This window comes from Paraburkholderia sp. 31.1 (genome assembly GCF_014397645.1).
GTDB lineage: Bacteria > Pseudomonadota > Gammaproteobacteria > Burkholderiales > Burkholderiaceae > Paraburkholderia > Paraburkholderia tuberum.
The window spans coordinates 1-57,671 of the sequence record NZ_VZQN01000041.1 but is presented as its reverse complement, the minus strand read 5'-3'; the positions used below and the strand labels follow the sequence as shown (position 1 = coordinate 57,671).

The window sequence follows — 57,671 nt, the reverse complement described above, 5'->3', positions numbered from 1 at the left end:
GTCGCGTAGACATAGAAATCGTAGAACTCGATCGCGGTGCCGATGAAGCTCGCGAAGATGATCCGCGCGGTATTGTTTTGCCCGCTTGCGGGCTGAGCGGCGGAAATCGGCGAAGTGGACATGCAGGGTCTCCAATTGTATGAGGCCGCGGCGCGCTGAGCCGTGTTTCGCAGACAGGCGGCGCGCAACGGCGGCATCCTCGCTGAGGTATAGGTTTGGGCGCCGCACGCGGGGTGGCGGCGCGGCACTGCAGTCGGCTCATGCGCCGCGCCGGCGGGTGTGCGGACGGCGTGAGCCATGCCGGAAGGCTCCGGCGCGGGGAATCGGAAAATTATAGCGAGCGCGCTCGTCGCGCAGCAATGGCGGCGTAAGTTTGTGCGGCAACGAGGGGGCTTTATGAGTTATGCGCGATGACTCGAGTAGCTCGCGCGTGGCCGACCCATGCGCGGCTGCGCGGGCGGTGCGTGTCAGCGCACGCGCCAACCGCGCTCAGTCGTACGTTTCCGCTTGCGGCGAGGCGAGCTCGCGCAGCTGGAATTTGCCGTTGTCGTTGAACAGCCAGTCTTCGAACAGCTCGAGCTGGCCGCGGCCGTTCAGCAGCTTGCCGGGCGGTAGCGGCAGCGGCGCCGAGCGGCGCAGCGTCGCGAGCGCGGTGCTTTCGGCTTCGTCGTCGCCGTTCGTGCGATACACCGACGACTCGACGATGTGTCCATAACGATCGACCGTGAACGACACCACCACCAGCGAGCGCAGCATCGGCTGAGGCCTGCCCTGGAGCACATACGACGGATTGCGCTCGACGATCCGTCGTGCGACCGCGTCGCGATATTGATCGAGCGTCGCGCTGTTGATCGCGGCCACCGGTGTGCTGACGGTTTCGTGCGGCGTCAGCGGTGTGATCGTGCAACCGGCCACGGCGACAACACCGAGCGCGGCGAGCGATAGCCGATGCATGCGAGCGGCCGTGAAGGAGCGCAGAGCCACACGGTGAGAAACAGGAGGGGGAGAAGTGCGAGAGAGCATCGTCGACGAACCGCGAGGAGAACCTGATTGAATGGTAGTCAAAAACCGTCGGGATTCAATTGGCGTTCGCCCGCCGGATGTCATCGTGCGTGCCCCGCTGAGGTGCTTTGCTTTCCGCTGTAATGGCCGGAAATGTGCGCGCATTGGTCGGCGAGCGAAACCCGCCTACACTCTGATGGCCTCTTCTTGAGGCATCGGTGGAAGTCTTTTCAGCCCGCTTCTGGCGGGCTTTCTTTTTCCTTCGATTCGCCATTCAAACGCGGCAATAAAAAAGGCGAACCCGCCAAGCGGGTCCGCCTTTTCGATCCCGGTCAACCAGCTACGCCGCAAGCTGAGGCTCACGGCGCTGCCCAGGCGTCGATTACTTCAACGTCGCACGCGCCGCTTTCACCGCGGCCAGCACCTGCTCGGGCGCGGTGCCGCCCGGATGATTGCGGCTCGCCACCGAGCCCTCGAGCGTCAGATACGAGAACACGTCGTCGCCGATCAGATGCGCGACGTTCGGCAGTTCGCCGCGCATTTCGTCGAGCGTCAGGTCCGCGAGATCGCAGCCGCGATCGGCGCACACGCGCACCGCGAGCGCGACTGCTTCGTGCGCGTCGCGGAACGGCAGGCCGCGCTTGACGAGATAGTCGGCGAGGTCCGTCGCGGTCGAGAAGCCTTGCAGCGCGGCGTCGCGCATCGCCTGCGGCTTGACCGTGATGCCGGCGACCATTTCGGCGAAGATGCGCAGCGTGTCGGCGACCGTATCGACGGTGTCGAACAGCGGCTCCTTGTCTTCCTGGTTGTCCTTGTTGTACGCGAGCGGCTGGCCCTTCATCAGCGTGAGCAGCGCCATCAGATGGCCGTTCACGCGGCCGGTCTTGCCGCGCGCGAGTTCGGGCACGTCCGGGTTCTTCTTCTGCGGCATGATCGACGAGCCGGTGCAGAAACGGTCGGCCAGATCGATGAAGCCGACGCGCGGGCTCACCCACAGCACCAGTTCTTCGGAGAAGCGCGACACGTGCGTCATGACGAGCGCGGAGGCGGCCGTGAATTCGATCGCGAAGTCGCGGTCGGAGACTGCGTCGAGCGAGTTCGCGCAGATGCCGTCGAAGCCGAGCGTCTTCGCCACGGCGTGACGGTCGATCGGATAGCTGGTGCCGGCGAGCGCGGCCGCGCCGAGCGGCAGACGGTTCACGCGCTTGCGGCAGTCGATCATGCGCTCGGCGTCGCGCGAGAACATTTCGACGTACGCGAGCAGATGGTGGCCGAACGTGACGGGCTGCGCGACCTGCAGGTGCGTGAAGCCCGGCATGATGGTCGCGGCGTTCTTCTCCGCGATCTCGAGCAGCGCCACGCGCAGTTCGGTGAGCAGCTCGCCGATGCGGTCGATCTCGCCGCGCAGCCACAGGCGAATGTCGGTCGCAACCTGGTCGTTGCGTGAGCGGCCGGTGTGCAGGCGCTTGCCGGCGTCGCCGATCAGCGCGGTCAGGCGCGCTTCGATGTTCAGGTGCACGTCTTCGAGATCGAGCTGCCATTCGAACTCGCCGCGCTCGATTTCACCTTTGATCTGCGCCATGCCGCGCTGGATCGCGGCGAGGTCGTCGGCGGAAATGATCTTCTGCGCGGCGAGCATCGACGCGTGCGCGAGCGACCCTTCGATGTCGACGAACGCCAGACGCTTGTCGAAGAAAACCGACGACGTGTAGCGTTTGACGAGTTCCGACATCGGCTCCGAGAAGCGAGCCGACCAGGCTTCGCCTTTTTTGTGCAGTTGGGACGTCATGGTGTTGGGCGGTAAAAACGAGCGGTGAAGAGGCTGGCAACGCGAGTGCGCGAATCGTGCAAGAGCGCCGCCGCAGCGAAGAAAGACGAAGATTTTAACACCGGGCGAGGGCGACCAAAGCGCTGCCGCCCATCGCGGGCCTATTCGCGCACCAGCACCACGAGCTTCAGATCCTCGCGATGCGCGGGCTTGAACGTGATCTGGTCACAAACGATGCGCCCGTCGCGCGGATGGTTGAACTCGCGCCTGCCACCTTCGCGGCCGCCGACGTCCTGGGAGGCCCAGTAGCGTGCGAACTCGTCGCTCGCGGCCGAGAGCGAATCGATCAGCCCACGTGTGGGCGCATCGTTCAGATGGCGGATCGAGTCGGCGCGGAATTCGGCGGCGAGCCGCCGCGCGCGCGTTTCCCAATCGACGATCAACGCGCGCGCGGCCGGCTCGGTGAACGTGTAGCGCAGCAGGTTGCGGTCGTGCGCGCCGTCGAGCCAGCCGACGAACAGATCGGCCGCGCGCTCGTTCCACGCAAGCGCATTCCACTGCCGGTCGAGCACGTAGGCGGGCGTGTCGATGAGTTGCACGGTTTGCAGCAGCGTGGCGGGCGCATCGGCGGCGGCCGGGTCGGGCTCGGCCGGATCGCGTTGCGCGGCCAGCTCGAACAGATACGCGCGCTCGGCGCGCGACAGCTGCAACGCGACCGCGATGCGCGCGAGCGCATCGGCGGAAGCGGACACTGGCCGGCCCTGCTCGATCCACGTGTACCAGGTCGGGCTCACGCCGCACAGCTGCGCGACTTCCTCGCGCCGCAGACCGGGCGTGCGGCGACGCGGCCCCGGCGGCAGCCCGACCGCCTGCGGCGACAGCCGCTCGCGATGGGCGCGGATGAAGTCGCCGAGCGCGCGGGCCGGGGTGGCGTCGAGCGGCGGCGGGTGATCGGCGGAAGACGGCGTCGTCATGCTATCGGCTGCGCGTGGAGGGGGTAATAGAGATACCAGAATAATTGCCGAACTTGTACTGGTACATGGCGGGCTCTATTGTAGCGGCTGGATTCGCGCAATGAGAAAAGCCGGGTGTGACCTGCGTCGGCCACACCCGGCTTTTGTCCGCCAATGCGGCAACCTCAACCGGTATTGCGCAACCCCGCCGCGATCCCGTTGATGCTCAAATGAATGCCGCGCCGCACGCGCGCATTCGTGTCGCCCGCGCGATAGCGTTTGAGCAGTTCGACCTGCAGGTGATTGAGCGGATCGAGGTACGGGAAGCGATTCTTGATCGAGCGCGCGAGCAGCGGATTCTCGGCGAGCCGCTCGCTCTTGCCGGTGATCTCCGACAACACCTTCGACGTGCGCTCCCACTCGGCGACGATGCGCTCGAACACATGCTTGCGCAGCTTCTTGTCGGTCACGAGCGCGGCATAACGCGACGCGACCGCGAGGTCGGTCTTCGCGATGACCATGTCCATGTTCGACATCAGGTTCGAAAAGAACGGCCAGCTCTTGTGCATCTTCTGCAGCAGCGCGAGACGGCGCGCGCGTTCGGCGTCGGACGGCGCGCTGTCGAGGTGCTCGGCGACCGCGCTGCCGAAGCCGTACCAGCCGGTCAGCAGCAGCCGGCATTGACCCCACGAGAAGCCCCACGGAATCGCGCGCAGATCCTCGATCTTGCGTTGCTTCGGATCCTGCAGCTTGCGCGACGCCGGGCGGCTGCCGATGTTCAGCTCGGCGATCTCCGCGATCGGCGTCGACTCGAAGAAATACTCCTTGAAGCCCGGCGTTTCGTAGACGAGCGCGCGATACGCGGCCATCGCCGTATCGGACAGCTGCTGCATCGTTTCCTCGTACACCGGCAACTCGGCCAACGTGTGGTCGTGCGGCAGCAGCGACGCTTCGAGCGTCGCGGCCACGACGGTTTCCAGATTGCGCCGGCCGATTTCCGGATTTGCGAACTTGCTCGCGATCACTTCGCCCTGCTCGGTCAAACGGATCTGACCGTCGACGGTGCCCGGCGGCTGCGACAGGATCGCCTGGTAGGTCGGGCCGCCGCCGCGCCCGACGGTGCCGCCGCGCCCATGGAACAGACGCAGCGTCACGCCGCGTTCGTTGAACAGCGACACGAGCGCAAGCTCCGCGCGATACAGCTCCCAGTTCGACGTCAGGAAGCCGCCGTCCTTGTTGCTGTCCGAGTAGCCGAGCATCACTTCCTGCTCGTTGCCCTGATGTTCGATCAGCGCGCTAATGCCCGGCAGCGCGATCAGATCGCGCATGATGTGCGGCGCGTTGCGCAGGTCGGGGATCGTCTCGAACAGCGGGATCACCATCAGGCCGGCGCGCGCGGGGTCGTGCTCGTCGCCGAGGCGTCCGCGCAACAGGCCGGTTTCCTTCTGCAGCAGCATCACCTCGACCAGGTCGGTGACGGTCTCCGTGTGCGAAATGATGTAGTTGCGCACCGCGCGCGCGCCGAACTTCTCGCGCGTCATGCGCGCTTCCTCGAGCACCGCGAGTTCGCTTTTCACGAGCTCGGAGTAGTCGGCGGAGGGCACGCGCAGCGCGCGCGGCTGCGCGAGCTCGGCGAGCAGCACGGTCAGCTTGTCGGCTTCCGCCAACGCCGCGTAATCGTCCTCGACACCGGCGCGCTTGAGCAGCTCGGCGATCACCGCTTCGTGGATATCGGAGCTTTGCCGCAGATCGATGCTCGCGAGATGGAAGCCGAACACTTCGGCCGCGCGCGCGAGCGGCGCGAGACGCGGCGCGGCGAGCGGCGCGCCGTGATGCTCGGCGAGCGAATCCATCAGCACGTGGAGGTCGCGCACGAAGTCGGCGGCGTCGTCGTAGGGAATCGCGCGGACCGGCGCGACGCCGCGGCCGGCGCTGCGCAGCGGCACGCTGCCTTCGCCGAGGCGCACGCGCGCGCTTGCCGCGAGCCGCGTGTAGATGCCGATCAGCGCGCGACGATACGGCTCGTCGGTGCGATGCGGCGAATGGTCGGGCGAGATGGCCGCGAGCTCATTCAGCGCATCGCTCGCGCCGACCAGCACATTCGACATCGATAGCTCCTCGCCGAGCTTGTGCACCTGCTCCAGGTAGTGCTCGAAGATCACCGCGGCCTGACGCGTGATCGCATTTTCGAGCGTTTCGGCGGTGACGTTCGGATTGCCGTCGCGATCGCCGCCGATCCAGCTGCCCATCTGGAAGAACGGCGGCAGGCGCGCTTCGAGGCCATGCTCCTTCAGCGCCTCCTCGATGTCGGCGTACAGCGCCGGCAGTTCTTCGAGGAAGGTGCTGCGGTAGTACGACAGCGCGTTTTCGATTTCGTCGGCGACCGTCAGACGCGAGTCGCGCAGCATGCGCGTTTGCCACAGCGACGTGACGCGCGCGCGCAGCATCGCTTCGTTGTGCGCGCGCTCGCGGTTCGTCAGCGGCTGGTCGCGCTCGGCGAGCAAACGCGCGATGTCGTGCTGCGCGTCGAGAATGCTCTTGCGCTGCACTTCGGTCGGGTGCGCGGTCAGCACCGGCATGATCAGCGCGTCGTCGAAAAACCGCTGCAGCACCGGTGTCGCGGCCGCACCAGCCGCGGCGAGCCGCTCGAGCGCATGGGCGATCGTGCCCGGCTGCGAGGCCGAGCCCGCGAGCGCGTGAATTCGGTGGCGGCGGTTGCGGTGACGGTCCTCGGCGATGTTCGCGAGATGCGAAAAGTAGCTGAACGCGCGCACGACGCTGACGGTCTGCTCGGGCGTCAGCGTGCGCAGCTTCTTGTCGAGCGTCTGCGCGGCGGCGCTGTCGTCCTCGCGACGGAAACGCACTGCCGTCTGCCGGATCGTCTCGACGATGTCGAACACCGCCTCGCCTTCCTGCTCGCGCAGCACGTCGCCGAGCAGACGCCCGAGATAGCGGATGTCCTGGAACAGCGGGTGGTCCTTGTCCTCGCGCGTGCGGCCGCCGCTCTTCGCGGTGGTCGCGGCGGCGGACTCAGCCGGCGGCAGGTCCTTCGGTTTCGACGGTTTCGCGGCGCGCGGGGGTGTTGCGTCGCCATCGACCTTGGCCTTGGCCGGCTTGCGCGCGGTGGCCGACGTCGCGGCCTGTTCAGCCTTGCTGGCCTTGTCGGCTTTCGACGCCTTTTGCGCCTTGTCCTGCTTGACGGGCACCGAGGTCTGCGCGGCCTTCGGGGCTTTGGTGGCGCGAGCGGCGAGGGCGCGGCGCCTGGCGCGCTGGTCGGCGCGCGTGTCGCCATGTTGACCAACGCTCGACGATATGGCGTGCGCGGCAACGTCGGACAGGGCGTCAGGCGCCGCGGCGTCGGCCGGGCGAGCGGTGGGCGAGGCAGTGTTGCGGCGGGCGGGGCGCGCCGATCCGGAAGACGTCACGATGAGTTTCCTCGGGGAAGCCAGGGTCTGTTGATTGATGAACTGCGACTGCGGAACTGCCACCAGCAAGTGCAACGTGAACTGCGTGCAACAGGGACTACGCAACGGACTACAAGACGGACTGCTAGTGCAACTGCAACGTAGACTTGAAACGGCGACTGTACACGGCGATTGCTCGACCCACTGGAAGCGGGGCCCGCGCGTGCCGCACCGCGTACGCGGAACGACACGAGCGCTGCCGAATCGCGCGACGCCGACGAGGGAGAGAGGAGCCACGGGCTGCCAGCCCGCGCTGGGACCGAACACGCGGCAGGCATTGCCTCAGCATGTTCGCCGCATTGCATCATCCCGCATGCCGCCGCGCAGTGCGCGAACGACCGTACGTGACAACGCGGAATGGGCGCCTTCGCGCGTGGCGCGAAGCCCGTCTCCTCCGTCGATGCCGCTTGCGCACGGCGCTTCGCCATGCCTTGGAACCAAAGGGCGCGAACGAGGGCGCGTGCTAACATTGATTGTTATTCCATCCCGACATCCAGCAGCAAGCTAATGAACACCGAGACGTTTTCCACGCCACCCCACACGCTTGTGATTGCGTCGCGAGAGAGCCGCCTTGCCATGTGGCAAGCCGAGCATGTGCGATGTGCGCTGCACAAATTATATCCATCTTGTGACGTAAAAATCCTCGGAATGACGACACGTGGCGATCAGATTCTCGATCGCACGCTGTCGAAGGTGGGTGGCAAGGGGCTCTTCGTGAAGGAGCTCGAAGCCGCGCTCGCCGATGGCCGCGCCGACCTCGCGGTGCATTCGCTGAAAGACGTGCCGATGGAGTTGCCCGCCGGTTTCGCGCTGTCCACCATCATGGAGCGCGAGGACCCACGCGACGCGTTCGTGTCCAATCAGTACGACTCGCTCGCCGCGCTGCCGGCCGGTGCCGTGGTCGGCACTTCGAGCCTGCGGCGTGAGGCGATGCTGCGCATGCGCTATGCGCATCTCGACGTGCGGCCGTTGCGCGGCAATCTCGATACCCGACTCGCCAAGCTCGATCGCGGCGATTACGCGGCGATCATTCTGGCCGCGGCCGGGCTGAAGCGGCTGGGTCTCGCCGATCGCATCCGCGCGCTGCTCGATCCCGAGGACAGTCTGCCGGCGGCGGGCCAGGGCGCGCTCGGCATCGAGATTCGCGCCGATCGCGCGGACCTCGCCGCATGGCTCGCGCCGCTGCATCATCCGCACACGGCGGCGGCCGTCGAAGCGGAGCGCATGGTATCGCGCGCGCTCGGCGGCAGCTGCGAGGTGCCGCTCGCGGCCTACGCAACCTGGGGCGATGGCGCGCTGCATCTGCGCGGCATCGTCGCGACGCCGGACGGCCAGCGCGTGCTGAGCGCGCAGGCGTCGGCGCCGGCGCCCACCGTCGAACGCGCGCGCGCGCTCGGCGAGGAAGTGGCGCACTCGCTCGCGCAGCAGGGCGCCCTCGACATCGTCCGCGCGCTCAGTACGGCGAGCGGTCCCGCGGCCGCGCCCAGCGCGGCGGCCAGCGAGTGATGGCCGCCGTCTCGCCCGAGAAGGCGCCCTTCACGGTCGTGATCACGCGGCCGGCCGGCCAGTCGAGCGAACTCGTCGAACGGCTCGAAGCAGCCGGACTCGCGTCGCTCGACTTCCCGCTGATCGACATCGCGCCCGTCATCGACGACGCGCCGTTGTGCGCCGCGCTCGCGTCGCTCGAACGCTACGCGCTCGTCGTGTTCGTGTCGCCGAACGCAGTCGATCACGCGTTCGCGCGCCATAACGATATCTGGCCGCATGCGCTGCCGATCGGCGTGGTCGGCCCGGGCAGCGTGCAAGCGCTCGCGCGCCACGGCGTCAGCGCGCCCGAGCATCGCGTGATCAGCCCCGCGGCGGGCGCCGACGACGAATCGACGAGCTTCGACTCCGAGAGCCTGTTTGCCGCGCTCGAGGCGCAACTCGGTGCCGCGGGCCTCGAAGGCAAGCGCGTGCTGATCGTGCGCGGCGACGGCGGCCGCGAATGGCTGAGCGAGCGCCTGCGTGAAGCCGGCGCCGAAGTCGACGCGGTGGCCGCTTACCGGCGCATCGTGCCGGAGCCGTCGATCGGCGCATGGGCGCGCGTGCACGAACTGCTCGCGGGCACGCCGCACGCATGGCTTCTGACCAGCTCCGAAGGCGTCCGCAATCTGCACGAACTCGCGCACGAGCATCTGACCGCCGGCGAGATCGAGCAGCTCAAACACGCGCCCCTCGTCACGCCGCATCCGCGCATCGCGCAGACCGCGCGGGCATTGGGTTTTGATAGGATTACGGTGTCCGGCGCGGGCGACGAGCGCATAGTCCGAGCCCTCGTTGCCGCAGCCGCCGTGCCTCCCGTCGTCCAACCGGTATCGTCCAACCCGGCTCAACCACGCATGACTGAAACGAACGCATCCACGAACGCCTCACCTCAGCCGCCCGCAAGCGCCGCCTTGCCGCCGAACCCACCCTTCACGCCGTACGAAGCGCAAAAGCGCCGCAGCACGAGCGGACCGCTGCTGTGGTTGGTCATCGTGGTCATCGCGTGCGCGGCGGGCGTGGGCGGCTTCGCGATGAACCGCAAGCTGGTGCGCACCGAGCAGGAACTCGCGCAGCGTCAGCAGGCCAACGACACGCAGACCAACGAACTGCGCATCAAGATCGACCAGGCGCTCGCCACCGTGCATCAATCGGACTCGCAGGTCGCGCAGCTCGAAGGCAAGCTCGCCGATGCGCAGGCCGCGCAGCAGGCGCTGCAACAGCAATACGCGGATCTCGCGCGCAATCGCGACGACTGGACGCTCGCCGAAGTCGGGCAGATGCTGTCGGCGGCGAGCCAGCAGTTGCAGCTGACCGGCAATACGCAGCTCGCGCTGTTCGCGTTGCAAAGCGCCGATACGCGCCTCGCGGCGTCGGACAGTCCGCAGGCGGTCGCGGTGCGCAAGGCGATCGCGCAGGACATCGACAAGCTGAAGGCCGCGCCGTCCACCGATCTGACCGGCCTCGCGATCAAGCTCGACAACGCGATCGATCGCGTGAACGGCCTGCCGCTGTCGGGTGAAGCACCGATTCCGCGTGCCACGCCGCATGCGGCCACGTGGGCCGACACCGCGAAGGTGGCCGCGGCCACCGGCAAGCCGCGCTGGGAAGTGTGGATCGACGAGGTCACGCACGGCATCGGCGAACAGCTGACGAGCCTCGTGCAGGTGCGCCGTATCGACAACGCCGACGCGATGCTGGTCACGCCGGATCAAGGCTACTTCGTGCGCGAGAACCTGAAACTGCGTCTGCTGTCGGCGCGTCTCGCGCTGCTGTCGCGCAACCAGACCACGCTGAAGTCCGACCTGCAGGCGGCGCAGTCCGCGTTGACGCGCTACTTCGACGCGTCGTCGAAAGACACGCAGACGGTCATCGATCTGGTCAAGCAGGTGGACGCCGATTCGGCCGCGGTCGAGCTGCCGAACCTCGATACGAGCCTGCAGGCCGTCAATCAATACCGGAACCGGGGTTAATCATGGCGATCCGGGGACTCCTGTGGCTCGCGGCGCTGTTCGCCGTCGCGGTCGTGCTCGCGGTAGGCGGGCGCTTCGACGCTGGGCAAGTGCTGCTGATCTATCCGCCGTACCGCGTCGACATGTCGCTGAACCTGTTCGTCGTCGGGCTGGTGGTGCTGTTCATCCCGCTCTATGCGCTGTTGCGCATCATCCGCAATATCTGGCGCATGCCGCAGCGCGTCGCCGCGTACCGCGCACGCGCGCGTGTCGCGAAGGCGCACGCGGCGTTGCGCGATGCGATCGGCAACCTGTACGCGGGGCGTTTCTCGCGCGCGGAAAAGGCCGCCAAGGACGCGCTCACGAATGGCGACAACAAGGGCGCGGCCGGTTTGATCGCGGCGACCGCAGCGCATCGCATGCATGAGTACGCGCGGCGCGACGAATGGCTCGCGCAGATCGACGAGGCCGACTGGCAGGACGCGCGCCTGATGGCCACCGCCGACATGCGCGCCGACGGCCGCGACGCCGACGGCGCGCTCAATGCGCTGACCGAGATGCAATCGCAGGGCGCGCGGCGCATTCACGCGCAGCAAATCATGCTGCGTGCACAGCAGCAACTGAAGAACTGGGGCGAAGTGCTGAAGCTCGTGAAGACGCTGGAGAAGCGCGAGGCGATCCATCCGGCGGTCGCGGTGCGGCTGCGTCAACTGGCGGCGGAAAATCTGCTGCGCGATCGTCGCCACAATGCGGACGCGCTGCTCGAACTGTGGAACTCGCTGTCGGCGACCGAGCGTCATTCGCCGCGCCTCGCCGACACCGCCGCCGAACTGCTGGTCGCGCTGAACCGTCCGCAGGAGGCGCGCAAGATCGTCGAGGAGGCGCTCGCGCAGAACTGGGATGCGCGCCTGTTGCGACGCTATCCGGACACGGCCGGCGGCGACGCGTTGCCGCTGATCCAGAAGGCCGAGGCGTGGCAGAAGGATCGGCCGGAAGACGCGGACCTGATGTTCGCGCTGGGGCGTCTGTGTCTGCATCAGCAGTTGTGGGGCAAGGCGCAGTCGTTCCTCGAACGCGCGCTGAAGCTTGCCGACAACGAGACGCTGAAGATCCGCTCGCATCGCGCGCTCGCGCGTCTGCACGAGCAGCTGGGCGATACCGACAAGGCGAGCCAGCACTATCGCGAGAGTGCATTGGCGATGAACGTGACGTGAGTTGGGCGTTTTCGGCCATGTGCTGAAGCGCGCAAGCCCCGGAAACCGCTATCTGATGGCCGCAGCCCCGCGCAGCGGCCATTTGTTTTTCCGGCGGCCGGCGGCTGGCGTCCGGCGGCCGAGCGTGCGCTGGACTCGCGCGCAATTCGCAGATCCCCAGCTCGAATCGTCGGGACTGCGCTTTGCTTCACCACCTCACTGGATGCGCAACCTCGGAGGTGTTCAAAGTGGCCAGCGACGCTGTGACGGTGCAAACCGAGACCCGCAGCGGCGACGTCGAGCGCAAGGGCGTCGTCGTCATTACAGGGGCAAGTGCCGGCGTGGGGCGCGCGAGCGCGTCCGAATTCGCGCGGCAGGGCTATGACGTTGGGCTCATCGCGCGCGAGCCGCGACGGCTCGCTCGTGCCGCCGAGGAGATCGCCGCGACCTATGGCGTGCGCGCACTCGCCATTCCGGCCGATGTCGCCGATGCCGCCGCGATCGAGCGCGCGGCGCAGCGTGTGAAGCGCGAGTGGGGCGGCATCGACGTCTGGGTCAACGTCGCGATGGCGACCGCGTTTGCGCCGGTGTCGGCGCTCAGCGCGCGCGATGTCGAACGCGGCACGCAGGTGACCTATCTGGGGCAGGTCAACGGCATGCTGGCGGCGCTCCCCGTGATGCGCGCGCGCGGGCACGGGACGATCGTCAATGTCGGCTCGGCGCTCGGGTACCGGTCGGTGCCGTTGCAGTCGATCTATTGCGGCGCGAAGTTTGCCGTGCGCGGCTTCACCGATTCGTTGCGTTCCGAGTTGCTGCACGACGGAGTCGATATCCATCTGACGATGGTCGATCTGCCCGCGGTCAATACGCCGCAATTCGACTGGGCGCTCAATCGCACGGGGCGCAGGGCACGGCCGGTGGCGCCGGTGTTTCAGCCGGAAGTGGCGGCACGGGCGATCTACTTTGCGGCCACCCATCGGCGGCGGCAGGTATGGGTCGGGTGGTCGACGGTCAAGGCGATCCTCGCGAACCGGATCGCGCCGACGCTGCTCGACCGCTATCTCGCGCGGGCGGGTTACGACGGGCAATTGACCGATGAACCGTTGCCCGCCGATGCGCCCGCGAATCTCTACGAGCCGGTGCCGGGCCACTACACTTCGCATGGTCGCTTCGATGATGAAGCGCATGCGTACTGCTGGCAGATGTTCACCGATCGGCATCGCAATGCGGTGTACGGCGCGGCAGTGATGGCGCTGGCGGGGGGCGTCGCGTGGCTGCTGAGGCGCCAGCGGCCCTGATGCGCGGCCGGTCGGCCTCATCCCTGTCGCCGACGGAATGTCTGGACTATCCTTCGAATGACGGTACCGCCCACAAACCGTGGTGCGGCGTCCTCGACTACGAACATTCCAAAAATGGAAGCGGACAGGCCAGTTCCTCACAAAGAACAGACTGCTGTAAGCAGGGCGCGCCGCTGGATGCGCTGGCTGCCAGGACTGACGGTGCTCAAGACGTACCGGCTGAGCTGGTTGCCGAACGATCTGACGGCGGGACTGGTACTGACCACGATGCTGGTGCCGGTTGGGATCGCTTACGCGGAGGCATCCGGCGTCCCTGGCGTGTACGGCCTCTACGCGACGATCGTTCCGCTGTTGGCGTATGCGCTGTTCGGTCCGAGCCGGATTCTCGTGCTCGGTCCCGACTCCGCGCTCGCCGCTCCGATTCTGGCGGTCGTCGTGCAAATCGCTGCGGGCGACCCGTCGCGCGCGATTGCGGTGGCCAGCATGATGGCGATCGTGTCCGGCCTGTTCTGTATCGTGATGGGCTTGCTGCGGCTGGGATTCATCACTGAATTGTTGTCGAAACCCATTCGATACGGCTATATGAACGGCATTGCGCTCGCCGTGCTGATCAGTCAGCTGCCCAAACTGTTTGCCATCTCAATCGAAGAGCGCGGGCCATTGCGGGACATCGTGAGCCTCGTGCAGGCCATCGCCGATGGCAAATCCAACTGGTATAGCTTCGCGGTGGGCGCTGGAAGCCTCGTGCTGATCCTGTTTCTCAAGCGCTTCGAAAAGCTGCCGGGCATCCTGATCGCCGTGATCGTTGCGACGTTGTGCGTAACCGCATTGCACCTCGATAGCATTGGTGTGAAAGTGCTCGGCAAGATTCCTCAAGGCCTGCCGACCTTTGCGCTGCCGTGGGTCACCGATGCCGATCTGGTCAAGATTCTGCTCGGCGGCTGCGCGGTCGCACTGATCTCGTTCGCGGATACCAGCGTGCTGTCGCGAACTTTCGCGGCACGTTTTCGCAGCCGCGTCGACCCCAATCAGGAGATGGTCGGGCTCGGCGCGGCCAATCTTGCGGCCGGGCTGTTCCACGGCTTCCCGATCAGCAGCAGTTCGTCGCGCACGCCGGTCGCCGAGGCGGCGGGTGCGAAGACGCAACTGACGGGCGTCGTCGGCGCGCTGGCGGTCGCGGCGCTGCTGATGGCCGCGCCCAATCTGATGCGCTACCTGCCCAACAGTGCGCTCGCCGCGGTCGTCATCGCGGCGGCGATCGGTCTGTTCGAGATCACGGACCTGAAGCGGATTTTCCGCATCCAGCAATGGGAGTTCTGGCTGTCGATGGCCTGCTTTGCCGGCGTCGCGGTGTTCGGTGCGATTCCCGGCATCTGCTTCGCGGTGGTGATCGCGGTCATCGAATTTCTGTGGGACGGCTGGCGACCGCACTACGCGGTGCTCGGTCGCGTCGAAGGTTTGCGCGGCTATCACGACTTGCAGCGCTATCCGCATGCCCAGCGAATCCCCGGGCTCGTGCTGTTTCGCTGGGATGCACCGCTGTTCTTTGCGAATGCCGAGCAGTTTCAGGAGCGCCTGCTGGAAGCCGTCGCCGAATCGCCGGCACCGGTGCGGCGTGTGGTGGTGGCGGCCGAACCGGTGACGAGCGTGGACGTCACCTCCGCCGACATGCTGCGGGAACTGACGCGCACGCTCGACGAGCGCGGGATTGCGCTGCACTTTGCAGAGGTGAAGGATCCGGTTCGCGACAAGCTCAGACGCTTCGAGCTGACCGATCTGATTGGCGATGCGTGCTTTCATCCGACGGTGAACAGTGCGGTTGATAGCTATGTCGAGGGGGTTGGGAAGGAATAGTATCTGGACCTGGAGCTGGATCACCGGAGAGCCGGCATGCGCCTGCCGTCCGCTTCTAAAACGCCTGCGAAAACGGTTTGGGACCGCGCCAGTTCACGTCCGCGGCATACCGTGATCCTGTGTTTCGGCGTGGTATTCGTTGTCACGTTGATTCTTGCTGTACACCAATATTTTCTCGTGCGTGCCCGGGAGCTCGATAACCGTTCGCATCGGCTCGAGATTCAGGCCAGGGTTCTCGATGTCGCGGTCCGCAATAACAGGCAGCACTTGCAGTTTCTTCGCGAGAGTGCCGAGCGGCTCCTTGCGGACCGGACAGCACAGCTCGATCGAACACCGGATGCCTCGCTCCAGGCGGTACTCCGGGCGCAGGACGAGCGCGTCTGGACTCTTCAAGTCCGCGATATCGACGCCCCCATTCGGGGTATCGGCACACAGCAGCTCGCGGTGACTCCTGGTTTGCACCGTGACGAGCCCACATTTGTCGAGGACCTGCGGCTCGCCCAATTGATGAGCCGGCTGTTTGCCGTGCAATTCCAGATGGGCACGGGTCTCGAACGCGCGGTATATGTCTCGCCGACCGGTATCGTGGTCGCTCACCCAACCATTGACGACGACGAGGTAGTCCGGCTGTTGCAAATGTACGGCAGCTCGCGCCTGTTACAGCTGGCCAACCAGAACCCGCTCGACTATGACGTCACGTTCGATCCGGTTCGCGGGCGCAAGAACCCGGCAGGACCTCGCCTGCTGTTTGGGACAGCGGTGATGAGTAACGACGTGGTTCGCGGCCTCATATTCTTCGTGGTCCCGCAACGCATCGTTCAGGACTATCTGTGGAACAACACCACAGCGGATGAAACTCACGCTCTGATAGACCCGAGCGGGATGCCAATTGCAACGAGCGGAAGTACTTTCTCGGTCAATGATGAGAATTGGCTGAAGACTCTGCCGGCGCAGTGGAACACGCTCTCTGCTTCCACGCTGTTTCGGACACCCAGCGGAACGTTGAGTGCGGGACAGGACTTCCTGCTCTTCAGAAAGCTGGATACGGCGGATCTCGTATTGACCGATTACGTATCCGCTGCGACCGTATTCTTCTCGGTCGTTCGCTTGAGCAGCGCGCTGTTTGCCGGGGTGTGGATACTGATGGCATTGCTTCTCTGGGCCACTCTGTTTGTCGTCGACCAGCTTCTTTCCACGCAGATGGCACTCAACGGGCGGCTGCGGGAATTGTCGCTCGCGGACCCCCTGACCGGTCTCGCGAACCGCCGCCGTTTGAATGAGGAATTCGACGCACTTTCACGGCGCAACGACGAGCGCCGCATCGCGCTGCTGATGATCGATATCGACCATTTCAAGGTGATCAACGACAACTGGGGACACGCTGCCGGAGACGAGGCCCTGAAGCACCTGGCCAACGTGGTCAGGATTGCCGTGCGCCCGGGGGATCTGATGGCACGTCTGGGTGGCGAGGAGTTCTGTGTGCTGCTGCCCGATACGACCGCGGACGACGCGGCCCGAATTGCGGAGCGCGTGCGCGAGGCCGTCGCCCGCAACGCCTGCGTCCTTCAGGAGACGCAATTAACCCGCACCGCGCCGGGCCGTGAGATATGGTTCACGATATCGATCGGGGTGGCGGAGAGTGTTTCGGATAACTGCTTTGACCTCGAGGGGTTGATTGCGGTCGCGGACCAGCGACTGTACGCCGCGAAGGCGGGTGGGCGAAACAGGGTGGTGGCAAGCGAGTCCATGCAAAGCTGAAAATGCGGATGTCGTCTCTGTACATGCGGCGCTTTGCCACCTGCTGTTCACGACGGGCTCTATTCACGGTGTTGCCGTTTCAATGCGGAATAGTCACGACTGAGGAGAACGTCCATCAGGACCGGCGTTTGGGGTTCGTCCGGTGCCGGATCGTTCGGGTCGGGGTCGCCGAAAGCAAATTCGACATCCACCGGAAACCGGCTCGTTGGCAGATTCGAAGCACGATAGCGATAGCCATGCAGCCGAATCTGCGGTGGCGTCGTTCCCATATCGTTGCCGGGTCGCCGCTCGCCGTTGCCGTCGATCCAGTAGCCGATATCGACCTGGAGGAGGTCTTCCAGCGTCGAACGGTTAATGTCTGTCAACAGTGGACTGAAACGGATCGTGAAGTGCGTCGCGACTTGCTTGCCCTTCGTGCGGTCGGCGGAGGGGGCGGACGGATCGGGTACCACAAATAGAATGATTTGCGTCCGCGGAAATGCCGGATTGACGAAGGAGTACTCCATACCACCTACACGACCGCGCAGTGGGTGCGCCGCAAGAATGCGGCCGAATATCGTGTGCGCGGGATCGAAGGGCTGGTCGTCCCGCAGGATCGCCATTGCCGTGGTCAATATCCTGAATGCCATGTCGCGCTGGGCGTCGGTCACAGTCGGTCTCATCTCAACTCCTGGCCCCGACTGTCCTGAGGGCGTCGACGTACTGAGCTGTGCATGTACCGGGATTGCGAACGAGAGGATCACCAGGATTCTGCCAGTAGGCCTGAACCACTTCCGCGCAGGCGTAGGCATCTTCTTCATGAAGTTGGCTCCTATAGCCGGTTTCGAATTGCGCCATTTTTCGTGCTGTTTCAGCAGAGAGGTTCAGCAGGTCACACACTTTCCTTTCGGCAAGCGGGAGATCTCGCCTGATATGCTCCCAGCCGTGCTTGTCGTGCAGGTAAGAAATCAGCCAGTAGTAGTGGAATACAAGCATCCTGTGCAGACCGATGTGAACGCGATGATCGTCTGGTAGCGGCGTGTTTCCAGCCGCTGTATAGGCTTCTTTCAGCATCGTCGACCAATACAACGTCTGGACATTCGGCAGATCCCTGTAGTCTTCTGGAAAGTGTTGAAGCAAAGAAAACATCCAGAAGTACTGCTGGCAGTGGCGAGACTCGTGATACAGCGTGTCGGCAAATGCCTTGAGACGGTTATCTAGCGAGGCCGGCTGGTCCTTGAGTTCGACGATGTGCGCGATCTCGCTCTCGTTGACGGCGATAACCCAGTACTTCCCGATGAACGCGGCGCTGACATCCTGTCGCAGGTTGTACTGCTTTGCCCGCTCTGGATCGACGATCACAACCAGTGGCATCGCACCGTTATTTTCCGGGCTGGCGGCATAGCCTCGTGGCAATCCAAAGGGCCCGTCACCAAGCGCGATTTCCAATTGCGGCGTGACCGCGTTTTGAATCGTCTCTATCGAACTGGAAGTCAACGGCCACGTCACCCCGGCCCAATCGATTCCCTGCAACGCCGTCTTGATCGCAGCCGTATAAGCCTTGGTCACCGGATATTCAACATCCTTGCGCATCGACATACCGGCCGGCGCATCAGCCTCGGTCGCACCGTTGATGAAGTGATGAAAGCGCAGACCGAAGTTCATCGGATCGCACGAAACGAATTCGGGCGGCTTGTCTTCCGTCGTCGCGCTTTGATTGGGAGAGGCCACGGCCTTTCCTGCGACCCTGGCGGTGCGTTTCTCGGCGTTGGGCACTGCGCCCGCAAACGGCTCGTTCGTCTCCCTGATCACCGCGCCTCTGCTCACCGCAATAACCTTGTCCGGTTCACTCGCGGCGAACAGTTCAACCGTCGCGAATGCAAGAAGATTGCTCGTGACGAGACTCGTTTCTCCAAGCGCATTGGTCACGCCCTGAATCACCTGACCATCGTCGAGCGTGATCCGGTACGGCTGGTTCGGCAGTGCAAAGCCCGTATCGTGTTCGATCAGAACGTGATGCGCGGCCAGCTTGCCCGGCTTTCCCGGCGTTACCGGCACATTGACAGGCCGCGCCGCTGGCCTGTCAGTTTGATGACCACGCGCATGGACCCGATGCTCTCCATCCGTATAGACCCTGTACCCTTCCGAATTGATCACCACCTTCGTGCTTCCCGCATGGAGCACGATCTCTTTGCTGGCCATCAGATTGATCGAATCGGTTCTACTGATGATGCTGACGACCCGCTGCGCGATGACCTCGACATCATCGCTCTGCGCGTCGATTCGCACCTTGCCTGACGCGGCCTTGAGCCTGATGCCGAGATTCTGCGTGAACACCCGCACGCCGTTGATTGCCGACGCCAGCAGCGATTTCGCCGCCGCCATGCTGACGTGTCCGCCCGCTGTGAGCGCGATGTGTTCGATACTCGCCACGTGCGTGCTTTGCGCTGCGGTGAGACCGATCCCCGCCGCGCTGGCCAGCACCATGTCGGGTGCGCTCAGTTGCGGGAAGGGAAGGTCCGCACGCGCCGCGACGCCGCGTATCGCCTCGTTCTGCGCCGTGATGGCCCGCGATACGTCGCTTTGACTGGTCTGTTGCTCCTGTGCCTCATACTGCCGCGCGAGACCCGCGAGGTTCTCGTGGATACCGCGCGCCTGCGTGAGGCGCGCCACGGTCTCGCCGAGATCCTTTGCCGGCGCGGTCGCGCCGCGACGCGCCTCCGTGGTGATCAGCATGCCTCTGTTGGCGCGCGCGACACCCCATGCGTCGGTGGCCAGTTCCCAGCCTTCGCCGCGTGCCTGCTGTCGGCCGGCCTCGCGCACGACCTGCGTGTTGTAGCCCAGCACGAGGCGCGAGCGTGCGTGATCGCTGGCGAGCTGTGCCTGGAGTTGGCCCGGCGTGTCATCCAGTACGACGTGATTGGTCTGGCCGTCGCAGCCACCTTTGAGCTCACTGCTCAAGACGCCTGAAAGTGCCTGGTTATCCGGTAGCTTCCAGGGCGGCTGGTTCCAGCCATTGATCATCCGGCCCGATACGTACGGCTTGTCCGGGTCCTCTTCGTGGTAGCTGACCATGACCTCCTGACCGACACGCGGCGGATAGATCGCGCCGAAGCCATTGCCTTGCCAGGGCGACGACACGCGCACCCAGCAACTGGCGCTCTCGTTTTTCGGGCCAAGCCGGTCCCACACGAAACGCACCTTGGCGCGCGCGTATCCATCGACCCAGATCGGCTGATGCTCGGGCCCAACCACGATCGCCGTTTCCGCCGTGCAGCGCGGCTTTTTCTTCGGGCGGTTTCTGAAGAATGTATTGGCAGGCTGAAGCACGAAGCTGGTCACGCACTGGCGCAACGCGTCGTTCGTGTCGTTACCGGACGGCTGTGTGTTCTGCGGCGCGTTGCGCATGTCGAGTGTGGTCGATACCGCCAGGTACTCGGCGTTGATGTCGCATTGCGGATGGTTGTCGAGCCAGAATGTTTTCCCGGTTGTCAGGCCGCGCAGATTCCCTCGGCCCTTCAGACGCAGCCGGTGGCAGCGCATTGCATCGACGCGCACGCTCGCGAGGTGTTCGGCTTCATTGCGGAAGTTGTTTCGCCTACCCGACAATCCCGTCGCGCCGGCGAGCGGTTGCGAGTAGTCGCCCCAGCCGTGTTGCTCGATGTTGTCGAAGGCCCGTTCGCTGAAGCTCTCGTACTCGCCCTCGAAGTGCATGCCGGGGCGCGTGTAGTCGTAGTCGATCAGACTGACCTTGCCCGTCGTGATCTGACGCGAGACCTCGAGCCTGTGAATGTGTTCTTCGTCGACGTGCCGGCTGTCAGGCGCGTGATAGCGGATAGTGTCGTAGCCGTTGTCGTGCTGTTTGTGCGAGCCGGGCGAATCGCACAGTACCAGCGTCATTCCGTCGAACAGATAGTAGATTCCCCATTCTCTCCAGATCCGCGTGAGGAATTCGAAATCGGATTCCCACATCTGCCGGACATGGTCCCGCTTTGGGTAGCCTTCGCACAGACCGGTCGCGCCCAACTCCATCACCACCGGAAAGTGATAACGCTCCTTGAGTATCCGGTCGGTGATGTCCACCACGCTCGCGTCCTGAAAGATCCTGCTTTCGCGGTTCTTCGTGGCCAGCCACAGCCAGGGCCGCACGACGAAGCGGTAATGGGCGCGCCGGTCGTCGGTGCCGGTCTGTTTCATGCCTGTGACGAGGCCCGAAATCGTGCGGCGGCCCGCGCCCACGTGTGCCACGTCACCGGATTCCAACTCCTGTTGACCGAACAATCCGTTCCCGTCGAACGCGATCGAAATGTCGATGACTTTGCCAATCAGGTTGTCGGGTACGACCAGTTCCTGTGCTTGCCACAATCCGAGCGTCGGACTGTCGATCGTCGCCACATCGAGCGTGTATCGATAGAGCTTGCCCAGGGATTCGGTGCCGCGCAGGCGGAGCGGAGCCAGCAAAGGCTCATTGCCCCATGTGGGTAGCGCGTCACTGGAAAGACCTAGCGTGCGGTCCTGCGCGGGTTCGACCATGCGTGCAAGGAGCTCGGTGTTTCGTGGCAATCGGGAAGCGATCATGAAGCGATCAGGATCGCGCCGCAGCCCGTCCTGTCGCCGGCATGGCTGACCCGCTTGCCGTTGTGGGTTCGCTGGCCGGTCGCGATGATCGGATAGACACCGCCACACCTCGGACATTCGACGCCGTGTCCATCGAGTGCAACCGGGATGCCCATGTGCATGAGGTCTGTCGCGGCCTCGATGACCGTGCCGTCGTGCGTCGTCTTGTCTGCGAGCCGGATCATCGGCTGGCCGTTGCCGTTCTTCATCGGTCATCCCCTGTTATGTGCGAACGACAGTATCGGGAGCGGGGCAACCAGAAGCATTCGGAATTGGATGAATTTTTAGCCTATGTAGGCAATTTGTTTGATTTGTCGGGCGAACGGGATCTCACAGCTTCCAGAAGAGAAGTCGAGGCGGACTGAGGTCTGTGGGGACTTCGTGATTTCGCATCGATTGATGCAGCCGGAGCGGCCACCACGCCGCACGGCTGCATTCTTCGGCACGCGCCGTCCATAGACGACGCGCCCTTCGCTTAGAAGAACCCCAGCGCCTCCGCCTGATAGCTGACCAGCAGACACTTCGTCTGCTGATAGTTCGACAACGCCATCTTGTGTGTTTCGCGCCCGATCCCCGACTGCTTGTAGCCACCGAAGGCCGCATGCGCCGGATACAGGTGATAGCAGTTGGTCCACACGCGTCCCGCCTCGATCTCGCGTCCCATCTTGTAAGCGCGGGCACCGTCGCGAGTCCACACGCCCGCGCCCAGGCCATAGTACGTGTCGTTCGCGAGTTCGATCGCTTGCTGTTCGTCCTTGAACGTCATCACCGAGGCGACCGGCCCGAAGATCTCCTCCTGGAACACACGCATATCGTTGTTGCCGAACAGCATCGTCGGCTTCACGTAGAAACCCTCGCCGAGGCCGACGCCAGGGGTTGCGCGCTCGCCGCCGACGAGGCACTGCGCCCCTTCGTCGCGGCCGATGTCGATATACGACAGGATCTTGTCGAGCTGCTGCTGCGATGCCTGCGCACCGATCATCGTTTCGAGGTTCAGCGGATGGCCAGCCTTGATGCGTTCCACCCGGGCGATCGCCTTCTCGATGAAGCGCTCGTAAATCGACTCCTGAACCAGCACGCGCGACGGGCACGTGCACACTTCGCCCTGATTCAGCGCGAACATCGCGAGACCTTCGAGCGCCTTGTCGAGGAACGCGTCGTCGCGATCGAGCACGTCGGCGAAGAAGATGTTCGGGCTCTTGCCGCCGAGTTCGACCGTCGACGGGATCAGGTTGTCCGCGGCTGCGTGCAGGATGCGCTTGCCGACCGGCGTCGAGCCGGTGAACGCGATCTTCGCGATGCGCTTGCTGGTGGCGAGCGCTTCGCCCGCTTCCTTGCCGAAGCCGTTGACGATGTTGATGACCCCGGCGGGGAACAGGTCGCCGATCAGTTCGATCAGCACGAGTATCGAAGCCGGCGTCTGCTCGGCCGGCTTCATCACGACGCAGCAGCCGGCCGCGAGCGCGGGCGCGAGCTTCCATGCGGCCATCAGCAGCGGAAAATTCCACGGGATGATCTGACCGACCACCCCAGCCGGCTCGTGAAAGTGATAAGCGACCGTGTTGTCGTCGATCTCCGAGATGCCGCCTTCCTGCGCGCGGATGCAGCCCGCGAAATAGCGGAAATGATCGACGGCGAGCGGCAGGTCCGCGGCCATCGTTTCGCGCAGCGGCTTGCCGTTGTCGATCGTCTCGGCGACCGCTAGCAGCTTCAGGTTCTTCTCCATGCGCTCGGCCACCGCCAGCAACTGGTTCGCGCGCTCTGTCACCGAGGTCTTCGCCCATTTGCGGCGCGCTGCGTGCGCGGCGTCGATGGCGAGGTCGATATCGCCAGCGCTCGAGCGAGGCACGCGACAAAACGGCTGCCCGTTGATCGGCGACACGTTGTCGAAATAGTCGCCGCCGACCGGCGGTACCCACTTGCCGCCGATGTAGTTTTCGTAACGCTGGCGATAGGGATACTCGATGTCGATGCCGAGGGCTTTCAGGTCAAATGGATTCATCACTTGTCTCCGTTTTGTGATGGTGATCGGGTGACTGCGCGGGACTACATCAGGCACGAACCGTACCAATGCATCGAAGTAGGCTATTTCAGGGATTGCGGTGAGCTGGATGGCGGAAGTGTTCCGTTTCGGAACGGTTGCGCGGGCAGCGGGTGTTCAGAAACGCCGCAGATTCGGCCGACGCTGACGCAGATCAAGGATGCGGGCCCGCGCGGGGTCGCCGCGCGCGTCGGGCGGACTGGCAAAGGGAGTATTCTGTTGACACGCATCAAAGCGTCCGGCACGACCCGGGCGCATTCAGGAGGAGACAATGCGCGACGACGTTCATCCGCTCGGCGTGGCGGCGGCTAACCGCTCCAAAGGTTGGCCCGCACCGGCGATCCAGAAAGCCCACGAACGCTCCGAGACGTTCGGCCTGCGCGCATCGATCCGGCCGGATTACGACATCCTGTCCGACATGGGACTCGCGCTGAAGCGCGAACAGAACCAGGTGCTGTGCGCGCATGCGATGCCGGTCATGGAGACGCTGCGCGAGCAGATCGTCAACACGCAAAGCATGATCGTGCTGACCAACGCCGAAGGGTTGATCCTGCATTCGATCGGCGACGACGACTTTCTGTATCGCGCGGAAAAAGTGGCGCTGCGGCCTGGCGCGAACTGGGCCGAGGATCGTCAGGGGACCAACGCGATCGGTACCTCGCTGGCCGAGGGATGTGCGATGGTCGTTCATGGGGACCAGCACTATCTGGCGGCTAACCGCTTCCTGACCTGCTCGAGTGTGCCGATTCTCGATCCGTACGGCGATCTGATCGGCGTGCTCGACGTGACGGGCGACCACCGCAGCTATCACCAGCACACGACGGCACTCGCGAAGATGTCGGTGCAGATGATCGAAAACCATCTGTTCTCGACTGCGTTTCGCGACGTGCTGCAAGTATCTTTCCACGGACGGCCGGAATTTCTCGGCACGCTGATGGAAGGGATCATTGCGTTTACCGATGATGGGCGCTTTCTGTCCGCGAATCGAAGTGCGCAGTTTCAGTTGGGCTTGTCGCTCGCTGCGTTGCGCGCGCATACGCTGTCGTCGCTATTTCAGATCTCGTATGCGCAATTGATCGACCGGTTGACGCATGGCGTCGCGCCGCATCTGATGCTGAATTTGCACAATGGTGCGGTGGTTTGCGCGCGCGGGCAGTTCAGGCGGGCGTCGTTTGGGCTGGGGCATGGGGCGGTGGATGTGCAAGGTGTCGCCGCACCGCGACCGGTATGCGCAAACGCGCGTCAGCCGGCTGCGGGACTGTCGCGGCTCGGCGATCTCGATACCGGCGATGCTCGTGTGTCCGCACTGATCGCGAAGGTTCGCAAGGTGCTCGGCAAGGATATTCCGATTCTGATCACCGGCGAGACCGGTACCGGCAAGGAGTTGCTCGCGCAGGCGATTCATAACGATTCGCCGCGAGGTGAGGGGCCGTTTGTTGCGGTCAACTGTGCTTCGATTCCGGACTCGCTGATCGAATCTGAGCTATTCGGGTATGAAGAGGGTGCGTTTACCGGCGCGCGGCGTAAAGGGGCGATCGGCAAGCTGATGCAGGCGAACGGAGGCACGCTGTTTCTCGATGAGATCGGGGATATGCCGTATTCGTTGCAGGTGCGGTTGCTGCGTGTTTTGCAGGAGCGGGTTGTGACGCCGCTTGGGGCGACGCGGGCGGTTCCTGTCGATGTCTCCATTATTTGCGCGACCCACCGCAACTTGCGCGAGATGATCGCGCAGAACCAGTTTCGTGAGGATCTTTACTATCGGATCAACGGGCTTGCGGTTCGGTTGCCGGCGTTGCGTGAGCGGAGCGATCTCGCGGTCGTCGTTCAAAAGATGTTGCAGTGGGAATCAGTCGAAAGCGGGGGGCGGCAGGCGCTCAGCGTTGCGGCTGATGTGATGGCGGTGTTCGGGCGACATGCGTGGCCGGGTAACTGTCGGCAACTGGCTAATCTGCTGCGGACCGCGGCGGCGATGGTGGAGGAGGATGGGGTGATTCGGTGGGAGCATTTGCCGGATGATTTTTTGGATGATGTGGGGCGCGCGGGTTGCGGCGATGGCGAGGTTGGACAGGGGGACTCTGCTGCGTCGGCCGCTCCGAGCTCTTCAGCCATTTCGGCCGGTTCGGCTGCGGATGCCCCTGCTGCTGGCGATGCGTCGCTGCCCGACGGTGCTCGGCTGCAGGATGTTGCCACCTCTGTGGTTGCGATGACGCTGGCGCGCCACGGCGGAAACGTGTCTGCTGCGGCGCGTGCGCTCGGGGTCTCGCGGAACACGATCTATCGCAGGATGCCGGCTGTGCAGCCGGGGCGGGTGGCGGAAAAGGATTGACGCGGGAGTTTTCGCAGGACCAATCGATAATGGCCGCGGTGACCGGCCAGTTTTCCCTATGAGTCGAGTCACATGGGTGACGAAGGCTGCGGCGCCCGATGGCCGCCCGCCCGCCGCGCGCGCCGCGTGATGATCATGGACGTAGCCCCCATTACTTCACGAGCTCCCGCAGACTGTCGACGACCTCCGGGTTAGCCAGCGTGGATACGTCTCCGGGGTCTTGATGGTTTGAAAGTGCTGCGAGCACGCGCCGCATGATCTTGCCCGACCGGGTCTTGGGCATGTCCGGAACAATGACCACCCGGTGCGGCTTCGCGATGGCTCCGATCCGATCGACCACCGAGTCTGTGACCCGCTTTGCAAGCTCCTCCGAAGCTTCCACTCCGGGCTTTAACGAAACATACAGTTCGGGCACTCTGCCCTTGATCTCGTCGGCGACCGGCACGACAGCCGCTTCGACGACTTCGGGGACAAGCAGGGCGGCTGACTCGATTTCTTTGGTACCGAGGCGATGGCCGGCGACGTTGATCACGTCGTCGATGCGACCGAGAATCCGGAAGTAGCCGTCCGCAGCGTCGACAGCACCGTCTCCCGCCATGTAGGGCCAGTCGCGCCAGTCCTTGCTCTTGGGATCCCGGCAGTAGCGGGCATAGTACGTTTTCACGTAGCGCTCCGGGGCTCTCCAGATGGTCTGAAACGCGCCGGGCCACGGATTGAGAATACAGATGTTGCCCGCCTTGCCGGAACCGCTTGCAAGTTCATTACCGGCGTCGTCGTAAATCACCGGATGAATGCCAGGTATTCCCGGACCGGCACTGCCGGGCTTCATCTTGTGCAACGCCGGCACCGTGCTGCAAAGGAAGCCGCCCGTTTCAGTTTGCCACCACGTGTCGACAATGACGGCCTCCCCCTTCCCGACAGACCGGTGATACCACTTCCAGACTTCGGGCTCGATGGGTTCGCCCACGGTCGTCATGTGCTTGAAGTGATAGCTGTACTTCGCGGGTTCGTCCGGTCCGCTGCGCCGCAGTGCGCGGATCGCAGTCGGCGACGTGTGGAAGATATTGACGCCGAGGTTTTCGGCAATTCGCCAAGGTCGCCCGGCATCGGGGTAGACGGGCACGCCTTCGTACACGACCGACGAGGCCGCGAGCGCGAGCGGGCCGTAGACAATGTAGGAGTGACCGGTAATCCAGCCGATGTCGGCCATGCACCAATACACGTCCTCGGGGTGGATGTCCTGGATGTATTTCGATGTCCAGGCGACGTAGGCGAGGTAGCCTCCAATGGAATGCTGGCACCCCTTGGGGCGGCCCGTGGTACCGCTCGAATACATGAGGAATAGCGGTGCCTCAGCGGGCATCTGCACGGGCTCGACACGTTTGCCGCGGAACGCCTTGAGGGCGTCGTTGACGATGACATCGCGTTCTTCCACGAGCTGCGTCGGACTCGAATACTTGCCCGGATACCGCTGCCAGATCAGAACCTTCTCGGCCTGATGACCCTTCCCGGCAGCTTCGGCGAACGCGGTGTCGGCTTTTTCCTTGTGATCGATCAGCTTGCCGCCACGCCAGTAAGCGTCCATCGTAATCAGCAGACGGCTCTCGGAATCCAGGATGCGGTCGGCGCAGGCCGCGCCGCTGAAGCCGCTAAATACCTGCGAGTGAATCACCCCGAGCCGGGCGCAGGCGAGCATCGTGATGGGCAGCTCCGCCACCATAGGCATATGGAGAGTAACCCGGTCACCGGCTTTTAGACCGCAGAAGTCGCGTAGCATGGCCGCGAACTCGCTTATGCGGACATAAAGTTCCTGGTAGGTGACATGCTGGACCGTCTCGTCCTCGGGCTCTGGCACGAAATGGATCGCGGCCTTGTTCCGGTGGGCGGCGAGGTGACGATCCACGCAGTTGTAGCAGGCATTGATCCGACCACCGACGAACCAGCGCCAGAACGGAGGATTGCTCGCGTCGAACATCGTGTCCCAGTACCTGTACCAGTCGAGAAGGTCCGCGAACTCCTTGAAGCACTCGGGGAATTTGTCGAGAGAGAAACGTGCGAACACTCCCGCGTCTGTCAGATTGGCTTGGGCGATGAACGAGGCGGGCGGCGGGAAATATTCTTCTTCAGGCCAGTGCACGGCGATTTGCGCCTCGGAAACCTCGGCCGCTTGTTGCTCTGCGGAAGCGCGGCGCGATGACTTGTCTCGTGACATGACAGTTCCTCCTTGCTTCTAGGTGCCCAGGGACACGAGGTGTCCCACGCTACCCGCGGCAGCGCGTCTTTTGACCTGTCTCATGGGTCTGGACACCAGGCGCGACAGTCCGTGCGCTGCATAACGAATTTAAGGCCAGGGCGGATGCAATGCCAAGCAACGTATTCCCTGTCAAAGAGCTGCATCCCGAGGGCCAATGGTGTTAGCGCGACGAGGAGCGTTGACTTGCTGGTCGGTCAACCCTGAACTAAATTTTCATTGGGGTTCATCAAACGGGAGAGGCGCCATGGATCTGCTCGTTGAACGTGTCGATGTATGGGCGGCCACAATCGAGGACAGGCCCGGCGGTCTCGCCGAAGTGTTAAGTGTCCTGCGAGATGCCGGAGCGAACCTGCAATTCATCATCTCCCGTCGAACTGCGGAAGCACCCGGGAAGGCAGTCGTGTTTCTCGCGCCGCTTCAGAACGACCGAGAAATTCGTGCCGCCTCGCAGGTGGGGTTCAACGTCCTCCCGAGTCTTCACCCGGTGCGGGTGATGGGCCCCGACCGGCCGGGCATCATTGCAGAGTTGACCCAAAAGTTGGCTACCGGGGGAATCAACCTTCGCGGCGTTTCGGCTGCCGCTATCGGCACACAGTTCGTTGCCTACCTGGCAATGGACGCGCTGGGCGACACGATTCGTGCAATGGAGATTTTGCAGCAGGCGTAGGACGTTGCGCCGCCGCGACAGCAACGGGTGCCGCAATGCCGTGTGCTCGGCATGGCCCACTTCTCAGACAAGACGAAGGCGACATGCTGCCGACGCCCCGAATTTGTTCACCGGCCCCGATATACCAGCACTGGTATCTTGCTGTGTGTTCGCACCTTTTGCGTTTCGTTGCCAAAAGGAGTGCTTGCGTGCCGCGCCGGCCGTGGGACGCGATCACAGCAACGCCCTGACACGTTTATGACGTCGTAAAGCCGGTCAGTGATCACATCCGCCGATAGCGCGAATTGTCAGGGGGTATTCGTTCGAACATCAGAGTTCCTCCATCGAACGGCGATTCATCGCCTCGTAACGAGTCCAGTCGGTCCACATTTCTCGACCCACTTAGCTGATACCGGAAAGACTCGATACTCAGACTTGGTCTCCGTCTCCATGGAGCACCGCAGGCCTGACTGGCCGGCGCGCTTGCTGCACGCCGGCCGACCCGCGCCGAGTGGCTAGGCCGCTTGCGGATGGGCTTGTGCCCAGTCGTGTGTCGGAAGCACGGTGTGTCCGAAGCTTTCGTTGATTACCATCGCCGCCGACGCATAGAACGCCAGTAGAGCGGTAATCAAGCCTACATAGCCGCCGGCCCGCGTGGCAAGGCCCATACCTGTCCATGCGCCGATCGCCAACAGCAGAAAAGTGACCCACAGCGAGAGAAACACCAGTTGCACAGACGTACTCGTGTGCAGCGAGCCGATCCACATGTAGAACGTGAAGACCCCCCACACAAACAGATACCAGCCGATGAAGGCCTCAGGCACGTTGGTGCCCAGGAACGCGGCAAACAGCGCAAAGGACCACCAGAAGGCGCCGTAACTGAGGAACGCCACTGTGCCTAGCGTATTGCCGCGTGGAAATTCGAGCACGCCCGCGATCATCTGCGCCGTGCCGCCGAAAGCGAACGCTAGCGCCAGCACGAGCCCCAAGGCATCCTTGTCGAACCAGCCGGCGTTCACCATGCTGAGCATCCATGTGGTGAATGCGAATCCAGCGAGCCCGAGCGGCGCCGGGTTGGCTAACTTACTGTTCATAAACCGCCTCCTTGGTGGTTAGCATCTGAGACATATCCGGAGACGATACGAATCCCTCGGTCGCCGCCGAACGCGACCGCGCCATGCTCGCTATCGATGGCCATCAGCGCAATATGCGTTCGGCCCAATTTGTGGCGCAGCCACGTGCAAGCCTGCGCGGTTGAACTTAAGTGTAGGATGCGTTGCGCCGCTCGCCGAATCGGATGGTACTGATCTGGCTGGAGGATGACCGCCAGATAGACGCAGCGTGTCGCTACCCGTATGAACGTGATCGAAAGCGGGTCAATGGCGTTCGAGCGTCGGTTGGGCACTCAAAGCGGCCTCTTGGCCGCACCCGTGCCACCCGGCCGGATCGGCCATGGGAGGGCCGGGAGTCAATGTGACTCCCGGAAGCCTTGAAGAAAGTGATGGGATTCGACTCGCTCACCGTCGCCCGTTTGGACTCACCTAACACCTGCTTGACCGGGAGTCTCGATTTCAATCGGATCAAGGTGGACGGCGGGTGCTCAGCGGTACCGGCAACGTTCTTGCGCGAACGCTGCCGATACAGGGATACGAAAGCATGATCCCGCGTGCACATCTCCCAGCGCGGGGGAGATGTGTCTAGCGCGCCGCGATCCCTTGTGCCCCCGGCGGTACGCCGGTGACTGAGCCAACTGGCTCGAGTGTTCCGTCTGGCATCACGCGAAAGCCACTTACAGCGCCGTTACCTTCACGAACGTAGAGGAATTTGCTGTGACCACTGAGCGCCATGTCAAGGGGAGCGCTGAGCGTGCCTGCAGTCGGATTGAGCAAGCGTACTGTACCGTCCGCCGCGATCCGCAGACTGCTGATCGAGTCGCTCCCGGCATTGGCCGTGTAGGCAAAACGTCCATCGCCCGTGGTGACAAGCCAGCAAGGGGCGCTCTGGCCCAAGGGAATTGCCGCACTGATGGAAGTCAGATGTTTGCTGTCCTCGACCTCATATGAGGAAACAGAACCAGACCCGGCCTCGGAGACGATCGCGTAACCCCGGGTCGTGATGGAAAACCCGAACGGCGTGACGCCGTTTGACGCATGGGGGGTTGGAGTCTTCGAGGCGTAGCCGGTGAAGCCGACATAATACGTGTCAATGAGTTGTGTGCCCTTTTCCGTCACCAGCAGTTCGTTGCCTTCCGGCGCAAACGTCACTTGCGCGGGCTGGGCGGAGTTTCCGCCGGCAAGTGGTCGTTGTGAGCCTGGTAATGGAACGAGACGCTTGCCAAACGCGTCGACGATAAAGCCATTGATGTTCGGTGTGCCTCCGGCATTAAGCACATACGCGATGGGCCCCTTGACTGTCACGCTGACGGGCATTTGACCACCCGATGGTTTTCTGTCGAGCAGCGTCAGTTTGCTGCCGTCGACCGCGAACAGCGAAACATCATTGCTGCCCGGATTCACGGCGAAGAGAAAGCCCGCTGCCAACGTTAGGGAACCCTGCGAGCCTAGTGGATCGGCTCCCGTGCCTGCTCCTTTACCGCCAGTTGAGTACGTGGCCTCGTAGTTCAGTATTCCGTTGGCAGCGCGCGAATAGACAAGAACCGAGTTCCCGGACGGCCGGTTTGACAGAACGTAAACCGCTCCTGGCGGATCGGCCTCCGAATCGGCTTGCGCAATGCTGATTGAAGCGAATCCTAACGCCGTCGCGAACGCGATGGTTCGCAATAGAAACGTTAAACGGCACGTGATAAATGACATGGCGTACTCCTTGCGTGGACGACGAGCGAACGGTGACGTCGGATGGACGAGTGGGCAGAGCAGGTAGCTGTACGTTACGTCCTTGATAAATTGGGCTACAGGCAGACCTGCAGGAGCGTTAGCCAGTTCGCGAGCTGTTTCATTACTTCACCCCTTGTCGCGTTGACTACACGGTGGTTAAGGAGGTCGAACAGGGAACATCGGGCAGCGGTGGATTGGTCGGGAGCGCGTCGCCCCCGGCAATGATGCTAACGCTGCGATACACTGACCGGTCTATGTGGGAAAAGACGGGTCGCGACTATTCGGCGTCGTACATCTCCGTTCGGCTTGACTGCGGCTCTCGCGGACCTGAGTCAAGGGCGGTTTTCGTTGGACGTACAGCCATTCGCCGCCCCTCGTTTGTATATAGTCCATCTGGGCCGCTTGACCATGAACATTTTTTGACGGGTGCTCCCGATGCCGTTAAATCCGGCAAAGGTATGACTGATCCGCCAGTAAGTGCTGCCAATGGACTACCTTCGGCCTTGACTTGAAAAGCCCTTCGGGGCGAACAGATTGACGATGGCCTCCTGTAGGGCAGCAAGGGGACATTCGTCAACGTGGATTGAGTGACTCGAAGGGGTCGCGTGCCGCCAATCGCTGCCGGGCTGCAGCCGGGGAACGAGCGACACTCGCCCGCGCCGGGGCAGTACACTACCGGTTTCGGCAAAAGCCAGGTAATCCCATCCACGTCAGACAGTCCATGGACTACTTCGCCGCAGTACGGGCCTTCGTTTGCGCAGCGGAACTGCAGAGCTTCAGCAAGACGGCCAATGCACTGTCAGTCAAGACCTCGACTGTCTCCCGCTACGTCAGCGAACTCGAAAGAGATCTGGGCATCGCCCTATTCAACCGGTCGACGCGCGGCCTCGTCCTGACAGAAGGCGGCCGGCTGTTTCGTGAACACGCCTTGTTAGCGTTGCAAGCACTCGATGACGCGCGCGAAGTGACGTCGTCGCTAAATCGCACGCCACAAGGCGTGCTGCGCGTGACAATGCCACCGGCATTCGGCCGCCTGCACATCGTGCCGCATCTGCCGGCCTTCATGGCGCGCTATCCTGATATCGACCTCGACATCGTCTCTACGGACGAAACGCTCAACATGATCGATGCGGGCATTGATGTGGCGATCCGTACCGGCGTGCTGCCCGATTCGTCATTGATGGCGAGGCGCCTGGCACCGCATCGTCGTATCGTCTGTGGCAGCCCGGCGTATTTCGCGCGTAGCGGCACACCGCGTGTGCCTGGCGATCTGGCCGCGCGCGATGCGCTTCGCGTGTCCCTGGTCCCGGACGACAAATGGTATTTCACGCTGGTCACCGCGGACGCGCGGGCGTCGCAAGAACAGGAACAGGTGCTGGTGGAGTTGCAGGGGCGCTTGCGCGCTGACGACTCCGAAGCCGTGCTCGCGCTCGCCGTGGCCGGTTGCGGCGTGGCGCTCCTGCCGACATGGCTCGCCTCTACGGCCCTGCGCGGAGGACGCTTGCAGCACGTGCTACCGGAATGGGAAGCACGCACCGGACGAGCCGAACCCGCGGTCTGGGCGGTCTACCCACCGAAGAAGATCGTCTCGTCGAAGGTGCGCGCCTTCGTGGATTTCTATGCCGAGGCGTTTGGCGAGCCGCCGTACTGGGACGACGGACTCGCACTGGAGCGTCAGCCTTGATGGGCGAAGCGGATGTCTAGCGTGCGCAGGTAAGTTTGCAAGCCTGCATCCTGGATCGGAATCACATAGGCGTTTTCGTTCGTTTCGTTGAAATGCGCATGCCAGTGTCCCGGCGGCGTGACGAATGCCATCCCCGTTTTCCAATCGACGCGGGTCGGGTTCGCGATATTGCCATCCCTGTCCAGTTCCGTTCCGACCAGCGTATAGACACCCGGCTTGCCGCTGGCGATGAAGTCGAGTGCAATCGACTGGTGCCGGTGCGGCTTCTGCACCGAGTTGGGCGGCACGATGCCGAACATCGCCCACAACACATGCGTGACCGTGCGCGTCTGCGGAAAGTTGGTGTTGCCCATTAGTACGCTGATGCGGTTGCGACGACCCGCGTTCGCTTGTTCCGCGACCGCGCGCAGTGCTGCCTGCGCCTCGGCGGCCGGATAGCGTGTCGGCGCAAAGCGCGCATGTACCCCGGTGGTACCAAGATAGGTCAGCAGCGGCGCGTCATTGACGTAATAGAGCGTGGCCGTCGCAGCAGCGGACAGCACCGTGGCATGGCCGCCCGGGAACGTGAAGAAATCGCCCATCGAAAACGGGAAGCTCGTTTCGGACTGCTGCACGCTACCCGCTCCGCTAATGACGTAGCAGACCTGCGAGGTCGCATTGGGATCGAGTGTCAACGCGTCGCCCGCATTGATGCGCAGGAAGTTGGCGCTCAAGCCGGGACCGGTCGCGGGACCCGGGCAGCCCAACTCCGCAGACAGGTCAAGCGGCACGACTCGGGTTGCGCCGTCTGCATAAAGCGAAGGCGAGAAGCTGCAGAACGGCACACGCGAGATGAGCTTCGCACCAATCGGATTGGCGGACGAAGTGTATTCGAAGTATTGCGCGTCTTCCGTGGCGACATTCGGTTCGGTCCGAAGCGCGGGGGATGTCCTGGTCAGCATGGTTTTGCTCCTTTTGAGTTTTGAGGGGGCTTCGCGCGGTTCCATTTGTGAGGATCCGCATCCGAAGGCTGACTTGACTTTAGGCGCGGGGCGTTGGCGCCGGAAGTGCCGGACATCGAAATCACCTTTGCGCAAAAGGAACACCGTGCCACGACGGTTTCGAGGCGCGGCGGGTTGTTCGTGCCGGGCCGCTAGCAGTTCATCATCGGCCAAGGTTACTTATTAACCATCCTCGCCGGCACACTAATAGCAAGCAAACCGCCCAGCACCATGAACGCCGCCAACATATACATCCCCGAATCGTTCGCCGCGGTAACCTCCTTCAACCACCCCACAGCATAAGGACTAAGGAAACCGGCAAGGTTGCCAATCGAATTAATCATCGCAATCCCGGCAGCGGCGCCGGTGCCTGCCAGAATCGCCGTAGGCAAACTCCAAAACAGCGGCAGTGTAGTGAGGATGCCCATAGTAGCCAGGGTCAACCCAGTCATGGCAAGCAGGGTGTTATGCGCCCAAACGACGGAAAGCACGAGCCCCACAGCACCAAGAAACGCCGGCAACGCAATATGCCATCGCCGTTCCCTCGACCGATCCGCACTCCGCGCCACAAACACCATCGCCACAACAGCCGCCGCAAACGGCACCGCCGATAGCAGCCCAATCAAAAACGCATCGGTAACGCCGGTCGATTTGATAATCGTCGGCAACCAGAAGCTCACCCCATAAAGCCCCATCACAAACGAGAAGTAGGTGAGGCTCAACATCAACACCCGCCCGCTAGTGAGTACCTGCCGAATCGGCATATCGTGCTTGGTCGCTTCCTCAGCCGACACCTGACTCTCAAGCAACTGCTGCTCTTCCCGGGTCAGCCACTTAGCCTTCGAAATCCGATCATCGAGCATCACGAACACGATGATCCCGACCAGCACCGACGGCACCCCTTCGAGCAGAAACAGCCACTGCCACCCGTGCCACCCGTTCACGCCGTTGAAGTTCTTCAGGATGTACCCAGACACCGGCCCACCAATCACCCCCGACAACGCGATCGCCGTCATAAACCAGGTCGTCATCCGTCCACGCCGATGCGCCGGATACCAGTAGGTGAGATACAAAATAATCCCAGGAAAGAAACCCGCCTCTGCAAGCCCGAGCAAAAAGCGCATCACATAAAACATCGTCGGCGTGGTGACTAACATCGTCAGCATGGATATCACGCCCCACGAAATCATGATCCGCGCGATCCAGACACGCGCGCCGACCTTATGCAGGATCACGTTGCTCGGCACTTCGAAGATGAAATAGCCGATGAAGAAAATCCCCGCGCCGAAGCCATACACCGCATCGCTCAAGCCAAGATCGGTGCTCATCCCCAGCTTCGCGAAGCCGACGTTCACACGGTCCAGATAGGCAACGATGTAGCAGAGCATCAATAGCGGCGCGAGCCGCCAGGTAACCTTGCGATAAGTCGCCTCTTCGAACGTCGAAGGCGGCGCGCCAGCGCCGGGATGGTGGAGCGGATTTGCAGGACTAGCCATGACTACGTCTCCTCATTTTTATGGAATTGAAGTGCCGCCGCCGAACGATTCTATCCGCGCCAGGTTTTTTGCAGGACGAATCGATATTGGGGGAAAACACTGACTGCGCACGCAGTGCGTGCGCAGCGCTTCACCTACCGCTACACGCAGCGCCCCCCATCCACTTCGAGGCACACGCCGGTAATAAACTCCGCCTCATCCGAAGCCAGATACAGCGCCGCATTCGCAATATCCTGCGGCGTCGAAAACCGCCCGAGAGGAATCCCTGCCAGGAACTTCTGCCGGTTCTGCGGCGTATCCTCGACCCCCATGAACTCGGACAACAGCGCGGTCTCACCGATCACCGGATTCACGCAGTTCACGCGAATCCGCTCCGGCCCCAGCTCAACGGCGAGCGACTTGCTAGCGACGATCACCGCGCCCTTGCTGCCGTTGTACCAGACGAGCCCGGGCCGCGGCCGCACGCCCGCCGTCGACGCGATATTGATGAAGCTGCCGCCGCCTTGCTCGCGAAAATACGGCACGAACTCCTGCACGCTCCAGTAGATGCTCTTCACGTTCACCGCATAGACGCGGTCGAACTCGGCCTCGGTCACCTCGAGTACCGGCTTGTTGCGATGCGTGGTGCCCGCGTTGTTGACGACGATCTGCACGCTGCCAAAGTCTTCCAGCGCGGCCTCGCGCAGCGTGCGCCAGTCGTCGCGTTGCGCGACGTTGCCGGGGACCGCGATCGCCTTGCCGCCCGCAATCGCGATCTCACTCGCGACGCGTTCGGCGGCCGGCCCGTTGAGGTCGTTGACCACGACGTTCGCGCCTTCGCGCGCAAAGGTCTTTGCGATGCCTTCGCCGAAACCCGAACCGCCGCCCGTGACGATGGCCGTTTTACCTGTCAACCGCATGATGTCTCCGTTGTTTGTGATGGATAGAGCGATGCGTTGTTGCCTGTAACGTGCTGCTCGCGCCGATCGCGAGCGAGCCCTACGGCACCCGCTAGCCGTGCCGGATCGCGATCGTCTTCAGCACCGTAAAGCCATACAGCGCCTCGAAGCCTTTCTCGCGGCCATGTCCCGAATGCTTGACGCCGCCGAACGGCAATTCGACGCCGCCGCCCGCGCCATAGTTGTTGATGAACACCTGGCCCGAGCGCACGCGTCGGGCGAGGCGCATCTGGCGCGCGCCATCGCGTGTCCAGATGCCGGCGACGAGCCCGAACTGCGTGCCGTTCGCGAGCGCGAGCGCTTCGGCTTCGTCGCGGAACGACATCGCGGCGAGCACCGGACCGAACACTTCGTCGCGCGCGAGGCGGTGGCTCGCGGGCACGTCGCGCAGCAAGGTCGGGGCCTGATAGAAGCCGCTTTCAGGCGCTTCGGGGATCACCTCGCCGTGCGCGGCCATCGCGATGCCATCGTGTTGCGCGTCCGACAGAAAGTCCCACACGCGTTGCTGCTGTTTCGCGCTGATCAGCGGTCCGCAGTCGAGGTCGGCATTCGACGGCCCGACGCGCAACGCCTGAAAGGCGCTGCTGAGTCTGTCGAGCAGCGGCTCGTAAATCGCCTGCTCGATCAGCACGCGACTGCCCGCCGAGCAGGTTTGCCCGGCGTTCTGCACGATCGCGGAGATCAGCACCGGCAGCGCGGCGTCGAGATCGGCGTCGGCGAACACGATTTGCGGCGACTTGCCGCCGAGTTCGAGCGTGACCGGCACGTAGTTTTCGGCGGCCATCTGCGTGACGAGCTTGCCGGTTTCGGGCGAGCCCGTGAAGGAGATGTGATCGATGCCCGGATGACGCGCGAGCGCGGCGCCCGCTTCGTGCCCATAGCCGGTCACGATGTTCAGCGCACCGGCCGGCAAGCCGGCCTCGGCGGCGAGCTCTGCGACCCGCAGCACGGAAAGGCACGCGTCCTCGGCCGGTTTGACGACGCATGCATTGCCGGTCGCGAGCGCCGCGCCGACGCTTCGCCCGAAGATCTGCATCGGGTAATTCCACGGCACGATGTGGCCGGTCACGCCGTGCGGCTCGCGGATCGTCAGCACCGTGTAGCCGGATTGGTAGGGCAGGGTTTCGCCGTGCAGCTTGTCGGCCGCGCCGGCGTAGAACTCGAAGTAGCGGGTCAGGGCGGCGGCGTCGGCGCGCGCCTGCCTGAGCGGTTTGCCGGTGTCGCGCGCTTCGAGCCGTGCAAGGTCTTCCTGGCGCGCTGCCACCAGCAGCGACAGCCGGTACAGCACGCGGCCGCGCTCGGCGGCGCTCAGCGCACCCCATGCGCCGTCGAACGCTGCGCGCGCGGCGTGCACGGCGGTGTCGATATCGGCCTCGGTGCCGCGCGCGATGCGCGTGAACGGCTGGCCGTCCGAGGGATCGAGTACGGCGATCGATTCGCCGCCGGAAGCGGCGCACCACTCGCCGCCGATGAAATGCCGTGCTTCTTCCATGCATGCTCCTTGATGACGTGCGGCCGGCGTGCGGCGGCGCGGGTTCGAAGGGGAGACACAAAACGGTAGAGACGCGAAGCGAGACTCGCCAGACGATTATCGCGCCGATCCGACCGCGGATGCCACCTGCCGATTGGCTATAATGGCGCATTCCGTACGGTCCGGTGCGCGGACCCGTCGTTCGGGGCGAGAGGGTTTCAGTGCCCGACGTTCGCGGTTCGCACACAGTTCGCACCGCATCCGCAGCCCGCGCGCCGTTCGCCGCCTTCCGATTTCCATCCCCTTCAGAGAGCGCTCATGAGCTTCAATCACGTTCCCGCAGGCAATGACCTTCCGCACGATTTCAACGTCATCATCGAAATCCCGGCGCAAAGCGACCCGGTGAAGTACGAAGCCGACAAGGACCTGGGCCTGCTCGTCGTCGACCGTTTCATCGGCACCGGCATGCGCTATCCGGCCAACTACGGCTTCATTCCGCAGACGCTGTCGGGCGACGGCGACCCGGTCGACGTGCTGGTGATCACGCCGTTCCCGCTGCTGGCAGGTTCGGTCGTGCGTGCCCGCGCGCTCGGCATGCTGCAGATGACTGATGAGTCCGGTGTCGACGCGAAGCTGATCGCCGTGCCGCACGACAAGATTTGCCCGATGACGGCGAACCTGAAGTCGGTCGACGACGTGCCGGCTTACCTGAAGGACCAGATCAAGCACTTCTTCGAGCAATACAAGGCGCTGGAGAAGGGCAAGTGGGTCAAGGTCGAAGGCTGGGCCGACGTCGATGCTGCCCACAAGGAAATCAGCGAAGGCGTGGCGAACTACAAGAAGTAAGCGCGCCGCGGTTCATCCGCTTGCTGCATGCAGTACGAAAACCGCGCGAGTCCGCAAGGACCGCGCGGTTTTTTCATCTGATTTGCGCGGTATTCGACTACCGTGCAAAAACGCCGCGATCTTCGTCTGGCACGCGTCGTCTCGCGCGCATAACCTGAACGCATCGCTCCGATGAACGGAACGCATTTTTATATTTAGGTGTAAACCCTTATCATTCGCCGCACGACCTCGCGCGCGAACTCCAGGCATCTACGCGCGTTTCCATCACTTCAAGAACCACGGTCCGGATGATGAACCGCAGCAAGTCCCACTCGACATCGCCGCGCTGGTCGACCCGGCTGCATTCGGTCGTCACCGCGATCTATCGCAAGCGGCCGGTCTGGATGGTGTCGTTCGCGGCGAGCGAGGCGAATCTGTCGGAGGGCTTGAGGGCGGCGTGCGCATCGACGGCGATGCTCGCGCTCGGCAACGTGCTGCACGATCCGGTGTTTGCGTGGGCGGCGATCGGCGCGTTCTGGACCTGCCTCGCCGATGCCGCCGGCTCGAACCGCGCACGCTTCATGTCGATGATGAGCTTCGCGCTGCTGTCGACGCTGTGCGGCGGCATGACCGCGTTCGCGTCCGCCTCGGGTGCCGCGTGGGCCGCGCTCGCGGTGCTCGCGTTCACGACGCTCGGCGCGTTCGGCCGCATCTGGGGCGCGGCCACGTCGCAGGTGACGATCCTCGCGGCGACCGCCTGCGTCGTGATGGTCGATCGGCCGATGCACGACGCGCGCGCGGGTGTCGCGTTTCTCGGCGTCTATCTGGTCGGCTGTCTGTTCGCGATCGTGCTGAGCTTGACCGTGTGGCGCATTCATCCATTCGGCGCGAGCCGCGCGTCGTTGCGCGCGGTGTATCTGCGCCTCGCCGATGTCGCGTTCGATAGCGCGCGGCTTGTCGGCGGACGTGCCGCGCCGCGCGAATGGGCCACGCATGCCGCGCGCTTTCGCGCCGATGCGCGCGCGTCGCTCGAACGTTCGCGCGATGCGCTCGCGAACGTGCCCGCATCGAAAGCGGGCGGCGCGGCCGTCTACGACACGCTGCTCGGCTTGTTGACCGACGGCGAAGCGTTGTTCGCGTATCTGATCGCGGTGTCGGGCGCGGGCGCGAAAGTGCCCGACGATCCGCGCCGCACGCGACGCGCGGTGCGCTCGCTCAATGCGATCGGCGAAGTGCTCAGCGACATCGGCAGCGCGACCGGCGACGCGCGCTGGGAACGTCTCGCGGACCTGCAGGCGCGTCTGCGGCGTCTCGCGCATCGGCTCGAAAGCGCGTTGCTCGAACCGGTGAAGCTGCAATCCGGTTTCGAGCTCGTCGATTTCGCGCCGCGTGAGGTGCACGTCGAGCCGTGGAGCGCGTGCGTCGCGCGTTATACGGCGCGCGCGTGGTCGACGCTGAAGGCCAACCTGTCGTGGCAGTCGGTCGGCTTGCGCCATGCGGCGCGTGTCGGCGTGACGACGACGGCGGGCTTCGTCGTGATTCGCGCGCTCGGTCTGCCGTTCGGCTATTGGGCCACGATGGCCACGCTGCTGATCCTGCAGCCGTCGATCGCCGCGACCTGGCCGCGCAGCATCGAACGCGCGACGGGCAGTATCGTCGGCGGCGTGCTCGCGGCGGCGATCGGCTATGCGATTCATTCGCCGCTCGGCATCTCGCTCGCGGTGTTCCCGCTGGTGATGGCGACGATGGCGCTGCGCCCCGTCAGTTACAGCCTGTTCGTGCTGTTCCTGACGCCGACCTTCGTGCTGGTCGCCGACTTCGCGACGCCGGGCGCCAACGAATTGGCGTTCGCGCTGACGCGGCTCGGCAACAACGTGCTCGGCTGCGTGCTCGCGCTGCTCGCGACGTTCCTTCTATGGCCGACGCGCGAGAAGCTCGATGTGCGCGTCTATCTCGGCGACGCGGTGCGCGCGAATCTCGCGTATCTGCGCGCGTCGCTCGACGCGCCTCGGCATGGCGGCAAGGAGATCGAGCAATTGCGCCGCGCCGCGGGCCTCACCAGCAACAACGCGGAGGAAGCGATCGGCCGCGTGCGGCTCGAAAAGCTCGAGGACTCGATGGCCGATACGGTCACGCTGACGGTGCTGAGCCTGCTGCGACGGATGGCCGGCACCGCGACGCAGTTGCGCCTCACCGCGAACCGTCGCGACATGCATAGCGAACTCGACGAATGGGTCGAGGCGATCAGCACGGCGATCGAGGCCGCGCTGAATCGCATGTTACGGCCGGTGCGGCTCGAGTTACCCGCTCGCGGGCAATTGACGTCGCTGGAAGCAGATGTGGTGGGCGAGCTGGCGCGGGTGCATCGGCTGCTGACGGAGAGGATGCGGGAGGCGAGGGGGTAGCACGACTCAGCCGTCGGAACGCTCGCCGTCTTCCGCGACGTCATTCACCGCTGCAACCGGCAACACCGACTGCAGCGTGAACATCCCGGCCGCCAACGCCCGTTTATCGGCCGCCGTGAGCCGCTTGACCCAATACTCGGCGCTCGACGCGCTCGACCGGTCCGCCAGCTCGAACGACGCCAGCACCCGCACCGGCTTGCGCGAGCGCGTATAACGCGCGCCCGTGCCGCTCAGATGTTTGTCGAAGCGAGCAGCGACATCGGTCGCGATGCCGGTATAGACGCTGCCGTCCGAGCATTCGAGCAGATAGAGAAACCACGCCATAACCGTGCTTCTAGCCTTTGAACGGATTGTGTTCGCGCAGCTCGTCCACGTACGCGTGGATGCTGTTTTTTTCGTTATCGAGGAAATGGCCGACCGCATCGGCGAACGCCGGATGCGCGAGCCAATGCGTCGAGCGCGTGACCGTGGGCAGAAAGCCGCGCGCCATCTTGTGCTCGCCCTGCGCGCCGCCTTCGAATGCGCCGAGCTTTTCTTCGATGCAGAATTCGAGCGGCTGATAGTACGCGGTTTCGAAGTGCAGGCACGGCACGTGTTCGAGCGCGCCCCAGTAGCGGCCATACAAGGTGCCGCCGGTTTTCTCGTCGCGCTGATAGACGACGAGCGAGCTCGCGATCGGCTTGCCTTCATATTCGGCGATCACGAGCAGCAGATTCTCCGGCATCGACGCGCCGATCATCCGGAAGAAATCGAGGTTCAGATACGGACTCGAAAAATGCTCGCGATAGGTTTGCCGATAGCACTTGCTGAAGAAGCGCCAGTCGGCATCCTCGATGTCTGCGCCGCGGATCCTTCGCATCGTGATGCCGGCCTCGTGCACCTTGCGCCGTTCGGCGCGGATGTTCTTGCGCTTCTTCTGTTCGAGCGTCGACAGAAAGTCTTCGAAGTCGCGATAGCCGTCGTTGAGCCAGTGAAACTGCACGCCTTCGCGCTGCATCATGCCGATATCGGTGAGCGCGTTCGCTTCGCTCTGCGTCGGAAACAGCACATGCAGCGACGACACCTCGGCCTGCTCGGCGAACGCCATCAACGTGGCCGCGAGATGGCGCAACGCATGCTCGTTCGCCGACAGCAGCCGGTTGCCCTGTACCGGCGTGAAGGGCACCGCGCACAGCAGCTTCGGGTAATAGGGCAGGCCGTTGCGCTTGTACGCGTCGGCCCAGGCCCAGTCGAACACGTACTCGCCGTACGAGTGTCCCTTCAGATAGACGGGCGCCGCCGCCGCGAGCATGCCCGTGCGCGCGTCGGTCAGCGTGACGAATTGCGGCGCCCAACCGGTGTCGGGAACCGCGCATTGCGTCGCATTGAGCGCGCTCAGAAACTCGTGCCGCAAAAACGGCGTGGGCTGCGACTGCGCGGCGAGGAGGGCGTTCCACTCGGCGGCGTCCACCTCGGAGGGCGAGGCCAGAATGCCCGTGCGATAATCGATACGTTGCTGGTTCAATCTGAGTGACTGTATGCAATGACCGGCGCGGCGCTGTGAAACTGAAGCTGCCACGTCGTTCGTTGAGTTCGTTTATCCGGTTTGTTCAATCCCGTCGAGCCATCGAGCCGCGGTACCGCGAGCCGTGAAGGCTTGCCTGTCGATCCTGCCATGAAGACCCGAATCGCTCTTGCTCAAATCAATGTCACCGTCGGCGACTTCGCCGGCAACGTCGCGAAGATCGTCGCTGCCGCGCGCGCCGCGCACAGCGATGGTGCGAAGCTGCTGGTCGCGCCTGAACTCGCGCTGTCGGGTTATCCGCCCGAAGACCTGCTGCTGCGCCCTGCGTTCTACACCGCCAGCGCGGCGGCGTTGGCCGATCTCACCGCACAGTTGAAGCCGTTCACCGGTCTGCATGTGATCGTCGGCCATCCGCTGCGCGACGGGACGGACAACCTCGCGCACCGCCCGGCGAACGGCCATGGTAATGCAAACGCGCCGATCGAGCGCGGCGTGCCGCCGGTCGATACGTTCAATGCGGCGTCGCTGATCGTCGACGGCGAAGTGAAGGGCACCTATCGCAAGCAGGATCTGCCGAACACCGAAGTGTTCGACGAGAAACGCTATTTCGCCTCCGACCCGCAGCCGTTCGTGTTCGAACTCGACGGCGTCAAGTACGGTGTCGTGATCTGCGAGGACGCGTGGCATGCGTCGGCCGCGCAGATGGCAAAGGCCGCGGGCGCGCAGGTGCTGCTGATTCCGAACGGCTCGCCGTACCACCTGAACAAGGAAGCGGTGCGCTTCGACATCCTGCGCGCGCGCATTCGCGAAACCGGTATTCCGATGGTCTACGTGAACATGGTCGGCGGCCAGGACGAACTCGTGTTCGATGGCGGTTCGTTCGTGCTCGACGCGCGGGGCGAACTCGTCGCGAAGCTCGCGCAGTTCGAGGAAGCCACGGCTGTCGTGGAGTTCGACGCTGGCACGCCGCTGCCGGCCGCGATCGCGCCGGAGCAGTCGATCGAAGCGCAGGTCTACGCGGCGCTCGTGATGGGCGTGCGCGACTACATCGGCAAGAACGGTTTTCCTGGTGCTTTGATCGGTCTGTCGGGCGGCGTCGATTCGGCGCTCGTGCTGGCCGTTGCATGCGATGCGCTCGGCGCCGACAAGGTACGCGCGGTGATGATGCCGTCGCGCTACACGGCCGATATCTCGACCAGCGACGCCGCCGAGATGGCGCGCCGCGTCGGCGTGCGCTACGACGAGATCGCGATCGCGCCGATGTTCGACGCGTTCCGCGGCTCGCTCGCCGAGGAGTTCGCGGGCCGCGCCGAAGATGCGACCGAAGAGAACATTCAGGCGCGCATTCGCGGCACGCTGCTGATGGCGCTGTCGAACAAGTTCGGCTCGATCGTGCTGACCACCGGCAACAAGAGCGAGATGGCGGTCGGCTATTGCACGCTGTACGGCGACATGGCCGGCGGCTTCGCGGTGATCAAGGACATCGCGAAGACGCTCGTGTACCGGCTGTGCCGCTATCGCAACGCGGCCACCACGTTTGCGACGCGCGACGTGATTCCCGAGCGGATTCTGACGCGCGCGCCGTCCGCTGAGCTGCGCGAGAACCAGACCGACCAGGACAGCCTGCCCGAATACGAAGTACTCGACGCGATCATGCGCATGTATATGGAGGAGGACCGTTCGCTCGCGGAGATCATCGCGGCGGGTTATCAGGTCGACGACGTGAAGCGCGTCACGCGCCTGATCAAGATCAACGAGTACAAGCGCCGTCAGGCGCCGATCGGCATTCGCGTCACGCATCGCGCGTTCGGCCGCGACTGGCGTTATCCGATCACGTCGCGCTACACCGAACCGGTGGAGTGAAAGACGACACCCGCGCGCGGATGCCGCAATGCATCCGGCGCGGCGTAGAATAAAAATCATCCTTTTCCTTTCCACTCTTCCCATCAAGAGACGAGGTTCGCCATGAAGCGCATCACCGCAGTCATCAAACCGTTCAAACTCGACGAAGTGCGCGAGGCCCTCGCGGAAGTCGGCCTCACCGGCCTGACCGTTACCGAGGTCAAGGGGTTCGGCCGCCAGAAAGGGCATACCGAGCTCTATCGTGGTGCGGAATACGTGGTCGACTTTCTGCCGAAAGTGAAGATCGAAGTCGTGGTCGCGGACAGCCAGTGCGATCAGGTCATCGACGCGATCATCGGCGCGGCGCGTACCGGCAAGATCGGCGACGGCAAGATCTTCGTCGCGGACGTCGAGCGCGTCATCCGTATCCGTACCGGCGAAGAGAACGAAGCGGCCGTATAAGCTGTGCAATCACGCACCGGCCCGGTGCGCGCAACGGCAAAAACCGTGCGCCGAATAAAAAACGGTGCAATACCCTTGCGGATATCGCACCGATACGCGCCTCTCGCAGCAGCGTGAAAAAGATTCTCTCGAAGAAACCTGTATTACACCCCGAGGGATGACCCTCGGGGCGCACCGTTCGATCAGAACGAGTGTTGGATACCTGCGTACACGCCGCTTTGCTGGCGGCCTTGCAGCGGGTTGTCCGTTGCAGCGGCGAAGCCCGCATTGTTCGCGTTCAGACCGAAGTTAGCATTACGGCTGTTGCGCACCGTCGCGGCCTGCAGGTCGAGCAGCGTGCGCTTCGACAGGTTGTACGAACCGCCGATCGTGTAGATCGTCGCATTGCCCGCGCCGTTGTTGCCGTTCACGTGGTAGACCGCCGCGATCAGTGCTGCAGCCGGCGTTGCCTGCCACGTCACACCGCCCCATTCGTGATCGAGCGTGGTCGGCTGACCGGGCAGAACCCCCGTTGCGCCTGCCGAACGGACTGCCTGGTAAGCAGCCTGAATCTTGAACTGGCCGAGGAACACGTTCAGCAGAGCGGAGTACTCGCGCGATGCAGCGAATACGCCGTTGGCCGTGTTAGCCGTATTGATACCGTTGTTGGCAACCGGGCCACCCCACAACCCACCGGTCGTCGGGTTGCGGATTTCGTCGTACAGACCGCGGACCTGAAAGAGCGACGTCGTGTAGGTGACCTGCGCGCCAGCTTCGCGACCTTGCGGCGTCGTGCCGTTACCGTTCCAACTCGTCGCGTTCGACAGCGCGTACTGACCGTAGAAGTCAAAGCCTGCGATCTTCGGCGACTGGTACGCGAAGTTGTTGCTCGATTGCGGCCAGTTGCGGCCACGCACCAGCGATGCCGACGACCAGTTCGACTGACCGAACGGGTCGAAGTCCCACACGCCGTTCGAGATGAAGAGCATGCGGCCCATCGTGAACGTACCGTACTGGTTGTTCGAAATGCCGACCGTTGCCCAGCGATTGAAGAGACCGCCGCCGCCGGGACCTGCGCCCGTCATCGTGTTGAACGAGCCTTCCAACTGGAACAGGATCTTGTTGCCGGCGCCGATGTCCTCGACACCCTTCATGCCCCACAGGCTGGTGCCCCAGTCGCCGCTTTCCGCCTTGAAGCGGTTCGAGCTGGTGTTGGCCGCGCCGTTGGCGTTAGCGCCGGTCGGGACGCCCGACATGTACTCGAGACCTGCATCCAAACGGCCATACAGCGTGACGCTACTCTGAGCGTGTGCAACAACGCCGGCCGACATCAGCGCAGCGACGAGCAAAGCTTTCTTCATCTTCTCCTCCATACCCTGTCAAAAAAGAAACCCAGTACTGCGAGTGGTGTTCGGACGCGATAAGCACCGAACAGAAAGCGGTACCAGGGAGAGTGGCGGGTGGATAGGGATTCTCCTGTCATGACATGTAGCGTCGAGCTATCTTTGCATCATGCCGATCCCACGCCGACCGGTTCTCCTCTGCGTTTTGAAGTGAAACTACTTTTAATCAACTTTGTTTTGCTACTTTGGTTACCAATTTATCAAAAATAACTTTAACTGGGAGAAGAAATTAGTACCGCCAACAGGGGGTGTCGCCAAATTGCAATACGAATGTGGGCTGGGACCCGAAGGAGTTCCTCGGGAAAAGGCGAAAAGCCTTGTCCGGCAAGGGAATCGCGGCTTGGAAGGGGTCGTATTAAGGATTGTCACTATTGACGAGTCAAAAGTGGCGGGGTAGGCGAAAACTCGGCCTGAATGGCCCGTTTTGTGGGATTTTCGGCGCTTTTTCGTCGTTCGAATGGCCGGGCGGAAGGACATGGTAAAAACGAAAAAGGCGCTCGTAAGCGCCTTGTAAAACTACATTGACTACATTTTCCATGCCATTCGCATCATAAGTCGCGGGTAATTTTATTACTTGAGACTGCCCGACAGGAATTGCTTCAGACGTTCGCTCTTCGTGTTCCTGAACACTTCGTCGGGATGGCCTTGTTCCTCGACGCGGCCCTGGTGCAGAAACATCACGTGGTTCGACACGTTGCGCGCGAAGCCCATTTCGTGCGTGACGACGATCATCGTGCGGCCTTCCTCGGCGAGCTTCTGCATTACCTTCAGCACTTCGCCGACGAGCTCCGGGTCGAGCGCGGAGGTCGGCTCGTCGAACAGCATCACATCGGGGTGCATCGCCAGCGCCCGCGCGATCGCGACACGCTGCTGCTGGCCGCCCGACAGATGCGACGGATACTGCTTCTCGAGACGCGGCGCGAGACCGACCTTCTCCAGATATTCGCGCGCGCGGTCCTCGGCTTCCTTGCGCTTCAGACCGAGCACATGCACCGGCGCCTCGATGATGTTCTCGAGCACGTTCATGTGCGACCACAGGTTGAAGTGCTGGAACACCATCGAAAGCTTGGTGCGCACACGCTGCAACTGCTTCGGGTCCGACACGCGCAACGCGCCGTCCCTGGCGGTCTGCGTGCGCACTTCCTCACCGTCGACGAAAATGCGCCCCGCGTTCGGCTGTTCGAGAAAGTTGATGCAGCGGAGCATCGTGCTCTTGCCCGAACCGGACGAACCGATCACGCTGATCACGTCGCCGGCATTGGCTTTCAGCGACACGCCCTTGAGGACTTCGTTGTCGCCGTACTTTTTGTGAAGCTGGTCGACGAAGAGCTTCTGCTTCTTGGAGTTCATCAGGATCCTTAACGAGCTTGCTTGTCCAGGGACGCGCAGTTACTTGCCTTGCGGCCGCAGGTAAGCGAGCCAGCGACGCTCGGCGCGGCGGAACAGCCACACGAGCGCGAAAGAAATACACAGATACAGCAGCGCGGCGATGCCGAACGCATTGAACGACTGGTACGTCGCGGAGTTCACGTCGCGCGCGATCTTCAGGATATCCGGCACCGTGGCCGTGAACGCGACGGTGGTCGCGTGCAGCATCAGGATCACTTCGTTGCTGTAGTAGGGCAGTGCGCGGCGCAGCGCCGACGGCAGAATCACGCGCCGGTACAGCGTGAACGACGACATGCCGTACGCGCGCGCCGCTTCGATCTCGCCGTAGGGCGTCGCCTTGATCGCGCCCGCGAAGATTTCGGTCGTGTACGCGCAGGTATTCAGCGTGAACGCGAGCAGCGTGCAGTGCATGCCGTCGCGAAAGAACGCGTTGGTCAGCTCGTTGTTGCGGATGATCTCGAGGCTGTAGAGACCCGTATAGCACAGCAGCAGCTGCACGTAGAGCGGCGTGCCGCGGAAGATATACGTATAGAGCCACACGAGGCCCGCGAGCCATTTCTTCTTCGACACGCGCGCGACCGCGAGCGGCACCGACAGGCAGAAGCCGAGGCCGATCGACACGACCAGCAGCCATAACGTGATCGCGACCCCGGTGAAGCGATAGCCGTCGGTGAACAGATAGTTGCGCCAGTATTGCTGAATGATCTCGATCATAGATCCGCCTTTCGCACGCCGGTCGAGTAACGCTTTTCGAGGTACATCAGCACGAAGTTCGACACGGTGGTGATGACGAGATAGATCGCCCCCGCGAGCAGGGTGAAGAAGAAGAACCGCAAGGTACCCTTGCCGGCGTCCTGCGAGGCCTTGACGACGTCGGCGAGACCGATGATCGACACGAGCGCGGTCGCCTTGACCATCACCTGCCAGTTATTGCCGATGCCCGGAAGCGCGAAGCGCATCATTTGCGGGAACATCACGCGCGAGAACACCTGCCAGCTCGTCATGCCGTAGGCGGCGCCCGCTTCGAGCTGGCCGCGCGGCACCGCGATAAACGCGCCGCGAAACGTCTCGGTGAAGTACGCGCCGTAGATGAAGCCGAGCACCGCGACGCCGGCCACGAACGGGTCGATGTCGATCTGCTCCCAGCCGAGCGCGTCGGTCAGGTTGTTCAGCCAGATCTGGATGCTATAGAACAGCAGCAGCATCAGCACGAGATCGGGCACGCCGCGCACGAGCGTCGTATACACCGTGCCGATGCCGTTCGACAGACGGTTCTTCGACAATTTCGCCGCCGCGCCGAGCAGGCCGAGCACGAACGCGAGCGCGAGCGAGAACACCGCCAGCCTGACGGTTTGCCAGGTGCCGCTGAGAAGCAGCGGGCCGTAGCCTTGAAGGAACATAGGTAGTCCACGACGATGCGCTACGCGCACCGCGAAAGACGCGGTCCGCGTAGCGCCGCGTCGGGGACGAGCGCCTGGCTCGCCGTGATCCGCAGCGCACAGCGTGCCGCTGTGCAAATCATGCTGCAGAAACGTTGGTGCTCCTGCAGCGCGCTTGTGGGACTTTCGTCTCGGATTGTTTTGAATCTCCTGGTGTCGCCACCTTCGTTGCCGCTTTCCTGCCACCGGCACGAGCCGGCTTACCACGCAGTATCCTGCCTGTTTCGCTCAACGGCCAGGATAAATGTCGAAATCGAAGTACTGCTTTTCGAGCTTCCTGAACGTGCCGTCCTGATGAACCTCGGCGAGCGCCTGATTGAACTTCGCCTTCAGCTCGGCATCGCCCTTGCGCAGACCGATCGCGGTGCCTTCGCCGATCGTCTGCGGATCCTTCACTTCCGGACCGGCCCAGGAGAACCCTTTGCCGCGCGGCGTCTTCAGAAAGCCGGCGTCGGCCTGCACTTCGTCCTGCAGCGCGGCGTCGAGGCGGCCCGACGCAAGATCCGCGTACACCTGGTCCTGATTCTGGTACGACACGACGAGCACGCCCTTCGGCTCCCACCAGGCCTTCGCGTACTGTTCCTGCGTCGAACCCTGCTCGACGCCGACGTGCTTGCCTTTCAGCGATTCAGGGGTGGGCAGAAGCGGCGAACCGGTTTTCGCAATCATGCGGGCGGGCGCGTCGAACATCTTGTCGGAGAAGTCGATCTGCTCGCGGCGCTTGTCGGTGACGCCCAGCGAGGAAATGATCGCGTCGAACTTGCGAGCTTTCAGCGCCGGGATGATGCCATCGAGATCCTGCGCGACCCACACGCACTTCACGTTCATCTTCGCGCACAGCGCGCGGGTCAGATCGGCATCGAAACCGACGATGTCGCCATCAGGCGCCTTCGATTCGAATGGCGGATAACTGGCGTCGACCCCGATGCGCACCGTTTTCCATTCTTTCGCCATCGCGCCGGTGGCCATGACTGCCAGAGCCACGCACAGTGCGAACTTCTTCATGTTTCTCCTGAATCAAACTGATCGTCGTAATGACACGAACACGACTCGACGAGCACCGGCCGGGGCCGACGGTCGCTATTCTAGGCGGTCAAAATTGCCGTGCCGCAGGGACTGTCGCCGCGCTCTGGTCGTCCTTGCGCGGGCGGTTCGTCCGACGTGGCGCGCCGGTCCGGCGCGTTCGGTGCTTATCGGGCGTGGCTCGCACGGTGTGGTGCCGAGTCGAAGCCCGTCGCGCACCGGTTGCGGCCCGCCCGCCGAGGCTTGCCGGCGCGGCCTGCACGTCCCGCGGGACGTCCACGCGGCTTGAAAAGCGCGGTATTTTACCCGAAGAGCGGCAAGCTGCCAGCGCAGCGCGGCATCGAGCGGCAAGACGCCGTGCAACGCGTTGTGCGTGCGCGACGCCGGCGCGGTTTTGCGGGCGCCGGGCTGCCGGGCGTGGGGCATCCGGGCGCCGGGCTTTCCGCGCGATGGGCTCGCCGGTCGCGCGATTGCATGCAGCGATGGAACGCTGCGGTGCGGTTGCGCACGATTGTTATGGGGGGGCGCAACCCCTACATTCGCAACATCGCTCTGATTGACTACTTACCGGGAGACTTTCCATGATCGAGATTCGCCGCTCCGCAGAACGCGGTCACGCCAACCACGGCTGGCTCGACTCGTATCACAGCTTCTCGTTTGCCGATTACCGCGACCCCGAGCACGTGTACTTCGGGCCGCTGCGCGTGATCAACGAAGACCGCATCGCCGGCGGTCAGGGTTTCGGCACGCACGGGCATCGCGACATGGAGATCGTCACGTATGTGCTCGAAGGCGCGCTCGCGCATCGCGACAGCATGGGCAATGGCTCGACGATCCGTCCCGGCGACGTGCAGCGCATGAGCGCGGGCACCGGCGTGCAGCATAGCGAGTTCAACGCGTCGCGCGACGAACTCGCGCACTTGCTGCAGATCTGGATCATCCCGCGCCGCGCGGGCGACCAGCCCGGCTACGACGAAAAGCGCTTCGACGCCGACAGCAAGCGCGGCCGCCTGCGCGTGATCGCGTCGCCCGACGGCCGTGACGGCTCGGTGACGATCCATGCGGACGCGTCGATCTACGCGGGACTGTTCGACGGCGCCGAACACGCGACGTTCGCGCTGCCGGCGGGGCGCCTCGGCTATCTGCACGTCGCGCGCGGCACGCTGAGCGTGAACGGCACGGTGCTCGAGGCGGGCGATGCCGCGAAGCTCAGCGACGTCGACACGGTGACGCTGGAAAAGGGCGACGACGCGGAAGTGCTGCTGTTCGATCTCGGTCAGTTGAACGGCTGATTCAGGCGGTTGATTCGCGCGGGCCGCCGATCGAGCGGCGAGTAGCGCCAAACAGCAACGCCACGGAAAACCTCTTCCGTGGCGTTTTTCTATTAGCGAGGCGCCCTCCCTGGTCCGCCTCGCGAATGCGCCGCTTATTGATTGGCGGCCGGCGCCGACGCGGCGCCCTTGTGATGCTCCCAGCGCTCGCGCATCTTCTCGTGACGCTGCTCCATCCGCGCGAAGCGCTGCTTCAGCGCCGTGCTGACGGTGGTCTTCTGCTGGTCGTTCAGGCCGTTATAGAACTTCAGCCACGCGTCGGTGGTTTGCTGACGCAGTTGCGCGTCCTTCTGCTCGATCTGCTGATGCGTCGCGGCCATCGCGTTCAGATCCAGGATCGGCTGTTGCTGTGCGGCCTTGAACTGGTCTTGAACCTGCTTGTGGTTGGCGCGCATCGCTTCGCGGTTCTGCTTCATCGTATCGAGCGCGTTTTGCCACAGCTTTTCCTGATCCGCGTTCAGCTTCAGCCGGTCGTGGAGTTGGGTCAGTTCCTTCATGAAGTGGCCATGCCAGCCGCCGGGCCCGCCGTGCGCCTGCTCGGCGGGTTGGGCGGCGTAAGCGGCGCCCGCGCCGATGGCGAGAGCGGTGGCAGCAACGGCGAGAACGCGCGACATCTTTTTGGTGGACATATGAGGCTCCTTGTAATGGAATAGCCGACGAAGCAACCGGTCTTTGGACTGCCTGCACTCGGTAAGGCACAGCGTAGAGAACCGCGTGCGCCGCTGTGTTACGCGCCCGGACGCCGCTATTACCAGCAATTACGTGTGGCTTTCACCGTAACACCCGGTAACCCTTCAGACCGTTTGGAAAACGAAATCCCTTTTAGCTGCGCGTTAAACTTCATTCCATGGCTACTCAAATCCTGGTCGTCGACGACGACGTCGAACTGCGCGATCTGTTGCGCGACTATCTCGCCCGTCAGGGCATCGAAGTTTCGGTGCTGCACGACGCGGGCTCGCTCGAACGGCGCCTTGAGCGCGAGCGCCCCGACCTCATCGTGCTGGACCTGATGATGCCCGGCGTGGACGGCCTCACCGCGCTGCGCAAGCTGCGTGCGTCGGGCGACGATATCCCCGTCATCATGCTGACCGCGCGTGCGGACGACGTCGATCGTATCGTCGGGCTCGAACTCGGCGCGGACGATTACCTCGGCAAACCGTTCAATCCACGCGAACTGCTCGCGCGCGTGCAGGCGGTGCTGCGGCGGCGCCGCACGCTGCCGTCGGCGGCCGCGCCCGAGCAGCGCGAGCCGTTCAGCTTCGGCCGCTTCACGCTGGATTTCCAGTCGCGTACGCTGCATCTCGAAGACAAGCCGCTCGCGCTGTCGGGCAGCGAGTTCGCGCTGCTGAAGATTTTCGTCAATCACCCCATGCGCACGCTCACGCGCGAGCGCCTGCTGGAACTGCTGCACGGTCCCGAGTACGACGGCACCGACCGCGGCATCGACGTGCAGGTGTGGCGCCTGCGTCGCATTCTCGAAACCGATCCATCCACGCCGCGCTTCATCCAGACCGTGCGCGGCCGCGGTTACGTGTTCGTGCCGGACGGCGAGCAGCATGCGTCGGCCCATTGATTCGCTGTTCGGGCGGCTCGCGCTGCTCGTCGTCGCGGTGCTGTTGCTGTCGCATTTCGCGTGGTATGCGCTGATGCGACTCGAACGTTCGCAACTGCAAACGCGCTACGCGGTCGAGGAAGCGACCTTCCTCGTCGACGCGGTGCGTCAGCACGTCGCCCGCACACCGGATCAACCGCTGCCGTCGCGTGTGAAACTGGTCGACCCGGCGAGTCCGGACGTGCCGGCGGCCAGCGCGAACATGCCGCCGCCGCTCGCGCGTTTCGTCGAGGACGTGCGCGACCGCATGCCGGCCGACACCCAGGTTCGCGTCGGTCCGCCCGGCGCTCCGCCCATGCTATGGGTGCGCGCCGTGACCGATCAGAACTGGATCGTCGTGCCGGTGCAGCCGCTGCGCATGCCGCGCTCGCTCGACCGCACGGTCTTGTGGCTCGTCATCATTTTCTCGTTTGCGGTGATGGCGGCGCTGTTCGCCGCGTGGGCGCTGCAGCGGCCGCTGCGCTTGCTCGCGCAGGCGGTGGCGCGCTTCGGTCGCGGGCTGCCGGTGCCGCCGGTGCCCGAGCGCGGGCCGCGCGAGTTGCGGCAACTCACCCATGGCTTCAATCAGATGGTGCAGGAAGTCGCGCGCACCGAGAACGATCGCGCGGTGATGCTTGCCGGTGTCGCGCATGACCTGAAGACGCCGCTCGCGCGTCTGCGGCTGCGCGCCGAAATGATGGACGACGCGAAGACGCGCGACGGCGTCGTGCGCGACGTCGATTCGATGACGCATATCGTCGAGCAGTTCCTGCTGTTCGCGCACGACGGCGCGGACCGCAGCGAACCCGTGGAAGTGGATGCGCAGTGCGAGCGTGTCGTGCGCAGCTATCGGGCGGTGGCCACCAGCGCGCCGACCGTGCACACGGAACTGAACGCCGGGCCGTCATTTCTGCTGCCGGCGGCCACGCTCGACCGGATTCTGTCGAATCTGATCGACAACGCGCATGCGTATGGCGCGCCGCCGGTGGTCGTCGCGACCGCGCGCACACCGCAGAGCTTTACGCTATCAATTAGCGACAGCGGCACGGGCATCGCCCCCCTGGACCTGATCAACGCGAGCCGGCCGTTCGTGCGGCTCGATCCGGCGCGGGGCGGCAACGGCCATAGCGGGCTGGGCCTTGCGATCGTCGAGCGGCTCGTGCGGCGCGCGGGCGGTGAATGGGAAATCGGCAATCATGGCGGCCGCGGTTTGCGGGTGTTGATGAGTTTTCCGTTCGACGTGCTGCCGCGGGTCGCGACCGCCTCGGAAAACGCCTGGTAGAAGCAGGGGTGTTGGAGTCGCGATGCGCGCGCGAGGCGTTGGCATCGCGAGCGGCGAGAGCTCAGTCCGAAAACAGCGTATTCAACGCGTTCGCCGTTTCGCTATCGACGGTATTCCACGTCACCGATTCCGCCTCGAAAATATAGTGCGTCGTATATTTGCCGAGGCGCGCGAGTATTTCCTCCTGAATCAGTTCCGGCGCGACCTCCAGTTTCAGATACCACGCGGTCGACGACAGACGCGTCTGGAACGCGCCGTATTCTGCGAGCAGATGGTCGAAAGCATCAGCGTCGTGATCGCGACAGACGATCACCAGATTTCCCTTCATGCGAATCTCCCGTTAGTGCGGTAGTGACAATCCGATATCAGGATTGATGATACCTGCTTCGTTGTGGGAGGCTCGGCGTCGTTTTCAGCGCGGGGCAGGGAGTCGGCGTGGGTTGGCTGAGCGGAGAGGGCGATACCGTCGCGCTGAATATTTCGGCGAGCGTCAGGCATTCACCAGGCATTCACCGCGGTGCGCGTAGGCGGCGCCGTATCGTCGGGCGGCAGTGCTTCGGTGCGGTCGCGCCCGCCGGTCTTCGCCGCGTACAGCGCGGTATCGGCGCGGCTCATGAGACGCTCGGGCAGATCGTCGGGCGACAGTTCGGTGATGCCGATGCTCACGCTCAGCCCCGCCGAGGCCGGCAGCTTCGGCGAGGGCACCGCTTTCAACCGCAGCCGCAGACGCTCGACGACTTCGCGCCCGCCCGTCAGATCGGTGGCCGGCAGCAGCAGGCCGAACTCTTCGCCGCCGAGCCGGCCGACCGCGTCGGAGCCACGCAGCTCGGCGCGACACGTATCGACGAAATGTTCGAGCGCGCGGTCGCCGGCGGCGTGGCCGAAGCGGTCGTTGATCTGCTTGAAGTGGTCGAGATCGGCGATCGCCATGCACAGCGGCTCGCGCCCCGCGTGCGCGCGATCGATCTCGTGGCGTAGCAGGTCGAGGAAATAGCGCCGCGACAGCGCGCCGGTCAACGCATCGTGCCGCGCCTCCGCCGACAGCAGCGTATTGGCCGACTGCAACTGCTCGGCGAGATCGCGTGTCGCGCGATGGTGGCGCCGCTCGCGCACGTAGGACACGGTGATCACCCACGCGAGCGCGACGGTGCCGGCCAGCGTCAGGAACACCAGCAGGTGGTCGCGCTTGTGGTTGCGCAGCAGCTCCGGCCACGCGGCGAGCGGATCGACCAGGTGCGCGGAGAGCCCCGAGTTCAGGCCGCCGCGGTTCTGATAGAGCGCCGGGGCCGGCCGTTCGATCATGCCGAACAGCTGCGCGGCGACCGACGCCGGCACCCACGGCGCCTGCTCACGCACTTGCGTGTCTTCGCGGATCAGCATGTCGGGGAACGTCTCCCGGCGGTAGATGATGCGCCGCTCGGCGGGGCTCATCAGCGTGACGCGCGAGTTCGGCAACGCGTGGCCTTCGAGCGCGCTGTTGTGCGCCATGATGATGACGCCGTTGTCGTCGGACACGAAGGTGCCCGCGTGCGCGACCCAGTGGCGCAACCGCGCGATGCCGACCTTCGCGACCACCGCGCCGACCAGCAGCCCGTCCGCGTACACCGGCGCGGCGATGAAGATGCCCGGCTCGCCGCTCGCGCGACCCACGCCGTAGGCTTCGGAGAATGCGCCGAGCAGCGCGTTGGTCAGATAGCCGCGCGCGCGCATGTCCACGCCGACGAACGATTGCTGCGCACCCTCGGGGTTCGACATCGTGCCGCTCGACGCAACACAGATGCCGTTCGCGTTGACGATCCAGACCTGATCGAGCCCGGAGAAGCCCTGCGCTTCGTGCAGGAACCTGCTGACTCCGGCCATCTTCGGATCCTTGAGCAAGGCGGCTCGCAAGGCGGGTTCCGCCGCCTCGCTGTTCACGGCATAATTCTGCGATTGCACGAGGGCACGCTGGACCACGTCCATTTCGGCCATGGTTGCGGGGATCGCGCGGGACATCGCGAGGTCGCTGGCAATTACTTCAGCCATGTTGTCGACGATCGACGTGGACATTTGCCGCTGCGTGCGCAACGCCGCGTCCAGCTCTTGCTGTACCATCCGGTCCGCGACCATGCCAGCCACGAACCAGCAGACGAGTACGATCAGCACGAAGCTGACCGGCCCGGCTACCTGGCGCAAGGTTGTCCTGTTCATCGACCCTCTGATCCGTCTGGCTGTGACATGCAACTTGCTCGTTCGTGGGCAGCGCGCTCTCAACGCTGTGTCGTTATCTGCATCAGCTGCGGTTTCGTCCCGTCGCGAGCGACGTGCGCTGCGCCGTCGCCATGCCCGGGATGATCCGCTGATAAACAGGTACGTCGTTTCCCGATTTTAACCGTCGCGGGGCACGATGCCACCGTTATTGCTTGGATGCCACCTGCATATGCCGCACCGATCAGGTTCTTAACGGCAGCCGCGCCGCTTTCTTGATAGCTGTGCGGGCCAATGAAGCGATCGAGCGACGACGGCCGGGGCGACGCGCCGATGTGGCTTGCGCGCCACGCCGCGAGACGGCCTCGCGACGTGTCACGCTGAAGCACGCGGCAGCAGAGTACAGTGCGGCGCGGCGACGCGTGCCGGGGCTTGCTGAAGCCTTACGCCCCGGCCTCGCAAGGCCGTATCGCAATTTGCGGCGAAAGGTTGTGCCTGAAACATAGGATGGTGTAGTGTCGTGCCGTCCAAAACGAGGAAAGCCCGCCAGCCCTCGGGCGGCGCCCGCGGCGACAGGAGTTCGGCGTGATGGTTGTGGTCGTGGGCGACGCGTTCACGAACCTGTCCATTGCCGGCCCATGTGTCTCCAACGCTAACGATTTACCACGCACGCGCGTTTTGCCATGCCTGATTTCCGCTTTCCGGACCGACCCATAGACCGCCGCGGAGCAGCCTCGGCCTCCTTCGAGCGTTCGAATGCCTGTTTGAAGAGGGAGGGCATCTGATGGATTTCAGCTTCAACCTGAATCGCACCGCCAATGCGTCGGCATGGCGCGTGTTGCCCAACCGCTGGGACTTCGTCGCGTTCCCGCTGATCATCTGCCTGATCGCGATGGCGTCGATCGGCTTTCACGAGACGCTCGCGCCGATGTCGACGCTAAAGACGCAGGCGATCTCGCTCGATCCGGCCAACCTGC

Annotated in this window: 42 protein-coding genes and 1 pseudogene (1 of these 43 running past the window's edge); 17 read left to right on the top strand and 26 right to left on the bottom strand. The window is 63.8% G+C overall.

Annotated features, from left to right (window positions below; all coding sequences use genetic code 11):
• The 5 genes from F6X37_RS27550 to ppc all read right to left on the bottom strand — a co-directional run.
• On the bottom strand, positions 1-122 hold the 5' portion of the coding sequence (locus F6X37_RS27550) for an MFS transporter (protein ID WP_184059583.1). The gene continues 1,186 nt to the left of window position 1, outside the view; the window shows 122 of its 1,308 coding nt (coding positions 1-122); it begins with the start codon at positions 120-122; the stop codon falls past the left edge of the window.
• Positions 123-489: 367 nt separating this feature from the next.
• Positions 490-1,023, bottom strand: a complete 534-nt coding sequence (locus tag F6X37_RS27545) for a TonB C-terminal domain-containing protein (protein WP_184021206.1) — start codon at positions 1,021-1,023, stop codon at positions 490-492.
• Between the two features lie 361 nt (positions 1,024-1,384).
• Positions 1,385-2,791: an argininosuccinate lyase gene (gene argH / locus F6X37_RS27540; RefSeq protein ID WP_187613480.1), complete on the bottom strand. Its 1,407-nt coding sequence runs from the start codon at positions 2,789-2,791 to the stop codon at positions 1,385-1,387.
• A 140-nt stretch (positions 2,792-2,931) separates the two neighbouring features.
• Complete coding sequence (locus F6X37_RS27535; RefSeq protein WP_090803503.1) at positions 2,932-3,744, bottom strand: helix-turn-helix transcriptional regulator; 813 nt, start codon at positions 3,742-3,744, stop codon at positions 2,932-2,934.
• A 164-nt stretch (positions 3,745-3,908) separates the two neighbouring features.
• Positions 3,909-7,148, bottom strand: a complete 3,240-nt coding sequence (gene ppc, locus F6X37_RS27530) for a phosphoenolpyruvate carboxylase (protein WP_187613479.1) — start codon at positions 7,146-7,148, stop codon at positions 3,909-3,911.
• Between the two features lie 546 nt (positions 7,149-7,694).
• On the opposite strand from ppc, the gene hemC reads away from it, so the two are divergent.
• The 6 genes from hemC to F6X37_RS27500 all read left to right on the top strand — a co-directional run bounded on the left by hemC (position 7,695) and on the right by F6X37_RS27500 (position 16,766).
• Positions 7,695-8,693 carry a hydroxymethylbilane synthase gene (hemC, locus tag F6X37_RS27525; RefSeq protein ID WP_187613478.1) on the top strand — a complete coding sequence of 333 codons (999 nt, stop codon included), beginning with the start codon at positions 7,695-7,697 and terminating at the stop codon, positions 8,691-8,693.
• Positions 8,693-10,684: a fused uroporphyrinogen-III synthase HemD/membrane protein HemX gene (gene hemDX / locus F6X37_RS27520; protein ID WP_187613477.1), complete on the top strand. Its 1,992-nt coding sequence runs from the start codon at positions 8,693-8,695 to the stop codon at positions 10,682-10,684. The genes hemC and hemDX overlap by 1 nt, the downstream gene beginning before the upstream one ends.
• A 2-nt stretch (positions 10,685-10,686) precedes the next feature.
• The gene (locus tag F6X37_RS27515; RefSeq protein ID WP_187613476.1) at positions 10,687-11,877 is read left to right on the top strand and encodes a heme biosynthesis protein HemY; all 1,191 of its coding nucleotides are present in this window, start codon (positions 10,687-10,689) and stop codon (positions 11,875-11,877) included.
• A 248-nt stretch (positions 11,878-12,125) separates the two neighbouring features.
• Positions 12,126-13,154, top strand: a complete 1,029-nt coding sequence (locus tag F6X37_RS27510) for an SDR family oxidoreductase (RefSeq protein WP_187613490.1) — start codon at positions 12,126-12,128, stop codon at positions 13,152-13,154.
• A gap of 114 nt (positions 13,155-13,268) precedes the next feature.
• The gene (locus F6X37_RS27505) at positions 13,269-15,008 is read left to right on the top strand and encodes a SulP family inorganic anion transporter (RefSeq protein WP_187613475.1); all 1,740 of its coding nucleotides are present in this window, start codon (positions 13,269-13,271) and stop codon (positions 15,006-15,008) included.
• A 36-nt stretch (positions 15,009-15,044) separates the two neighbouring features.
• On the top strand, positions 15,045-16,766 hold the full coding sequence (locus F6X37_RS27500; protein ID WP_187613474.1) for a diguanylate cyclase: 1,722 nt from the start codon (positions 15,045-15,047) through the stop codon (positions 16,764-16,766).
• 59 nt (positions 16,767-16,825) lie between these two features.
• On the opposite strand, the gene F6X37_RS27495 is transcribed toward F6X37_RS27500, so the two are convergent.
• The 4 genes from F6X37_RS27495 to F6X37_RS27480 all read right to left on the bottom strand — a co-directional run bounded on the left by F6X37_RS27495 (position 16,826) and on the right by F6X37_RS27480 (position 23,364).
• Positions 16,826-17,428 (bottom strand): hypothetical protein, encoded by a 603-nt coding sequence (locus tag F6X37_RS27495; protein WP_187613473.1) that lies wholly within the window; start codon positions 17,426-17,428, stop codon positions 16,826-16,828.
• A gap of 1 nt (position 17,429) precedes the next feature.
• Positions 17,430-21,323 carry a type VI secretion system Vgr family protein gene (locus F6X37_RS27490; RefSeq protein ID WP_262420042.1) on the bottom strand — a complete coding sequence of 1,298 codons (3,894 nt, stop codon included), beginning with the start codon at positions 21,321-21,323 and terminating at the stop codon, positions 17,430-17,432.
• On the bottom strand, positions 21,320-21,571 hold the full coding sequence (locus F6X37_RS27485) for a PAAR domain-containing protein (RefSeq protein WP_090803518.1): 252 nt from the start codon (positions 21,569-21,571) through the stop codon (positions 21,320-21,322). Before F6X37_RS27485 ends, F6X37_RS27490 begins: the two co-directional genes overlap by 4 nt.
• A gap of 266 nt (positions 21,572-21,837) precedes the next feature.
• Entirely contained in the window at positions 21,838-23,364 is a 1,527-nt protein-coding gene (locus tag F6X37_RS27480; protein ID WP_187613472.1) for an aldehyde dehydrogenase family protein, read from the bottom strand.
• A gap of 310 nt (positions 23,365-23,674) precedes the next feature.
• On the opposite strand from F6X37_RS27480, the gene F6X37_RS27475 reads away from it, so the two are divergent.
• On the top strand, positions 23,675-25,729 hold the full coding sequence (locus F6X37_RS27475) for a sigma-54-dependent Fis family transcriptional regulator (protein ID WP_187613471.1): 2,055 nt from the start codon (positions 23,675-23,677) through the stop codon (positions 25,727-25,729).
• Between the two features lie 151 nt (positions 25,730-25,880).
• Here the strand turns inward: F6X37_RS27475 and acs are convergent, their stop codons facing one another.
• A complete protein-coding gene (gene acs / locus F6X37_RS27470; protein WP_187613470.1) occupies positions 25,881-27,941 on the bottom strand; it encodes an acetate--CoA ligase in 2,061 nt (686 codons plus the stop codon).
• A 286-nt stretch (positions 27,942-28,227) separates the two neighbouring features.
• Between acs and F6X37_RS27465 the strand changes: the two genes are divergently transcribed.
• The gene (locus F6X37_RS27465) at positions 28,228-28,650 is read left to right on the top strand and encodes an ACT domain-containing protein (protein WP_187613469.1); all 423 of its coding nucleotides are present in this window, start codon (positions 28,228-28,230) and stop codon (positions 28,648-28,650) included.
• Between the two features lie 494 nt (positions 28,651-29,144).
• Here the strand turns inward: F6X37_RS27465 and F6X37_RS27460 are convergent, their stop codons facing one another.
• Both F6X37_RS27460 and F6X37_RS27455 read right to left on the bottom strand, forming a co-directional pair.
• A complete protein-coding gene (locus tag F6X37_RS27460) occupies positions 29,145-29,723 on the bottom strand; it encodes an acetate uptake transporter (RefSeq protein ID WP_090803527.1) in 579 nt (192 codons plus the stop codon).
• 603 nt (positions 29,724-30,326) lie between these two features.
• Positions 30,327-31,442, bottom strand: a complete 1,116-nt coding sequence (locus F6X37_RS27455; protein ID WP_187613468.1) for a lactonase family protein — start codon at positions 31,440-31,442, stop codon at positions 30,327-30,329.
• 742 nt (positions 31,443-32,184) lie between these two features.
• On the opposite strand from F6X37_RS27455, the gene F6X37_RS27450 reads away from it, so the two are divergent.
• The gene (locus F6X37_RS27450) at positions 32,185-33,147 is read left to right on the top strand and encodes a LysR family transcriptional regulator (protein WP_090803531.1); all 963 of its coding nucleotides are present in this window, start codon (positions 32,185-32,187) and stop codon (positions 33,145-33,147) included.
• Here the strand turns inward: F6X37_RS27450 and F6X37_RS27445 are convergent.
• From F6X37_RS27445 to F6X37_RS27430, 4 genes are all read right to left on the bottom strand, one after another.
• Positions 33,138-34,088 (bottom strand): cupin domain-containing protein, encoded by a 951-nt coding sequence (locus tag F6X37_RS27445; RefSeq protein WP_187613488.1) that lies wholly within the window; start codon positions 34,086-34,088, stop codon positions 33,138-33,140. The two genes, F6X37_RS27450 and F6X37_RS27445, sit on opposite strands and share 10 nt — an antisense overlap.
• A 215-nt stretch (positions 34,089-34,303) precedes the next feature.
• Positions 34,304-35,623, bottom strand: a complete 1,320-nt coding sequence (locus tag F6X37_RS27440) for an MFS transporter (protein WP_090803535.1) — start codon at positions 35,621-35,623, stop codon at positions 34,304-34,306.
• Between the two features lie 140 nt (positions 35,624-35,763).
• The gene (locus F6X37_RS27435) at positions 35,764-36,522 is read right to left on the bottom strand and encodes an SDR family oxidoreductase (RefSeq protein ID WP_090803537.1); all 759 of its coding nucleotides are present in this window, start codon (positions 36,520-36,522) and stop codon (positions 35,764-35,766) included.
• Positions 36,523-36,613: 91 nt separating this feature from the next.
• Complete coding sequence (locus tag F6X37_RS27430) at positions 36,614-38,053, bottom strand: aldehyde dehydrogenase family protein (protein ID WP_187613467.1); 1,440 nt, start codon at positions 38,051-38,053, stop codon at positions 36,614-36,616.
• A gap of 297 nt (positions 38,054-38,350) precedes the next feature.
• On the opposite strand from F6X37_RS27430, the gene ppa reads away from it, so the two are divergent.
• Together ppa and F6X37_RS27420 are read left to right on the top strand one after the other, a co-directional pair.
• The gene (ppa, locus tag F6X37_RS27425) at positions 38,351-38,878 is read left to right on the top strand and encodes an inorganic diphosphatase (RefSeq protein ID WP_090803541.1); all 528 of its coding nucleotides are present in this window, start codon (positions 38,351-38,353) and stop codon (positions 38,876-38,878) included.
• Positions 38,879-39,165: 287 nt separating this feature from the next.
• Positions 39,166-41,262, top strand: coding sequence for an FUSC family protein (locus F6X37_RS27420; RefSeq protein WP_187613466.1), 2,097 nt, complete (start codon positions 39,166-39,168; stop codon positions 41,260-41,262).
• 6 nt (positions 41,263-41,268) lie between these two features.
• On the opposite strand, the gene F6X37_RS27415 is transcribed toward F6X37_RS27420, so the two are convergent.
• Together F6X37_RS27415 and F6X37_RS27410 are read right to left on the bottom strand one after the other, a co-directional pair.
• Positions 41,269-41,586, bottom strand: coding sequence for a GIY-YIG nuclease family protein (locus F6X37_RS27415; RefSeq protein WP_187613465.1), 318 nt, complete (start codon positions 41,584-41,586; stop codon positions 41,269-41,271).
• Between the two features lie 10 nt (positions 41,587-41,596).
• Positions 41,597-42,766 (bottom strand): GNAT family N-acetyltransferase, encoded by a 1,170-nt coding sequence (locus F6X37_RS27410; RefSeq protein ID WP_187613464.1) that lies wholly within the window; start codon positions 42,764-42,766, stop codon positions 41,597-41,599.
• A gap of 150 nt (positions 42,767-42,916) precedes the next feature.
• Here F6X37_RS27410 and F6X37_RS27405 point away from each other — a divergent pair, with 150 nt between their 5' ends.
• Together F6X37_RS27405 and glnK are read left to right on the top strand one after the other, a co-directional pair.
• Entirely contained in the window at positions 42,917-44,629 is a 1,713-nt protein-coding gene (locus F6X37_RS27405; protein ID WP_187613463.1) for an NAD+ synthase, read from the top strand.
• A gap of 102 nt (positions 44,630-44,731) precedes the next feature.
• Positions 44,732-45,070 (top strand): P-II family nitrogen regulator, encoded by a 339-nt coding sequence (gene glnK / locus F6X37_RS27400; protein WP_013088783.1) that lies wholly within the window; start codon positions 44,732-44,734, stop codon positions 45,068-45,070.
• Positions 45,071-45,252: 182 nt separating this feature from the next.
• Here glnK and F6X37_RS27395 read toward each other — a convergent pair whose 3' ends face one another.
• From F6X37_RS27395 to F6X37_RS27375, 5 genes are all read right to left on the bottom strand, one after another.
• On the bottom strand, positions 45,253-46,410 hold the full coding sequence (locus F6X37_RS27395; RefSeq protein ID WP_187613462.1) for a porin: 1,158 nt from the start codon (positions 46,408-46,410) through the stop codon (positions 45,253-45,255).
• A 612-nt stretch (positions 46,411-47,022) separates the two neighbouring features.
• Positions 47,023-47,802 (bottom strand): ABC transporter ATP-binding protein, encoded by a 780-nt coding sequence (locus F6X37_RS27390; protein WP_187613461.1) that lies wholly within the window; start codon positions 47,800-47,802, stop codon positions 47,023-47,025.
• Positions 47,803-47,841: 39 nt separating this feature from the next.
• Positions 47,842-48,555, bottom strand: a complete 714-nt coding sequence (locus F6X37_RS27385) for an ABC transporter permease (RefSeq protein WP_018419774.1) — start codon at positions 48,553-48,555, stop codon at positions 47,842-47,844.
• A complete protein-coding gene (locus tag F6X37_RS27380) occupies positions 48,552-49,241 on the bottom strand; it encodes an ABC transporter permease (protein ID WP_090803552.1) in 690 nt (229 codons plus the stop codon). The genes F6X37_RS27385 and F6X37_RS27380 overlap by 4 nt, the downstream gene beginning before the upstream one ends.
• Before the next feature lie 267 nt (positions 49,242-49,508).
• Entirely contained in the window at positions 49,509-50,285 is a 777-nt protein-coding gene (locus F6X37_RS27375) for an ABC transporter substrate-binding protein (RefSeq protein ID WP_187613460.1), read from the bottom strand.
• Positions 50,286-50,884: 599 nt separating this feature from the next.
• Here F6X37_RS27375 and F6X37_RS27370 point away from each other — a divergent pair.
• A complete protein-coding gene (locus F6X37_RS27370) occupies positions 50,885-51,595 on the top strand; it encodes a pirin family protein (protein ID WP_187613459.1) in 711 nt (236 codons plus the stop codon).
• 134 nt (positions 51,596-51,729) lie between these two features.
• Here F6X37_RS27370 and F6X37_RS27365 read toward each other — a convergent pair whose 3' ends face one another.
• Positions 51,730-52,263, bottom strand: coding sequence for a periplasmic heavy metal sensor (locus tag F6X37_RS27365; RefSeq protein WP_090803559.1), 534 nt, complete (start codon positions 52,261-52,263; stop codon positions 51,730-51,732).
• A gap of 218 nt (positions 52,264-52,481) precedes the next feature.
• Here F6X37_RS27365 and F6X37_RS27360 point away from each other — a divergent pair, with 218 nt between their 5' ends.
• A complete protein-coding gene (locus tag F6X37_RS27360; protein ID WP_090803560.1) occupies positions 52,482-53,207 on the top strand; it encodes a response regulator in 726 nt (241 codons plus the stop codon).
• Complete coding sequence (locus tag F6X37_RS27355) at positions 53,191-54,507, top strand: ATP-binding protein (protein ID WP_187613458.1); 1,317 nt, start codon at positions 53,191-53,193, stop codon at positions 54,505-54,507. The genes F6X37_RS27360 and F6X37_RS27355 overlap by 17 nt, the downstream gene beginning before the upstream one ends.
• A gap of 61 nt (positions 54,508-54,568) precedes the next feature.
• On the opposite strand, the gene F6X37_RS27350 is transcribed toward F6X37_RS27355, so the two are convergent.
• Positions 54,569-54,835: a hypothetical protein gene (locus tag F6X37_RS27350; RefSeq protein ID WP_018419782.1), complete on the bottom strand. Its 267-nt coding sequence runs from the start codon at positions 54,833-54,835 to the stop codon at positions 54,569-54,571.
• 170 nt (positions 54,836-55,005) lie between these two features.
• Positions 55,006-56,697, bottom strand: coding sequence for a sensor domain-containing diguanylate cyclase (locus tag F6X37_RS27345; protein WP_187613457.1), 1,692 nt, complete (start codon positions 56,695-56,697; stop codon positions 55,006-55,008).
• Positions 56,698-57,478: 781 nt separating this feature from the next.
• Here F6X37_RS27345 and F6X37_RS27340 point away from each other — a divergent pair.
• Positions 57,479-57,671, top strand: a pseudogene (locus F6X37_RS27340) (sulfonate ABC transporter permease); the annotation flags it as partial.

What these genes read in the sequence shown, in the direction of transcription:
- F6X37_RS27545 (WP_184021206.1), bottom strand. Translation starts at nt 1,023, where the DNA reads ATGCTCTCTCGCACTTCTCCCCCTCCTGTTTCTCACCGTGTGGCTCTG.
- argH (WP_187613480.1), bottom strand. Translation starts at nt 2,791, where the DNA reads ATGACGTCCCAACTGCACAAAAAAGGCGAAGCCTGGTCGGCTCGCTTC.
- F6X37_RS27535 (WP_090803503.1), bottom strand. Translation starts at nt 3,744, where the DNA reads ATGACGACGCCGTCTTCCGCCGATCACCCGCCGCCGCTCGACGCCACC.
- hemC (WP_187613478.1), top strand. Translation starts at nt 7,695, where the DNA reads ATGAACACCGAGACGTTTTCCACGCCACCCCACACGCTTGTGATTGCG.
- hemDX (WP_187613477.1), top strand. Translation starts at nt 8,693, where the DNA reads ATGGCCGCCGTCTCGCCCGAGAAGGCGCCCTTCACGGTCGTGATCACG.
- F6X37_RS27515 (WP_187613476.1), top strand. Translation starts at nt 10,687, where the DNA reads ATGGCGATCCGGGGACTCCTGTGGCTCGCGGCGCTGTTCGCCGTCGCG.
- F6X37_RS27505 (WP_187613475.1), top strand. Translation starts at nt 13,269, where the DNA reads ATGGAAGCGGACAGGCCAGTTCCTCACAAAGAACAGACTGCTGTAAGC.
- F6X37_RS27500 (WP_187613474.1), top strand. Translation starts at nt 15,045, where the DNA reads ATGCGCCTGCCGTCCGCTTCTAAAACGCCTGCGAAAACGGTTTGGGAC.
- F6X37_RS27495 (WP_187613473.1), bottom strand. Translation starts at nt 17,428, where the DNA reads ATGAGACCGACTGTGACCGACGCCCAGCGCGACATGGCATTCAGGATA.
- F6X37_RS27490 (WP_262420042.1), bottom strand. Translation starts at nt 21,323, where the DNA reads ATGATCGCTTCCCGATTGCCACGAAACACCGAGCTCCTTGCACGCATG.
- F6X37_RS27485 (WP_090803518.1), bottom strand. Translation starts at nt 21,571, where the DNA reads ATGAAGAACGGCAACGGCCAGCCGATGATCCGGCTCGCAGACAAGACG.
- F6X37_RS27480 (WP_187613472.1), bottom strand. Translation starts at nt 23,364, where the DNA reads ATGAATCCATTTGACCTGAAAGCCCTCGGCATCGACATCGAGTATCCC.
- F6X37_RS27475 (WP_187613471.1), top strand. Translation starts at nt 23,675, where the DNA reads ATGCGCGACGACGTTCATCCGCTCGGCGTGGCGGCGGCTAACCGCTCC.
- acs (WP_187613470.1), bottom strand. Translation starts at nt 27,941, where the DNA reads ATGTCACGAGACAAGTCATCGCGCCGCGCTTCCGCAGAGCAACAAGCG.
- F6X37_RS27465 (WP_187613469.1), top strand. Translation starts at nt 28,228, where the DNA reads ATGGATCTGCTCGTTGAACGTGTCGATGTATGGGCGGCCACAATCGAG.
- F6X37_RS27460 (WP_090803527.1), bottom strand. Translation starts at nt 29,723, where the DNA reads ATGAACAGTAAGTTAGCCAACCCGGCGCCGCTCGGGCTCGCTGGATTC.
- F6X37_RS27455 (WP_187613468.1), bottom strand. Translation starts at nt 31,442, where the DNA reads ATGTCATTTATCACGTGCCGTTTAACGTTTCTATTGCGAACCATCGCG.
- F6X37_RS27450 (WP_090803531.1), top strand. Translation starts at nt 32,185, where the DNA reads ATGGACTACTTCGCCGCAGTACGGGCCTTCGTTTGCGCAGCGGAACTG.
- F6X37_RS27445 (WP_187613488.1), bottom strand. Translation starts at nt 34,088, where the DNA reads ATGCTGACCAGGACATCCCCCGCGCTTCGGACCGAACCGAATGTCGCC.
- F6X37_RS27440 (WP_090803535.1), bottom strand. Translation starts at nt 35,623, where the DNA reads ATGGCTAGTCCTGCAAATCCGCTCCACCATCCCGGCGCTGGCGCGCCG.
- F6X37_RS27435 (WP_090803537.1), bottom strand. Translation starts at nt 36,522, where the DNA reads ATGCGGTTGACAGGTAAAACGGCCATCGTCACGGGCGGCGGTTCGGGT.
- F6X37_RS27430 (WP_187613467.1), bottom strand. Translation starts at nt 38,053, where the DNA reads ATGGAAGAAGCACGGCATTTCATCGGCGGCGAGTGGTGCGCCGCTTCC.
- ppa (WP_090803541.1), top strand. Translation starts at nt 38,351, where the DNA reads ATGAGCTTCAATCACGTTCCCGCAGGCAATGACCTTCCGCACGATTTC.
- F6X37_RS27420 (WP_187613466.1), top strand. Translation starts at nt 39,166, where the DNA reads ATGATGAACCGCAGCAAGTCCCACTCGACATCGCCGCGCTGGTCGACC.
- F6X37_RS27415 (WP_187613465.1), bottom strand. Translation starts at nt 41,586, where the DNA reads ATGGCGTGGTTTCTCTATCTGCTCGAATGCTCGGACGGCAGCGTCTAT.
- F6X37_RS27405 (WP_187613463.1), top strand. Translation starts at nt 42,917, where the DNA reads ATGAAGACCCGAATCGCTCTTGCTCAAATCAATGTCACCGTCGGCGAC.
- glnK (WP_013088783.1), top strand. Translation starts at nt 44,732, where the DNA reads ATGAAGCGCATCACCGCAGTCATCAAACCGTTCAAACTCGACGAAGTG.
- F6X37_RS27395 (WP_187613462.1), bottom strand. Translation starts at nt 46,410, where the DNA reads ATGAAGAAAGCTTTGCTCGTCGCTGCGCTGATGTCGGCCGGCGTTGTT.
- F6X37_RS27390 (WP_187613461.1), bottom strand. Translation starts at nt 47,802, where the DNA reads ATGAACTCCAAGAAGCAGAAGCTCTTCGTCGACCAGCTTCACAAAAAG.
- F6X37_RS27385 (WP_018419774.1), bottom strand. Translation starts at nt 48,555, where the DNA reads ATGATCGAGATCATTCAGCAATACTGGCGCAACTATCTGTTCACCGAC.
- F6X37_RS27380 (WP_090803552.1), bottom strand. Translation starts at nt 49,241, where the DNA reads ATGTTCCTTCAAGGCTACGGCCCGCTGCTTCTCAGCGGCACCTGGCAA.
- F6X37_RS27375 (WP_187613460.1), bottom strand. Translation starts at nt 50,285, where the DNA reads ATGAAGAAGTTCGCACTGTGCGTGGCTCTGGCAGTCATGGCCACCGGC.
- F6X37_RS27370 (WP_187613459.1), top strand. Translation starts at nt 50,885, where the DNA reads ATGATCGAGATTCGCCGCTCCGCAGAACGCGGTCACGCCAACCACGGC.
- F6X37_RS27365 (WP_090803559.1), bottom strand. Translation starts at nt 52,263, where the DNA reads ATGTCCACCAAAAAGATGTCGCGCGTTCTCGCCGTTGCTGCCACCGCT.
- F6X37_RS27360 (WP_090803560.1), top strand. Translation starts at nt 52,482, where the DNA reads ATGGCTACTCAAATCCTGGTCGTCGACGACGACGTCGAACTGCGCGAT.
- F6X37_RS27355 (WP_187613458.1), top strand. Translation starts at nt 53,191, where the DNA reads ATGCGTCGGCCCATTGATTCGCTGTTCGGGCGGCTCGCGCTGCTCGTC.
- F6X37_RS27350 (WP_018419782.1), bottom strand. Translation starts at nt 54,835, where the DNA reads ATGAAGGGAAATCTGGTGATCGTCTGTCGCGATCACGACGCTGATGCT.
- F6X37_RS27345 (WP_187613457.1), bottom strand. Translation starts at nt 56,697, where the DNA reads ATGAACAGGACAACCTTGCGCCAGGTAGCCGGGCCGGTCAGCTTCGTG.